57 protein-coding genes and 2 pseudogenes are annotated in these 55,940 nt (G+C 70.5%); 19 read left to right on the forward strand and 40 right to left on the reverse strand.

Translation table 11 applies throughout. The annotated features are described in order from the left end of the window. Positions 1–137 precede the first annotated feature (137 nt). Complete coding sequence (locus tag GEV07_15000; GenBank protein MQA03969.1) at positions 138–1,649, reverse strand: LytR family transcriptional regulator; 1,512 nt, start codon at positions 1,647–1,649, stop codon at positions 138–140. Positions 1,650–1,838: 189 nt separating this feature from the next. Here GEV07_15000 and GEV07_15005 point away from each other — a divergent pair, with 189 nt between their 5' ends. Next, positions 1,839–2,477: an MBL fold metallo-hydrolase gene (locus GEV07_15005; GenBank protein MQA03970.1), complete on the forward strand. Its 639-nt coding sequence runs from the start codon at positions 1,839–1,841 to the stop codon at positions 2,475–2,477. Here GEV07_15005 and GEV07_15010 read toward each other — a convergent pair. Both GEV07_15010 and guaA read right to left on the reverse strand, forming a co-directional pair. Next, the gene (locus GEV07_15010) at positions 2,467–2,997 is read right to left on the reverse strand and encodes a PAS domain S-box protein (protein MQA03971.1); all 531 of its coding nucleotides are present in this window, start codon (positions 2,995–2,997) and stop codon (positions 2,467–2,469) included. The genes GEV07_15005 and GEV07_15010 overlap by 11 nt on opposite strands. Positions 2,998–3,060: 63 nt before the next feature. Beyond that, the gene (gene guaA, locus GEV07_15015) at positions 3,061–4,611 is read right to left on the reverse strand and encodes a glutamine-hydrolyzing GMP synthase (GenBank protein ID MQA03972.1); all 1,551 of its coding nucleotides are present in this window, start codon (positions 4,609–4,611) and stop codon (positions 3,061–3,063) included. Positions 4,612–4,763: 152 nt separating this feature from the next. Here guaA and GEV07_15020 point away from each other — a divergent pair, with 152 nt between their 5' ends. Together GEV07_15020 and GEV07_15025 are read left to right on the forward strand one after the other, a co-directional pair. After that, positions 4,764–6,005, forward strand: a complete 1,242-nt coding sequence (locus GEV07_15020; GenBank protein MQA03973.1) for an endonuclease/exonuclease/phosphatase family protein — start codon at positions 4,764–4,766, stop codon at positions 6,003–6,005. Positions 6,006–6,105: 100 nt separating this feature from the next. Further along, a complete protein-coding gene (locus GEV07_15025) occupies positions 6,106–6,789 on the forward strand; it encodes a hypothetical protein (protein MQA03974.1) in 684 nt (227 codons plus the stop codon). Between the two features lie 7 nt (positions 6,790–6,796). Here GEV07_15025 and GEV07_15030 read toward each other — a convergent pair whose 3' ends face one another. From GEV07_15030 to GEV07_15110, 17 genes and pseudogenes are all read right to left on the reverse strand, one after another. After that, positions 6,797–8,449, reverse strand: a complete 1,653-nt coding sequence (locus tag GEV07_15030; protein MQA03975.1) for an FAD-dependent oxidoreductase — start codon at positions 8,447–8,449, stop codon at positions 6,797–6,799. A gap of 108 nt (positions 8,450–8,557) precedes the next feature. Further along, positions 8,558–10,075, reverse strand: a complete 1,518-nt coding sequence (glpK, locus tag GEV07_15035; GenBank protein MQA03976.1) for a glycerol kinase GlpK — start codon at positions 10,073–10,075, stop codon at positions 8,558–8,560. 139 nt (positions 10,076–10,214) lie between these two features. Then, the gene (locus tag GEV07_15040; GenBank protein ID MQA03977.1) at positions 10,215–10,730 is read right to left on the reverse strand and encodes a hypothetical protein; all 516 of its coding nucleotides are present in this window, start codon (positions 10,728–10,730) and stop codon (positions 10,215–10,217) included. Between the two features lie 15 nt (positions 10,731–10,745). Then, complete coding sequence (locus tag GEV07_15045) at positions 10,746–12,023, reverse strand: hypothetical protein (GenBank protein ID MQA03978.1); 1,278 nt, start codon at positions 12,021–12,023, stop codon at positions 10,746–10,748. Then, positions 12,020–12,331: a hypothetical protein gene (locus tag GEV07_15050; GenBank protein MQA03979.1), complete on the reverse strand. Its 312-nt coding sequence runs from the start codon at positions 12,329–12,331 to the stop codon at positions 12,020–12,022. Before GEV07_15050 ends, GEV07_15045 begins: the two co-directional genes overlap by 4 nt. A 33-nt stretch (positions 12,332–12,364) precedes the next feature. After that, the gene (locus tag GEV07_15055) at positions 12,365–13,243 is read right to left on the reverse strand and encodes an inositol monophosphatase (GenBank protein ID MQA03980.1); all 879 of its coding nucleotides are present in this window, start codon (positions 13,241–13,243) and stop codon (positions 12,365–12,367) included. Next, on the reverse strand, positions 13,204–14,370 hold the full coding sequence (locus GEV07_15060; protein ID MQA03981.1) for an alpha-D-ribose 1-methylphosphonate 5-triphosphate diphosphatase: 1,167 nt from the start codon (positions 14,368–14,370) through the stop codon (positions 13,204–13,206). Before GEV07_15060 ends, GEV07_15055 begins: the two co-directional genes overlap by 40 nt. After that, the gene (locus GEV07_15065) at positions 14,367–15,137 is read right to left on the reverse strand and encodes an ATP-binding cassette domain-containing protein (protein ID MQA03982.1); all 771 of its coding nucleotides are present in this window, start codon (positions 15,135–15,137) and stop codon (positions 14,367–14,369) included. The genes GEV07_15060 and GEV07_15065 overlap by 4 nt, the downstream gene beginning before the upstream one ends. 12 nt (positions 15,138–15,149) lie before the next feature. After that, positions 15,150–16,900: pseudogene (locus GEV07_15070) on the reverse strand (ATP-binding cassette domain-containing protein). A 5-nt stretch (positions 16,901–16,905) separates the two neighbouring features. After that, positions 16,906–18,099 (reverse strand): phosphonate metabolism protein PhnI, encoded by a 1,194-nt coding sequence (locus GEV07_15075; GenBank protein ID MQA03983.1) that lies wholly within the window; start codon positions 18,097–18,099, stop codon positions 16,906–16,908. Beyond that, positions 18,099–18,704, reverse strand: a complete 606-nt coding sequence (gene phnH / locus GEV07_15080; protein MQA03984.1) for a phosphonate C-P lyase system protein PhnH — start codon at positions 18,702–18,704, stop codon at positions 18,099–18,101. The genes GEV07_15075 and phnH overlap by 1 nt, the downstream gene beginning before the upstream one ends. After that, positions 18,704–19,120, reverse strand: coding sequence for a phosphonate C-P lyase system protein PhnG (gene phnG / locus GEV07_15085; GenBank protein ID MQA03985.1), 417 nt, complete (start codon positions 19,118–19,120; stop codon positions 18,704–18,706). The genes phnH and phnG overlap by 1 nt, the downstream gene beginning before the upstream one ends. A 20-nt stretch (positions 19,121–19,140) precedes the next feature. Beyond that, on the reverse strand, positions 19,141–19,872 hold the full coding sequence (locus GEV07_15090; GenBank protein MQA03986.1) for a UTRA domain-containing protein: 732 nt from the start codon (positions 19,870–19,872) through the stop codon (positions 19,141–19,143). Positions 19,873–19,937: 65 nt separating this feature from the next. After that, the gene (gene phnE, locus GEV07_15095; protein ID MQA03987.1) at positions 19,938–21,608 is read right to left on the reverse strand and encodes a phosphonate ABC transporter, permease protein PhnE; all 1,671 of its coding nucleotides are present in this window, start codon (positions 21,606–21,608) and stop codon (positions 19,938–19,940) included. A 6-nt stretch (positions 21,609–21,614) separates the two neighbouring features. Further along, on the reverse strand, positions 21,615–22,415 hold the full coding sequence (gene phnC, locus GEV07_15100; GenBank protein MQA03988.1) for a phosphonate ABC transporter ATP-binding protein: 801 nt from the start codon (positions 22,413–22,415) through the stop codon (positions 21,615–21,617). Then, positions 22,412–23,446 (reverse strand): phosphate/phosphite/phosphonate ABC transporter substrate-binding protein, encoded by a 1,035-nt coding sequence (phnD, locus tag GEV07_15105; protein MQA03989.1) that lies wholly within the window; start codon positions 23,444–23,446, stop codon positions 22,412–22,414. The genes phnC and phnD overlap by 4 nt, the downstream gene beginning before the upstream one ends. A 39-nt stretch (positions 23,447–23,485) precedes the next feature. Further along, a complete protein-coding gene (locus GEV07_15110) occupies positions 23,486–24,460 on the reverse strand; it encodes a hypothetical protein (GenBank protein ID MQA03990.1) in 975 nt (324 codons plus the stop codon). Between the two features lie 65 nt (positions 24,461–24,525). Between GEV07_15110 and GEV07_15115 the strand changes: the two genes are divergently transcribed. Further along, positions 24,526–24,816, forward strand: coding sequence for a hypothetical protein (locus GEV07_15115; protein ID MQA03991.1), 291 nt, complete (start codon positions 24,526–24,528; stop codon positions 24,814–24,816). Between the two features lie 204 nt (positions 24,817–25,020). Here the strand turns inward: GEV07_15115 and GEV07_15120 are convergent, their stop codons facing one another. Together GEV07_15120 and GEV07_15125 are read right to left on the reverse strand one after the other, a co-directional pair. Further along, on the reverse strand, positions 25,021–25,635 hold the full coding sequence (locus GEV07_15120; GenBank protein MQA03992.1) for a TIGR03086 family protein: 615 nt from the start codon (positions 25,633–25,635) through the stop codon (positions 25,021–25,023). Positions 25,636–25,657: 22 nt separating this feature from the next. Next, on the reverse strand, positions 25,658–26,662 hold the full coding sequence (locus GEV07_15125) for a sigma-70 family RNA polymerase sigma factor (protein ID MQA03993.1): 1,005 nt from the start codon (positions 26,660–26,662) through the stop codon (positions 25,658–25,660). Positions 26,663–26,831: 169 nt separating this feature from the next. Between GEV07_15125 and GEV07_15130 the strand changes: the two genes are divergently transcribed. Further along, on the forward strand, positions 26,832–27,260 hold the full coding sequence (locus GEV07_15130) for a DoxX family protein (GenBank protein MQA03994.1): 429 nt from the start codon (positions 26,832–26,834) through the stop codon (positions 27,258–27,260). Between the two features lie 16 nt (positions 27,261–27,276). Further along, positions 27,277–27,681, forward strand: a complete 405-nt coding sequence (locus tag GEV07_15135; GenBank protein ID MQA03995.1) for a glyoxalase/bleomycin resistance/extradiol dioxygenase family protein — start codon at positions 27,277–27,279, stop codon at positions 27,679–27,681. Between the two features lie 55 nt (positions 27,682–27,736). Here the strand turns inward: GEV07_15135 and GEV07_15140 are convergent, their stop codons facing one another. Then, positions 27,737–29,425: an FAD-dependent oxidoreductase gene (locus tag GEV07_15140; protein MQA03996.1), complete on the reverse strand. Its 1,689-nt coding sequence runs from the start codon at positions 29,423–29,425 to the stop codon at positions 27,737–27,739. 28 nt (positions 29,426–29,453) lie between these two features. Between GEV07_15140 and GEV07_15145 the strand changes: the two genes are divergently transcribed. Then, entirely contained in the window at positions 29,454–30,761 is a 1,308-nt protein-coding gene (locus tag GEV07_15145; GenBank protein MQA03997.1) for a hypothetical protein, read from the forward strand. Between the two features lie 60 nt (positions 30,762–30,821). Here GEV07_15145 and GEV07_15150 read toward each other — a convergent pair whose 3' ends face one another. Next, positions 30,822–32,408: an aldehyde dehydrogenase family protein gene (locus GEV07_15150; GenBank protein ID MQA03998.1), complete on the reverse strand. Its 1,587-nt coding sequence runs from the start codon at positions 32,406–32,408 to the stop codon at positions 30,822–30,824. A 314-nt stretch (positions 32,409–32,722) separates the two neighbouring features. Between GEV07_15150 and GEV07_15155 the strand changes: the two genes are divergently transcribed. Continuing rightward, positions 32,723–33,298: a hypothetical protein gene (locus tag GEV07_15155; protein MQA03999.1), complete on the forward strand. Its 576-nt coding sequence runs from the start codon at positions 32,723–32,725 to the stop codon at positions 33,296–33,298. 128 nt (positions 33,299–33,426) lie between these two features. Next, positions 33,427–33,852 (forward strand): Ohr family peroxiredoxin, encoded by a 426-nt coding sequence (locus GEV07_15160; GenBank protein MQA04000.1) that lies wholly within the window; start codon positions 33,427–33,429, stop codon positions 33,850–33,852. Positions 33,853–33,903: 51 nt separating this feature from the next. Here the strand turns inward: GEV07_15160 and GEV07_15165 are convergent, their stop codons facing one another. The 5 genes and pseudogenes from GEV07_15165 to dhaK form a co-directional block, all read right to left on the reverse strand. Then, positions 33,904–34,368, reverse strand: a complete 465-nt coding sequence (locus tag GEV07_15165; protein ID MQA04001.1) for a GNAT family N-acetyltransferase — start codon at positions 34,366–34,368, stop codon at positions 33,904–33,906. Between the two features lie 103 nt (positions 34,369–34,471). After that, entirely contained in the window at positions 34,472–36,190 is a 1,719-nt protein-coding gene (gene ptsP / locus GEV07_15170) for a phosphoenolpyruvate--protein phosphotransferase (protein MQA04002.1), read from the reverse strand. Between the two features lie 25 nt (positions 36,191–36,215). Next, positions 36,216–36,668, reverse strand: a pseudogene (locus GEV07_15175) (HPr family phosphocarrier protein). Positions 36,669–36,920: 252 nt separating this feature from the next. Continuing rightward, positions 36,921–37,553 (reverse strand): dihydroxyacetone kinase subunit L, encoded by a 633-nt coding sequence (dhaL, locus tag GEV07_15180; GenBank protein MQA04003.1) that lies wholly within the window; start codon positions 37,551–37,553, stop codon positions 36,921–36,923. Positions 37,554–37,555: 2 nt separating this feature from the next. Continuing rightward, a complete protein-coding gene (gene dhaK / locus GEV07_15185; GenBank protein ID MQA04004.1) occupies positions 37,556–38,554 on the reverse strand; it encodes a dihydroxyacetone kinase subunit DhaK in 999 nt (332 codons plus the stop codon). 151 nt (positions 38,555–38,705) lie between these two features. On the opposite strand from dhaK, the gene GEV07_15190 reads away from it, so the two are divergent. The 3 genes from GEV07_15190 (at position 38,706) to GEV07_15200 (ending at position 41,061) form a co-directional block, all read left to right on the forward strand. Continuing rightward, positions 38,706–39,659: an MIP family channel protein gene (locus tag GEV07_15190; GenBank protein MQA04005.1), complete on the forward strand. Its 954-nt coding sequence runs from the start codon at positions 38,706–38,708 to the stop codon at positions 39,657–39,659. A gap of 137 nt (positions 39,660–39,796) precedes the next feature. Beyond that, complete coding sequence (locus tag GEV07_15195; GenBank protein ID MQA04006.1) at positions 39,797–40,372, forward strand: cysteine dioxygenase; 576 nt, start codon at positions 39,797–39,799, stop codon at positions 40,370–40,372. After that, a complete protein-coding gene (locus GEV07_15200; protein ID MQA04007.1) occupies positions 40,372–41,061 on the forward strand; it encodes an FCD domain-containing protein in 690 nt (229 codons plus the stop codon). The genes GEV07_15195 and GEV07_15200 overlap by 1 nt, the downstream gene beginning before the upstream one ends. Before the next feature lie 17 nt (positions 41,062–41,078). On the opposite strand, the gene GEV07_15205 is transcribed toward GEV07_15200, so the two are convergent. Both GEV07_15205 and guaB read right to left on the reverse strand, forming a co-directional pair. Continuing rightward, complete coding sequence (locus GEV07_15205; protein ID MQA04008.1) at positions 41,079–42,194, reverse strand: GuaB3 family IMP dehydrogenase-related protein; 1,116 nt, start codon at positions 42,192–42,194, stop codon at positions 41,079–41,081. An 18-nt stretch (positions 42,195–42,212) separates the two neighbouring features. Continuing rightward, on the reverse strand, positions 42,213–43,709 hold the full coding sequence (guaB, locus tag GEV07_15210) for an IMP dehydrogenase (GenBank protein ID MQA04009.1): 1,497 nt from the start codon (positions 43,707–43,709) through the stop codon (positions 42,213–42,215). A gap of 135 nt (positions 43,710–43,844) precedes the next feature. Here guaB and GEV07_15215 point away from each other — a divergent pair, with 135 nt between their 5' ends. Continuing rightward, a complete protein-coding gene (locus GEV07_15215) occupies positions 43,845–44,225 on the forward strand; it encodes a hypothetical protein (GenBank protein MQA04010.1) in 381 nt (126 codons plus the stop codon). Positions 44,226–44,241: 16 nt separating this feature from the next. Here GEV07_15215 and GEV07_15220 read toward each other — a convergent pair whose 3' ends face one another. Further along, positions 44,242–45,171, reverse strand: a complete 930-nt coding sequence (locus GEV07_15220; GenBank protein MQA04011.1) for a hypothetical protein — start codon at positions 45,169–45,171, stop codon at positions 44,242–44,244. After that, positions 45,168–45,845 (reverse strand): sigma-70 family RNA polymerase sigma factor, encoded by a 678-nt coding sequence (locus GEV07_15225; GenBank protein MQA04012.1) that lies wholly within the window; start codon positions 45,843–45,845, stop codon positions 45,168–45,170. Before GEV07_15225 ends, GEV07_15220 begins: the two co-directional genes overlap by 4 nt. 585 nt (positions 45,846–46,430) lie before the next feature. Between GEV07_15225 and GEV07_15230 the strand changes: the two genes are divergently transcribed. After that, positions 46,431–47,288, forward strand: a complete 858-nt coding sequence (locus tag GEV07_15230; protein MQA04013.1) for a hypothetical protein — start codon at positions 46,431–46,433, stop codon at positions 47,286–47,288. Positions 47,289–47,294: 6 nt separating this feature from the next. On the opposite strand, the gene GEV07_15235 is transcribed toward GEV07_15230, so the two are convergent. Beyond that, the gene (locus tag GEV07_15235) at positions 47,295–47,861 is read right to left on the reverse strand and encodes a TetR family transcriptional regulator (protein MQA04014.1); all 567 of its coding nucleotides are present in this window, start codon (positions 47,859–47,861) and stop codon (positions 47,295–47,297) included. A gap of 73 nt (positions 47,862–47,934) precedes the next feature. Between GEV07_15235 and GEV07_15240 the strand changes: the two genes are divergently transcribed. From GEV07_15240 to GEV07_15260, 5 genes are all read left to right on the forward strand, one after another. After that, on the forward strand, positions 47,935–48,462 hold the full coding sequence (locus GEV07_15240; protein ID MQA04015.1) for a MarR family transcriptional regulator: 528 nt from the start codon (positions 47,935–47,937) through the stop codon (positions 48,460–48,462). Continuing rightward, entirely contained in the window at positions 48,459–50,336 is a 1,878-nt protein-coding gene (locus GEV07_15245; GenBank protein ID MQA04016.1) for an MFS transporter, read from the forward strand. The genes GEV07_15240 and GEV07_15245 overlap by 4 nt, the downstream gene beginning before the upstream one ends. Positions 50,337–50,354: 18 nt before the next feature. After that, a complete protein-coding gene (locus tag GEV07_15250) occupies positions 50,355–50,771 on the forward strand; it encodes a hypothetical protein (protein MQA04017.1) in 417 nt (138 codons plus the stop codon). Beyond that, positions 50,768–51,031 (forward strand): hypothetical protein, encoded by a 264-nt coding sequence (locus GEV07_15255; GenBank protein ID MQA04018.1) that lies wholly within the window; start codon positions 50,768–50,770, stop codon positions 51,029–51,031. The genes GEV07_15250 and GEV07_15255 overlap by 4 nt, the downstream gene beginning before the upstream one ends. Positions 51,032–51,117: 86 nt before the next feature. Continuing rightward, positions 51,118–51,765: a hypothetical protein gene (locus GEV07_15260; GenBank protein MQA04019.1), complete on the forward strand. Its 648-nt coding sequence runs from the start codon at positions 51,118–51,120 to the stop codon at positions 51,763–51,765. Positions 51,766–52,017: 252 nt separating this feature from the next. Here the strand turns inward: GEV07_15260 and GEV07_15265 are convergent, their stop codons facing one another. The 6 genes from GEV07_15265 to GEV07_15290 form a co-directional block, all read right to left on the reverse strand. After that, complete coding sequence (locus GEV07_15265) at positions 52,018–52,215, reverse strand: hypothetical protein (GenBank protein MQA04020.1); 198 nt, start codon at positions 52,213–52,215, stop codon at positions 52,018–52,020. Between the two features lie 356 nt (positions 52,216–52,571). Further along, entirely contained in the window at positions 52,572–52,772 is a 201-nt protein-coding gene (locus GEV07_15270) for a DUF397 domain-containing protein (protein ID MQA04021.1), read from the reverse strand. 2 nt (positions 52,773–52,774) lie between these two features. Next, a complete protein-coding gene (locus GEV07_15275; protein MQA04022.1) occupies positions 52,775–53,644 on the reverse strand; it encodes a helix-turn-helix domain-containing protein in 870 nt (289 codons plus the stop codon). Positions 53,645–53,711: 67 nt separating this feature from the next. After that, the gene (locus GEV07_15280) at positions 53,712–53,957 is read right to left on the reverse strand and encodes a DUF397 domain-containing protein (protein MQA04023.1); all 246 of its coding nucleotides are present in this window, start codon (positions 53,955–53,957) and stop codon (positions 53,712–53,714) included. Positions 53,958–53,985: 28 nt separating this feature from the next. Further along, positions 53,986–54,804, reverse strand: a complete 819-nt coding sequence (locus tag GEV07_15285) for a hypothetical protein (protein ID MQA04024.1) — start codon at positions 54,802–54,804, stop codon at positions 53,986–53,988. Positions 54,805–54,990: 186 nt separating this feature from the next. Then, entirely contained in the window at positions 54,991–55,812 is an 822-nt protein-coding gene (locus GEV07_15290; protein MQA04025.1) for a hypothetical protein, read from the reverse strand. Positions 55,813–55,940 lie beyond the last annotated feature (128 nt).

Consider the following 55,940-nt stretch of genomic DNA (forward strand, 5'->3'; position numbering starts at 1 on the left):
CGACTACGAAGACTCATACCTACCCACCGGCTCCATGGGCGGTACCGCCGAGGAGGCCCTCGACACAGCCTGCGGTCTCTACCTCGCCGACCCGACCGCCTGGACCTGAGCCCCCGACGAACTTCCGGAGATGCCCACTAGTCGAGCCCGCAGGCGGCTTCCACCGAGTTCGGCTTGCCTGGCTTGCCGGTCTTCGACGTCTTGGGCTTCTTGGCCTTGCCCTTGTCGTCGGACGGCTTCTTGGCGCGCTTCTTCTCCGACCGTTTCTCCGCCTTGCGGATGGTCTCCTGCACCTCGGCCTTGATCTGCGGATAGTCCGGGTTCCCGGTGTCCACCAGCGGCGGGATCAACGGCAGGCTGCTGATCTCCGCGCTCTTGGCCTTCTTCCCCAACTGGAGCAGCGCGGGCAGGTCGTCGTTGGGGATGTCGGTCTTCACGTTCTTCTTCGTGGTGGCGGCGATCTTCTGGAAGCTGCGCATCACGGTCGCAGGGTCGGCCTGCTTCGCGATCGCGGCCATCACGCATCGCTGCCGCTGCATGCGGTGGTAGTCGTCGTCCGCGGCACGCGATCGCGCGTACCACAGTGCCTTCTTGCCGTTCAGATGTCGCTTGCCCTTGCGGACGTAACCGACGTACGCGCCCTCAGGCCCGATCGGCAGGTCCTTCTCGACGTAGACGGTGATACCGCCGATCGCGTCGATGATCTCCTCGAACGCCTTCAGGTTCACCAGCGCGTAGTAGTCGATCTTCAGGCCGAGGATCTCCGAGATCACTTCCTGCGTGGCCTGCGCGCCGGGATTGCTGCCCTTCTTGAACTTGTTCGGGTTGTCCGTGCCGTACACGTAGACGGCGTTGAGCATGTCCGTGTAGCCGGAAGGGAACTCGTCCTTCATCCGGTCGGGCATCGGCGCGTTGAGCATGTTGCGCGGCAGGCTGAACATCACCGTGTCTCCGGTACGAGTGTCGATGCTCGCCACGATCATCGTGTCGGTACGGACACCGGTGCGGTTCCTGCCGCCGTCGCCGCCGAGCAGGAGGACGTTCAGGCGCGGCTTGTCGGCCCAGGGATCCTTGCCTTCCTTGGACTTCCGCGGTTGCTTGTCGTCGTCGTTGAAGACGTTGCTGATGACGTCACGCCCGACGTAGGCCTGTCGTGCCGCGTAGATCGGCGGCGTGGAGACCGCGAAGCTGAGCACGCCGACGACGAGCGCAGCCAACAGTCCGTGCAGAACGCTGGACTGGCCGGGCCGGCGCAGGTGGTACGCGGAGACGATGACCGCGGACCAGCCGATGGCGAGCAGCACCGCGGTGACCATGACGGCGGTCAGCACGTTGGTGTCGACCGCGTAGACGAGCAGCTGGGTGGGGTCCACGACGGTCGCGAGGAGCACGCCACCGCCGGCCAGGAGGAGGAAGAACGCGAGGATGGCGATGCCTGAGCGCCGCCGGCCCGCCCAGATGTGACCGGAGCCGGGGAGCAGTGTCGACACGGCGGCGAGCCCGACCGCAGCCCAGGTCTGCCGTGCGGGAGTGCGCCTGCGGCGGCGGCGAGACGCCCGGCTACTTGCCCCGTCGCGGTCCAGCCGCTCCGGCGTATACACCCGGTCGCTCTCCTCTCGTCGTGCGGCGGTGCTACCCAGCCGTGGCACCCACCGCACCGTACGCCAATACTCGCCGGCGCGCCGGATACGGGTTTGGGCGTCCGCTCATGCTAATGGTGTCACTTCGTCCAAGACGCTCGACAGCCCCCGAAGGTTGCCTTTCACGGCGTCCGCTGTTGCCGTGCCTCGGACGGCGATAGCCTGCCATCGGCAGCAAGCGTCGAGAAAGGGTTGGTAATGCAGCTAACCAAGCTCGGACATTCCTGCGTACGCATTGTCGCCGACGGTAAAACGTTGGTCATCGATCCGGGCATATTCAGCGAAGATTTTGCCCTCGAAGGCGCGGATGCGGTTCTCGTCACACATGAACACCCCGACCATCTCGATCGGGACAAACTAGGCGCCGCGCTGAGCACCAACGCCGATCTGCACGTCTGGACCAACCGGCCGCTCGCCGAGCAGCTGGACACCTCGTACCCCGGCCGCGTCACCGCGGTGCGTGCCGGCGAGCAGTTCGACGCCGCGGGCTGCACCGTGCGCGCACACGGCGTGGACCACGCCGTCATCCGCGACGCGATCCCGATCATCGCGAACACCGGCTTCCTGATCGACGGGGTCTTCCATCCGGGGGACGCGTTCACCGTCCCGGACGAGCCCATCGAGACGCTGCTGCTGCCGCTGAACGCGCCGTGGGCGAAGCTCAGCGAGACCGTCGAGCAGCTGGCACAGGTCGCGCCCGGACGGGTGCACCCGGTCCACGACGCGTTGCTGACCCCCGCCGGGCTCAGCGTCTACGGCGGGCACGCGGAGCAGGTCAGTACCGAGTCCGGCGCCACGTTCCACCGCCTCGAACCGGGCGACTCGGTCACCCTCTAGCTTCGTGCTCAGCCGAACGGGCGTACCCCGGTGCTCCCGGCCGGCGCGTAGATCGCCATCGCACCGACGGCCGTGCCGAGGCCGTCGCAGAGTACGAGCAGCCTTCCGGGGAAGTGCCCCTCCTGGCCGTCCGCGCAGAGCACCGGCAGGTCGGCGGCCAGGTCCTTGACCTGGGGGTGCGCCATGGCGTTGCGAACCCGGTCCAGTGCGCCTCACGCAGCCGCTGCGGCACGACCAGATCGAGCGTCCGACCGACCGCATCCTCCGCCCGGTGCCCGAACAGCACCTCGGCCCCCGCACTCCACCGCACGATGACACCCTGCGTATCCGCCTCGATGATCGCGTGCTCGGCCACCGCCGCCGCCCCCTCCCGTCCGGGTCCAAGAGGAACGTTACCGAGGTAACCGACCTCGAGGCTTGGACGAATGCGCACCCGTCCAGCCGGCCGTTCGCCAGCGCATCCCCTTGCTGAGGCGTCTGATGTGGCGCAGGCGCACCGACGACAGGTGACCAGGACCAAGCGGGTTCGGGTGAAGCGATCCCCAGGCGCGCTGGCGACAGTACTGACCGCAGGTCGGTGGCGTCACTCCCACTCGATGGTGCCCGGGGGTTTGCTGGTGACGTCGAGGACGACCCGGTTCACCTCGCGGACCTCGTTCGTGATCCGGGTGGAGATCCGGCCGAGCACCTCGTACGGCAGCCGCGCCCAGTCCGCGGTCATCGCGTCCTCGCTGGTCACCGGGCGCAGCACCACCGGGTGCCCGTAGGTGCGCTCGTCGCCTTGCACGCCGACCGAGCGGACGTCGGCGAGCAGCACGACCGGGCACTGCCAGACGTCCCTGTCCAGGCCGGCGCGGGTGAGCTCCTCGCGGGCGATCGCGTCCGCCTCGCGCAGCAGGTCGAGGCGCTCCCTGGTGACCTCGCCGACGATCCTGATCGCCAGCCCCGGCCCGGGGAACGGCTGCCGCCAGACGATCTCCGTGGGCAGCCCCAGCTCCTCGCCCACCCGGCGCACCTCGTCCTTGAACAGCCACCGCAGCGGCTCGACCAGCTCGAAGGCGAGGTCGTCGGGCAGCCCGCCGACGTTGTGGTGCGACTTGATGTTCGCCGTCCCCGTGCCACCGCCGGACTCGACGACGTCCGGGTACAGCGTGCCCTGCACCAGGAAGCCGACGTCCTCCACGGCCGCCAGCTCGCGGGCCGTCTGCTCGAAGACCCGAATGAACTCGTGCCCGATGATCCGGCGCTTCTCCTCCGGGTCGTGCACCTCGGCGAGCGCCTGCTGGAACTGGTCGGCGGCCTCCACGACTTTCAGCCGCACGCCGGACGCCGCGACGAAGTCCTTCTCCACCTGCTCGGCCTCGCCCTTGCGCAGCAGCCCGTGGTCGACGAATACGCAGGTCAGCCGGTCGCCGAGGGCCCGCTGCACCAGCGCGGCCGCGACTGCGGAGTCGACGCCGCCGGACAGCGCGCACAGCGCCTGCCGGTCGCCGACCTGGGTACGGATCCGGTCGACCTGCTCCTCGACGATGTTCAGCATCGTCCAGGTGGGCCGGCAGCCCGCCGCGTCGTAGAGGAACCGCTCGAGCACCTGCTGCCCCTGCTCGGTGTGCATCACCTCAGGGTGGAACTGCACGCCGTAGAGCCCGTTCGGCGCGTACTCGAAGGCCGCGACCTGGGCGCCCTCGCTGGACGCCAGCACGGTGAAGTCCGGGGGCGCGGCGGTCACCTCGTCGCCGTGCGACATCCACACCTGCCGCAGCCGCGGCTGGCCGCGGAACAGGGTGCCCTCGTCCAGGACGGTGAGCGACGTGCCGCCGAACTCGCTGCCGCCGGTACGGGCCACGGTGCCGCCGAGTGCCAGGGCCATCGCCTGGAAGCCGTAGCAGATCCCGAGCACCGGCACCTCGCCGGTGAACAGCCCAGGGTCGACCTGGGGCGCTCCGTGCGCGTACACCGAGGCTGGGCCGCCGGAAAGGATCACCGCCTTCGGCTTCTTCGCCAGCATCTCCGCGGCGCTCATCGTCGACGGGACGATCTCGCTGTAGACGTGTGCCTCCCGCACCCGTCTGGCGATCAGCTGCGCGTACTGCGCCCCGTAGTCGACGACAAGAACGGTGTCGAACTCGCTCACCTAGCGTGCCTTTCGCAGATCTGCTGACGTGGGTACCACTCGAGGAATCGCGACGCTGCGTTGCGATCCCGACAGTTCATCTCACCACGGTGGTACGAGCGGCATACCTGCGGCATAGTCACCAGGTCACCGCGCTGCCGGGAGGAGCGACCATGTCCCTGGTGTCCACACTAGCCGCGACGGCTGCCGGGCTCCTGTTGACCAGTACCGTAACCCCCATGACGGCCGCGGCCGGCCCCGCCCAGGTGCGCTTCGCCACCTTCAACGCGTCGCTGAACCGCGCCAGCCAGGGCGAGCTCGTCCAGGACCTCGGCACCCGCGACGACGCGCAGGCCAGGAACGTGGCGGAGATCATCCAACGCAACCGGCCGGACGTGCTGCTCGTGAACGAGTTCGACCACGACGCCGACGGCGAGGCGGCCGAGCTGTTCCAGCGCAACTACCTCTCCGTCGGCCAACGCGGCGCGCACCCGATCGAGTACCCGTACCGGTACGTCGCGCCGAGCAACACCGGCGTCCCCACCGGCTTCGACCTCGACCACGACGGCAGGGCCGTGACCACCGTGGGCGAGCCCGGTTACGGCAACGACGCGCACGGGTTCGGCGACTTCCCCGGCCAGTACGGCATGGTCGTGTACTCCAAGCACCCGATCGACGACGACCGCGTACGCACGTTCCAGGAGTTCCGGTGGAAGGACATACCGGGCGCGGAGCTGCCGACCGACCCGGAGACCGGCGAGCCTTGGTACGGCGACGACGTGCTCGACGTGCTACGGCTGTCCTCGAAGAGCCACTGGGACCTGCCGATCAGGGTCGGGGCGCGTACGGTGCACCTGCTCGCCGCGCACCCGACCCCGCCGACCTTCGACGGCGCCGAGGACCGCAACGGCAGACGCAACCACGACGAGATCAGGTTCTGGGCCGACTACGTCACGCCGGGGGCCGGCGACTACATCTACGACGACGCCGGCGACCGCGGCGGCCTCGCGCCAGGTGCACAGTTCGTCATCGCGGGTGACTACAACGCCGACCCGTACGACGGGGACAGCTACGACCACGCCGCCAGGCAGTTCACCGAGCACCCGCTGATCGACGCGAGGAACGTCCCGACGAGCGAGGGCGCGGTGCAGGCGGCGGAGCTGCAGGGCGGCGCGAACGCCGGGCACGACGGTGATCCCGCGAACGACACGGCGGACTTCGGCGACGCGGGGGCGTTCGGCCCGGGGAACCTGCGCGTCGACTACGTCCTGCCGTCGCGGGGGCTGCCGGTCGCCGGCACGGCCGTGTTCTGGCCGACGTCCGACGACCCGCTGGCCCGGCTGGTCTGGCCGGCCGACGGCCAGCCGCCACCGAGCTCGGACCACCGGCTGGTGTGGCTCGACGTACGCACCTGACGGCGGGTGCCTACGATGGGCACATGTCGTGCCGGGAACAATCGCCGGCCCGTGGGAGTCTTCACCACTGAGGCGGTACCACACATGGGAGGCGGACACGGTGGCCTCGAAGAAGGGGCAGAAGGCACGGGCCAGGGAGCTGCTCGCGCAGCGAAGGGCCGAGGAGGCGCGCCGGCGGCGCCGGATCAGGTTCTCGCTCATCGGCGCGGGCGCCGTGGTCGTCGTCCTGCTGGCCACGGCCATCACCTGGGCGGCGGTCACCGGCGACGACGACGACGATGGCGGCGGTTCTCGGGCGACACCGACGGTCGGCACCGGCAGGCCGCCGTGGCCGGTGCCTGACGACCCGCTCGAGGGCGCCCGCGCGGCCGGCCTGGACGTCACCGAGATGGAGGGCACGGCCGAGCACTTCCACAGCCACCTCGACATCCTGGTAGACGGCAAGCCCGTCCAGGTGCCGGCGAACATCGGCGTCGCGCAGACGGGGATGTCGGAGCTGCACACCCACGACGCCGGCGGCCTGCTGCACGTCGAGGCGCCGACGGCGGGCAAGCGGTACACCCTGGGGCAGCTGTTCCGTACCTGGCAGGTGCGCCTCACCGCGAACGCGATCGGCGGCCTCGAGACCGGCGACGGCGACGAGCTACGCGCCTACGTCGACGGCGAGCGCGTGACCGGCGACCTGGCAAACATCGAACTCGGGTCGAGGAAACAGATCGTCCTGGTCTACGGCCCCGCCGACGAGCAACCCGACCTACCGACCTACACCTTCACCGAGGACTGACCCCGCGTCAGTAGGCGATGACGTCCGGGGCGCCCAGGCGGGCGGCGTCGGCGGCGGTGTCGTCGGTTTGTTCCTGGGATGCGCGCTCGGCCTCTACGCGTAGCCGGTAGTGCTCGATCTCCTGGCTGGTGCGCTCCTCGTCCCAACCGAGTACCGGGGCGATCAGCCGGCCGATCTCCGCGGCTGCTTCCACGCCGCGATCCCAGGTCTCGATGGACGCCCTCGTACGCCGGGTGAGCACGTCCTCCAGGTGCAGTATGCCCTCGTGCGAGGCTGCGTACAGCGCCTCCACCTTGAGGTAGTCGTCGGCGCCTGGCAGCGCCTCGCCCAGCTCCGGCCGCTCGTCGACGAGGGCGAGCACCTCGTCGACCAGGGTGCCGTACCGGCGCAGCAGGTGCTCGATCCGCGCGACGTGCAGGCCGTGCGCGCTCGCCAGCCGGAACCGCTCGTTCCACCGCACGGCGTAGCCGCTCGCACCGACCAGCGGCGTACGGTCGGTGCACGACTCCGGTACCCGCCCGGGCAGGCCGCGCGCCGCCACGTCGATCGCGTCCTTCGCCATCACCCGGTACGTCGTGTACTTCCCGCCGGCCACCACGATCAGGCCGGGCACCGGCTGCGCCACGCTGTGCTCACGGGACAGCTTCGACGTCTCGTCCTTCTCCCCGGCGAGCAACGGTCGCAGCCCCGCGTACACGCCCTCCACGTCGGCACGCGAAAGCGGCGACCGCAGTACCGCGTTGACGTGCTCGAGCAGGTAGTCGATGTCCTTGGCGCTCGCCGCGGGATGCACCTTGTCGAGCTCCCACGGGGTGTCGGTGGTGCCGACGATCCAGTGCCTGCCCCACGGGATGACGAACAGGACGCTCTTCTCCGTACGGAGGATCAGCCCGGTGTCGAGGTGGATCCGGTCGCGCGGCACCACCAGGTGGATGCCCTTGCTCGCCTTGACGTGGAACCGGCCGCGGCCGACGAGCTGCTGTACGTCGTCGGTCCAGACGCCGGTCGCGTTGACCACTTGCCTGGCGTGGATGACGAACTCCCTGTCGCCGGTCAGGTCGTGCGCCCTGACGCCGGTGATCCGCTCCCCCTCCCGCTGGAACCCGGTCGCCCGCACCCCGGTCGCGGTCGCGGCACCGTACTGCGCAGCCGTACGCGCGAGCATCATGGTGAACCTGGCGTCGTCGACCTGCGCGTCGTAGTACTGCAACGCACCGACGAGCGACTCGTCGCGCAGTGCCGGCGCGATCCGCAGCGCCTGCCGCTTGCCCAGGTGCCGGTGCCTGGGCAGGCCGCGGGAGTGCCCGGACGCCGACGCCAGCACGTCGTACAGCAGCACGCCGGTGCCCGCGTACGCGCGCTCCCAGGCGCGGTGCTTCAACGGGTAGAGGAACGGCACGGGCCGCACCAGGTGCGGGGCCAGGCGTTGCAGCAGCAGTCCCCGCTCCTGCAACGCTTCCCTGACCAACGCGAAGTCGAGCATCTCCAGGTACCGCAGCCCGCCGTGGATCAGCTTGCTCGACCGGCTCGACGTGCCCGCCGCGTAGTCACGCGCCTCGATGAGTGCGACGGTGAGCCCGCGGCTCACGGCGTCGAGTGCGGCTCCGGCACCCACGACGCCACCACCGATGACGACCACGTCGAACTCGTCGTCCGCCATCCGACGCAGCGACGCCGCGCGATGGTCGGGCGACAGCGCACCCGTGTTCACGGAACAGCCTCCCCCTCTTCGGCGATCAAGATCAGTACATCACGCCGGTGCCGAACGCTACTCGACGTCCACCCAGCCGTACGTACGCTCGACCGCCTTCTTCCAGCCGGCGAAGCCGTCCTCACGCTGCTCTTCGGTCCAGGTGGGCTCCCACCGCTTGTCCTCGTTCCAGTTCGCCTGCAGTTCGCCCGTGTTGTTCCAGAACCCGGTGGCTAGACCGGCCGCGTACGCGGCGCCGAGCGCCGTGGTCTCCGCGACCACCGGCTTCGACACCGGCACGCCGAGGATGTCCGCCTGCAGCTGCATGCACAGCTCGTTCGCCGTGACCCCGCCGTCGACCTTCAGCACGCTGACCTTCACGCCGGCGTCCTTGGCCATGGCGTCAGCGACGTCGCGGCCTTGGTAGCAGATCGCCTCCAGCGTCGCGCGGGCCAGGTGCGCGTTGGTGTTGAACCGCGACAGCCCGACGATCGCGCCGCGTGCGTCGGAACGCCAGTACGGCGCGAACAGTCCGGAGAACGCCGGCACGAAGTACACGCCGCCGTTGTCGTCGACCTGCCGCGCGAGCGTCTCGCTCTCCGCCGCGCCGGAGATGATGCCGAGCTGGTCACGCAGCCACTGCACGGCGGAACCGGTGACCGCGATCGACCCTTCGAGCGCGTAGACGGCCGGCTGGTTGCCGAACTTGTAGCACAGCGTGGTGAGCAACCCGTTCTTCGACCGGACGATCTCGGTGCCGGTGTTGAGCAACATGAAGTTGCCGGTGCCGTACGTGTTCTTCGACTCGCCCGGCGCGAAGCAGACCTGCCCGACGGTGGCCGCCTGCTGGTCGCCGAGGTCACCGGACAGCGGCACGATGCCGCCCAGTGGCCCGCTGACGAGCGTCTGCCCGTAGAAGTTCGGGTCCGAGGACGGCCGGATCTCCGGCAGCATCTGCCGGGGGATGTCGAAGAACGACAGCAGCTCGTCGTCCCAGTCGAGGGTCTCCAGGTTCATCAGCATGGTGCGGCTGGCGTTGGTCACGTCGGTGATGTGCACGCCGCCCTGGATGCCGCCGGTGAGGTTCCACAGCAACCAGGTGTCGGTGTTGCCGAAGATCGCCTCGCCGCGTTCCGCCGCTGCCCGCACGCCGTCGACGTTCTCCAGGATCCACTGGATCTTGCCGCCGGAGAAGTACGTGGCCGGTGGCAGGCCCGCCTTCTGCCGGATCACGTCGCCCTTGCCGTCCCGGTCGAGCGCGGACGCGATGCGGTCGGTACGGGTGTCCTGCCAGACGATCGCGTTGTAGAACGGCCGGCCGTTCTTCGGGTTCCACACGACGGTGGTCTCGCGCTGGTTGGTGATGCCGAGCGCCGCAAGGTCGGTGGCGGCGAGGTTCGACTTGTTGAGCGCGGTCCTCACCACGGCCGAGGTGCGTTCCCAGATCTCCAGCGGGTTGTGTTCCACCCAACCGGCCTGCGGCAAGATCTGCTCGTGCTCGAGCTGGTGCTTGCCGACTTCGTTGCCCCCGTGGTCGAAGACCATGAACCGGGTACTCGTGGTGCCCTGGTCGATAGCGCCGACAAAGTCCGCCATGAGGAACTCCTCCTCGCTCCGTTGCGTACCGCCGAGGGTGTGACGGCTACGGTCTCCAGATCGTAGGCGTCTTCCTCCGCGGAGGCCATCGCCCTACCGCGGAGATCTTCACGACCCACTGGGTGGGACAGCCAAGGCCCTAGGCGTCCGGCTCCTCGGCGAGCGAGTGCTCGTACGCCTGCGCAATCGTCCTGTCGAACAGTACGACGAGATTGTCGGGCGAGTACTCGAGCCGGCCCTCTTCTGTGACCTCACCGAGCGCCACGGTGACCGAGCGACCGTCGGTGAAGCCGAGCCGTACGCCGGCCTGGGTACGGCCCGCCTCCAACGGCTTGAGTCCCTCGACGCTCTGCACGTGTTCGACACCCCGGCCGAGCAAGTCGGCCCACTCCGGCCACGCGGTCGCGTCCAGCCTCGTCAGGCTGCCGCTGGGGAACCGTTCTTCGATGCCGCCCCACGAGACGTCGACACGGGCGTCGGTCCCCTCGGTCAGCCACGAGATCGTGAGCCGGCCGCCACCTTCGGTGCCGAGCTCGATACCCATGCTCACGTCGTGCCCGACCGGGTAGCGCACATACCGCTCCTCCGCCAACTCCGGCAGCGTCAGGTAAGCGACGGAGCGGAGACGCACGCCCGTGATGTCGTCCAATCGCATGCTGACCTACTCCTCCTAGCCGGGGTACGTGAACGAGCCGAAGTACCGGAAGTCGCCCTGCGCGTCGACCACGACTCCGCGGCCGTCGGGACGAATGTAGTAGTGGCCGCCCCTGAAGTTGCCACCGGTGATCGGGACCTCCCTGGTGGCCGGGTTGGTCACGATCTCCTGGAGGTGCCGGTGCGCGAGCGCCTCCTTCTCGGCGGCGCCCCCGCGCAGCGGTGGGAGCGTCGACTCACCGGCACGCTGACCCGCCGCGTGTTTGTCGTACGAGTGCACGCTCCTCGGCACCTTGCCCTTGACCAGTGTGTTCGCGCTCTCGACGATCTGCTGGCTCGTTCGACCGGAGCCACCCCACGCCTGACCGGGGATGGGCGCGCGACCACCCCTACCGGCCCGGCCCGCCGCTTGCACAGCCGCGACGAGCTCGTCGACTTTGGCGCGGGCCGCCGTCGAGACCCCGGCGAGCGCCTTGCCGCCCTTGAGCACCTTGGCGGCAGCGAGCGGGCCGACCAGGGTCCCGGCGTCGACGAGGAAGCCCCCGAAGTCTCCCTCGAGAAGGTCGTCTACGCCGGTCATCGAGCCGACGAACCGGAGCAGGTCCTCGCCGGTGATCAGGTTCGGCTGGAGCAGCTCGACGGGAGACGTCCCCCAGACCTGACGGAGAGTAGCACTCTTGTCGCGGTCGGCCACCGCCTGCGCGAGGAGGTCCTGGTTGCTCGGGCCGCTGCCGGTCGGCACGGTCTCACTCAGCACGGGGCCGTTCCACCTGAGGCCGCGCAGCTGCTCGTCGGTGATCGAGTCCGCGGCCTTCGCGTGCACCAGCGCGCTGCGCAGGACCCGTTCCGCGATCCTCATCTCGGACATCTTCTGCGGGTCGGCGGGGCCGCCTTCTGCGGGCGTGAAGTAGTCGGGATCGCGGACGGTCACCCCTCCGTCGTCGTGGACTTCCCACTTCCCCGTCGTCACCTCGGGACGGTCCATGACCTCGTCGACCTTCGCCTTCGCCTTCGTCAACGCGGCCTGGAAGCCGAGCACCGCGTTGCGCGCCGTCTCCGTGCGGAGCGCGATGATGGTCATCGCCGTCGCGTTCGTCTGCACCACGGCCGACGCCTCCGGCTGCCCTTCGCCGCGCCACCCTTGGGCTGCGGTGAGCGGGAGCTCGACCTCGTTCGTGAACGTGGACTCGCCGGCGGTCAACGTGGACCGGGCGGCGGCGAAGTCCTCGGCAGCGTGACCGAGCGCCTTCGGGGAGACGTGTCGCAGGGCGGAGACGGTGATCGCCGCGGTCACCGCGCCTCCGGTGAGCGGACGTAGACGAACAGGTTGCCGCCCTCGTTGTCTGTCGTGACGGAGATGTCGACCGTCTCCAGGAGTTTGTCGCCCGTGGTGACGGTCACCTCCGTCAACCGCTTGGTGAACCGCGTCCAGTCCTCGACCACCGACGACAGGCTGCGGTGCGTCGCGTACGGCTGCAGATGCGCGCCGCCAAGCGAATCGTCGATCTGCGCGAGGCGCTTCGGCACCGGCGCAATGTCCGCCCCCACGCCTCGCGCCGCGCGCCCCATGGCCTTTACCGTCGACGGAACAATGGTCGCCACCGCGAACTAGTCCCCCGCCCATTTGGATTCGGGCTACGACGGCGGCCGGCGGCGAGCCGTTCCCTGCGGCGACCTCGGCGGGTCGGCCAGCAATGCGGCGAGGTCGTCGGCCAGTTCCGGGGTCGCCGCCACGACGCCGCTCCAGCGGCGGGTCAGGTCGGTGTCGAACTCCAGCGGCCGGCCGTGGACGTCGCGTACCGCGCCGCCGGCCGCGTCGAGGAGCACCACGGCCGCGGCCAGGTCCACCAACCGGTGCGTGTCGGTGCAGGCGTCCGCGAACGCGTCGGTGGCGCCGGTGGCGACCAGCGCGGCCTCCAGGCACGAGGAGGACAGGACCCGCACCCGTCCGGCCGCACTGGCCGCCCGCCACCAGGCGGCGGCCGCCGTGGCGTTCGCCGGGTGCGGCCGCAGCAGCGATACGGCGGCGCCCGGCAGCTCCGTCCGCCCGCTTGTGCGCAGCCCCGAGCTGCCCGCACCTGCGACCGCCCACCACCGGCTGCCGGTCTCCGTCCACACGGTCAGTGCCTGGGTGAACGCTCCGTCATCCACCAACGCTGCGCTGAACGCGGACAGCGGCACGCCGGCGGCGGCGTTGGCCGAGCCGTCGAGCGGGTCGAGCACCACCGTGTACGCGGACCCGCGGTCGAGCCAGCCGCACTCCTCGGACAGCACGTTGACGTCACCGGTCACGGCGAGGATGGCGGCCTCGACGATCTCGTCGATGCGCATCGTCGCGGTGCCGTCCGCCCCGCGCCCGACGGAGGCGGCCAGCTCGGCGCGGTCGTGCCGTGCGCGGGCGTCGTTCGCCGCGGCCACGCCGGCCGCCGCTGCGCGCAGCAGCGCCGGGTGCAGGACGTCCTCGGCGGCCACGGTCAGCTCCCCACCAGCACCCGGTCGTCGACCGCGCTCCAGGTGGAGCGGACGGTCGGCCAGCCGGCGTCCTCGGTCACCAGCACCAGGTCCGCCCGCGCGCCGACCTCCAGCCGGCCGCGGTCGGCGAGCCCGGCGACCCGCGCCGCACCCCGCGTCACCAGCCCGACCGCGACCGGCAGCGGCGCCCGGCCGTCGCGGGCCAGCCGGAACGCGGCACCGATCATGCTGAACGGCATGTAGTCGCTGGACAGACCGTCGACGAGACCTTCGGCGATCAGGTCGGCGGCCGCGACGTTGCCGCTGTGCGAGCCGCCCCTGAGCACGTTCGGCGCACCGGCGACGACGAGCAGCCCGTACTCGCGCGCGGCGTGCGCGGCCGCGAGCGTGGTGGGGAACTCCGCCACGGCGACGCCGACGGCGGCCAGGTCGGCGACCTCGTCGGCCGTCACCGGGTCGTGGCCGAGCACCCGTACGGTGCCGTTGCGATGCACGAGCCAGTCGAGCGCCACCTCGCGGTGCCACACCCGGCCGTCGCGTTCGGCGATCCGCGCGGCCATCAGCTGGTGCGCGGTGGTCCGGTCGTGCTCGCCGAGGTAGAGCCTGGCGTACGCGTCGAGGTCGCGGAACTGGCCCTGCCCCGGCGTGTGGTCCTCGTAGCTGACCAACGGCGGCACGGTCTCTGCGCGGTAGTACTCCAGCGTCTCGCCGAGCGCGGCGAGACCGTCGGGGTCGCGGGCGTCCAGCCGGAACAGCATGCGGTGGTCGAGCTGTGCCTGCCCGTCGCACATCCTGGTCCTGATCGCCCGCTCCCGCACCAGCGCGCCTTCGATCGAGCGGTTCTTGCTGTCGTCGCCGTAGTACCCGGTGGCATGGAAGACCGTGGTGATGCCGGCGGCACGCACCCTGCCCTCGAAGCTGGCGAGGCCGAACCCGACGTCGAACTCCACGCCGGGACGCGGCTGTAGCTCCTTCTCCAGCCCGTCGCTGTGCGTGTCCACGAGCCCGGGCAGGAGGTACGCGCCACGCCCGTCCACCGCCGCGGGCGGCGGCGGGCCGGCCCGCTCGGCGACGTCCACGAGCACACCGTCCTCGGCGACCACGACCGCGTCGTCGAGCACCCGGTCGGGCAGCACCGCCCGCACATTGTGGATGCACAGCCTCGTCACCTGGCCACCTCGAGGTCGTAGGCGGGGTCGCGGAGGATCTCCGTCGGCGGGCCACTGGCGACCACCTGGCCGCCGCCGAGCACCACCACCCGGTCGGCCAGCCGTTCGATGGCCTCCAGGTCGTGGAAGACAGAAAGCACGGCGACCCCGGCGCCGGTCAGCCGCTCGATGAGGCCCAGCACGGCTTCCCGGTTCACCGGGTCGAGCGCGGACACCGGCTCGTCGAGCAGCAGCAGCCGCGGCGGCGAGATGAGCCCGGACGCCAGGTTCACCCGCTGCTTCTGCCCACCGGAGAGCACCGTGGGGTACATCGCCCACAGCTTGCGTTCGATGTTCAGCCGCTCGAGCGCGTCGGCCGCAGCCGACCGCGCGTCGCCCGCCGACATGCCGCGCGCGACGCCCGCGCCCGCGACCACGTCTGCGGTCGCCTTGCGCGGCTCGGTCTTCAGGAACTGCGAGACGTAGCCGATCTCCCGGCCGCGCAGCTTCGCGACCTCAGCGTCCGGCAGCGCCGCGAGATCGACCCGCGACCCGTCGCCGCGGCGGAACAGCACCTCGCCACCGCCTGGCAGGTACGTGCGGTAGACGCAGCGCAGCAACGTGGACTTGCCGGCACCGCTCGCGCCGGCGAGCACGACGTGTTCGCCCGCGTGTACGTCCAGGTCGACGCCGTCGAGTGCGGGCACCCGGCGACCGTCGATCAGGTGCAGCGTGAACTCCTTGACCAACCCACGGACCGCGAGCACCGGCTCCTCGGCAGCTGGCATGTCTGCTCCTCGTCATCCACGCGCGGCGGCGACCAACCGCTGGCTGTACGGGTGTTGCGGGTCCTCGAAGACCTGGTCGGTCAGGCCGGTCTCCACCGCGCGACCGTGCTGCATCACAGCAACCCGGTCGGTGAGCATCTCGATGACCGCGAAGTCGTGCGAGATGACGAGTGCGGCGAGCTGGAACTCCTCCAGCAGACCGCGGATCAGGTCGAGCACTCCCGCGGCCACCGACGCGTCCAGCCCTGTGGTCGGCTCGTCGAGGAGCACCACAGGTGGCTGGTTCGCCAGCGCCTTCGCCAGCTGTACGCGTTACCGCATACCGCCGGAGAAGGTGCGTACGAGGTGGTCCATCCGGGCCTCAGGCACCTCGGTGCGGCGCAGCAGCTCGGCGGCGCGGGCGCGGATCTTGCCGTAGTGCCGCCAGCCGCTCGCCGTCAGCGGCTCGGCGACGTTGCCGCCGGCCGTCACGCCGAGGTCGAGCCCGGCGGCGGGGTCCTGGTAGACGACGGACACCTGGTCGACGCGCAGCTTCCTGCGCACGGACGGCGACAGGTCGAGGATGCTCACCGCGCCGTCGCCGTAGCCGCGCAGGTAGACGCTGCCGGCGGTCGCCGTGTCGTCGCCGGCTATGCACCGCACCACGGTGCTCTTGCCTGAGCCGGACTCGCCGACCACGCCGAGCGCCTCGCCAGGCGCCACCTCGAACGACACGTCCCAGGCGGCGACGACCGCGCCGGTCGACGGGCTGATGACCGTGTCGTGCTCGGGCCCGGTGCCGGCGACCGCGGCCGCACCACCCGCGCCGTACACCCGGCCCAGGCCGGCCACCTTCAACGCCCACTGCGGCACCTCGCCGGCTGTCGCCGGGATCACCGCTTCTTCGGTCAACGTCACTGCGTCTCCTCCTCGCCGGTCGCGCGCCGCCTGTCGCACCAGTCGGTGTCGCTGCACAGCCAGCTCTCCGTGCCGTCGGCCGCCGGGGTGGAGACGAAGAACGCCTCCTCCGCCCCGCACTTGACGCAGCGCGCGCCGGGCGTGCGCTCGACCTCGAACGGCACGTCCTCGAACGTCAGCGGCTGCACGTCGGTGTGCGGCGGCACCGCGTAGATGCGTTTCTCCCTGCCGGCGCCGAACAGCGTGAGGTGCTCTGCGTGGTGCAGCTTCGGCACGTCCCACCGCGGGATCGGCGTGGTGGAGATGACGTAGCGGCCGCCTACCAGACACGGGTAGCCGGTCGACTTCGTGATTCCACCGTTGCGCACGATGTCCTCGTACAGCGCGACCCACATCCGCGAGTAGTCGGCCTCCGCGTGCATCCGCGTCTGCTCACGCATGTCGCGCTCGACGCCGCGCAGCGGCTCGGGCACAGGCACCTGCAGCACGAGCACCTGGTCGTCCCGCATCGGGTCCTCGGGGATGCGGTGCCTGCTCTGCACGATGGTCGCCGCGCGGGAGTCCGACTCCTCCTCGCAGCCGGTGTGCCCGACGATCAGCCGCCGCAGGTTCACCGCGTTCACGCCGGCGTCGTCGCCCTGGTCGATCACCTTCACCTTGTCGTCAGGCGCGACGATGCCGAGCGTCACCTGCAGGCCGCCGGAGCCCCAGCCGCGGGAGACCGGCATCTCCCTGGAGCCGAAAGGCACCTGGTAGCCGGGCACCGCCACAGCGGTGAGGATGGCGCGGCGGATCTCCCGCTTGCTCACCTCGTCGAGCAGCCCGAAGGTCTCCGCTTCTGCGGTCCCGTCGAGCACGTCGGCCATGGCGGTCATCGGGCCGGCTCCCTGTCGGCGGAGATCGACGAGACGCAGTCCATCTCAGGCGGCTGGTCGGCGAGCAGCTCCGCCATGGTGGCCGTCTGCTCGTCGTTCGCGGCCATCTCCGCAAGCGCCGCGCGCACGGCCTGCTTGCGTTCCACCATCGAGCGGAACGTCACGTAGTGCGGCAGCTTCAGGTGTTCGAGGAAGCCGGACGAGTCGAGCCCGTCGGTGGTCAGCAGGATCGACTGCTGCAGCGCCGACCGGCCACCGTCGCGCCACGCGGAGATGTCCAGGTTGGCCATGGCGATCGCCTTGCGTTCGTTGTGGCCGAGGCAGAAGCCGTAGCCGACGTCGAACTTCGTACGGTCCTCGTCCAGGCCGTCGAGGTCCTCGATCGCCTCGGTCTCGGTCGCCCGCACGGTGCCGATGTCGACCGGCTCACCGGTGTGCGGGTGCGTCACCCGCACCGGCAGGTAGCCGTGCCGCACCTCGCCGAGCGTCACCTCGTGGATGTAGCCGTCCGGGCCGAGGATGTTGCGGTACCACAGGTTCATCAGCGCACCGGTCTCCGCGCGCGCCATGGTGGCCAGCCACGCCGAGCGCGGCGCACCCGGCTTCGCGGGCTTCCTCGTGATGTCGTACGGCTGCGGGTCGTCGGGCAGCCGCCGGTCGACGGCGAGGTCCATCGACCGCAGTACGTCGAGCAGCCGCACCGGCTTGCGCAGCTCCCCGCCGCCGTCGTCGTCGCCCTCGGGCAGCGGCTCGTGCGCCAGCCGCGTCGCCTCGGCCTTGGCGTCCGCCTCCGGCGTGCGGTCGACCAGCCGGCCGGTGTAGTCGAGCGTGCGGCCGAGCAGCTGTGGTCCGGGTGGTGTGCGGTACGCGGGCACGATCCGGCGCAGCACGGTCATCTCGTTCGCGTGCACGGGCTCGCTGTACGCCAGCCGGGGCAGCGTCGACCGGTACGAGCGCACCAGCTGCGCGGCCTCGATCACGTCGCCCTCGGCCTGCCGGAACGCACGCGCCGCGAGTTCCGGCGCCCACAGCCCGCCCTCGCCCTGCACCCGGTCGACGGCCAGCCGCAGCCGCCCGGTCACCTGGTCGAGGCCCAGCCACGGGCCGTCGGCCGTGAGCCGCGACCGCTTGGTCAGTCGCTCGGCGGCGAGGATCGCCTCCAGCCCGCCACGGGCTCCCGCGTATCCCATCAGTTCTCCCTCGCTACTCGGACCTCGGTACCGCGCGGTATCGACGCCACGGTTCCGTCGGCGGCCACCAGATGGGCGTCGACGCCGGCGGGGAACTCGGTGTTCGCCTCGGCCAGTGCCCGCACCACCGCGGGATCGAGCCCGCGGACGCACAGCTGCCGAACGCCTGGCACGCCAGGGCCGCGCAGCGTCAGCTCCGTACCCGCGTCGCCCCCGATTGCCTCGACCGCCGCGACCAGACGCGCTGCGCTCTCCGGCGCCTCCGCTGTGCCGCGGCACAGCGACCGCACCTCGCCCGCGTCGACGGGGCGCAGCGCGACGACCAGACCGGCGTCGGCGAGTGCCGCGCGGCGCGCACCTGTGACCGCGAAGACGGCGTCCGCCCAGTCGTCGTCGGTGAGCACGGTCATGGTCACCTCGACGTCGGCGAGCGTCACGGCAGGCAACAGCGCCGGCGGCACCCCGGCAGGTACGGCGATCGTCGCCGGCACGCCAGGGTTGGCGAGGGTGTGCAGCAGCGCGTCGAACACCCGCTGCGCGGCGAGCGGGTCGAGCCGCGCCGCGCGGGCCTTGCGACCCAGGCTGGTCAGCTCGGTGACGGCCATCAGTCGAGCTCCTCGAACTTCACCTCGGTCGGCGCGATCGACGCCCACTCCGTTCGCGCGGCACGCGCCTCCCGCTCGGCCACCCGCAGGCACAGCGCGTCGACCGGCTCCCGTGCAGTGCCCTCGGCGGCCGCGTCGAGCAACGCCGCGGCGAGCGCGGCGCGCTTGTCGTCACCCATCCGCATGCACCAGCCGCGTTCGCCGGCGAGCTCCACCTCCACCTGGGTGACGAGCATCTCGCCGACGTAGAACCGTTCCTCCGCAACGGGTTCACGCAGCTGCAGCATGACCATGCCGACGTCCGGCCCGGACAGCACGACCGGCTGCTCGGCGATGGCGGCGAGCACTTCCTCGGCCACCGGGTCGAGCTCCTCGCGGGTGGCACGGGCGAGCAGCTCGGCGCGCCGCTGCCGCATCAGGTCCTGACTGGCGACTGTCACTGCCGTTCCTCCTCGATCTGGAAGACCTTGCGGATCACCTGCGGATGCGCCCAGCTGGACGCGTACTCACCGAGCTGCGTAGTGCCCTCGATGCGGTTGAGGCTCTCCGCGTACCAGCAGGGCCGGGGCGCCTCGTCGCCGAGCAGGCTGGCGACCGTCGTGTCAGGCACGTCGAGCGTCACCTGGTGTCGCCACCTGCGCAGCGTGATGCCGTAGACCTCCTGCAGCAGCGCATGCACCGACACGTCGTCGTCGAGGTGCTCCTCGATGTCGGGCAGCTGCTTGCCGGACATCCGCATGGTCGCGACGTTCGCGGGCACGCCGTCGACGAGCGACACCCGGTGGATCTCCACGATGTCACCGCCGTCGGCGATCTCCTGCTCGTACGTGCTGCCGCGGTCGGGCGCACGCCGGACGACGCCGAGCAGCCGGCTGCCCGGTGCGCCGCCTGCGGCCGCGACCGTAGCGGAGAAGCTCGGCGGCAGGTTCTTGTCGATGACGTAGTCGATCCGCCGCCGCACGAACGTGCCCGCGCCGCGCACTCGCCGTACGAGGTAACGCAGCTCCAGCTCCTGCAGCGCCGCCCGTGCGGTGATCCTGCTGACGCCGTGCGCCGCCACCAGGTCGTGCTCCGACGGCACCTTCGTGCCCGCCGGTGCGGTCTTCAGCTCGACGGCGAGCAGGTCGGCCAGCTCCAAGTAGGTCGGACGAGTTGTCATGACAACCATGCTGAGCCGGTTCGGTGAACACGGCCCGGCACCGGAGATGGCGCCGAGATGAACACCCGTCGGCCTTACGACAGCGCGGCGCGGAGCCGGTCGGAGACCAGCTGGATGGCGAGGATCACGACGAACAGCGCAGCGATGATCGCGCCCACCAGGTCGTACTCGAGCAACGAGAACGCCCGCGACATGGTGTAGCCGAGCGCGCCGACGCCGATGATGCCGAGGATCGGGATCGCCCGCACCATGGTGTCGAACGCGTACAGGATGCTGCTCGTCACCGCCGGCACCACCTGCCCCCACACGCCGACGACGAACTCCTGCGGTGAGCTGGCCCCGGCCGCGAACACGCCCTCGCGTGGCCCCGGCTGGATCTCCTCCGCCACGTCCGCGACCAGCTTGGCGAGGAACGGGCACACGGCGAGCGCGAGCACCAGCACCGCGGTCACCGGCTCCAGGCCGAACACCGCGATCGCCAGCACCGCCACCGCCGACTCGGGCACCGAGCGCGCGAGCACCAGGCCCGCCCTGGCGGGCACGTAGAGCAGGCGGTGCGGCGAGATGTTCGCCGCCGCCAGCATCCCCCACGGCACGCCGAACGCCACGCACAGCAGGATCGCGACGAACGCGAGCGCGAGCGTCTGGCCGACGCCCTGCACCAGCTCCACCCAGAACGGCACACCGGCTGGCGCGTCCAACAGGGTCGCGGCGGTGGGCAGGAACTCGAGCACCGTGCCACCGAAGCCGCGGGTTAGCTGCACCAGGTCGCCGACGTGGATGTCGACGAGCACAGCCGCGACGAGCACCACGAGCGCCGTACCGGTACCGAGCGCCCAGACCCGCCGGCGCGCAGACGTCCAGGGCACGACGAGCCGGGAGCGGTCGAACCGCGGTACGTCGGCGACCACGGTGTCCGCGGCGCGACCCGGCCGGTCGAGCAACAGCCCGCCCACCGTGCGCCGCAGCACGACGGACACCGCCTCGAAGAGCAGGCAGCACGCCATGATCACGATCACCACCATGGCCAGCTGCGCGTACGTCGTCGGTGCGCTGCCGTATCTCTGCAGCAGCGTGCCGATGCCGCCGGCGCCGACGAAGCCGAGCAGCGTGGCACCGCGGAAGTTGACGTCCAGCCGGTACAGCGTCGCCGCGAGGAACGCCGGCACCACCTGGGGCAGCACGCCCGCGGTCACCCGTTGCGTCCAGGTGGCACCGCCGGCGGCGACGGCCTCGAGCGCGCTCTCGTCGATCCGCTCGATCGCCTCCGTGAACAGCCGGCCGAGCATGCCGATCGAGTGCAACGCGAGCGCGAGCACGCCGGGCAGCGGGCCGATGCCCGTACTCACCACGAAGAACAACGCGAACGCGATGTCCGGGATCACCCGGCACACCACCACGACAGCGCGCGCGACCAGCCGAAGCGCCGGGTGCGGCGACGTCGGCCGCGCCGCCAGCAACGCGACGGCCGCGGCCGCCACCGTGGCCAACGCCGTGCCGAGCACCGCCATCCACAGCGTCTGGACAGCCGTAGCGAGCGCCTGCGGCAGCACCCCGGGGTCGGGCGGCAGGGCCCGGGCGGCGATGTCCGGCACCGCCGCAATGGACTGGCCGAGCCGACTGAAGTCGAAGTCCAGGTACGCCAGCGAGCCGACGGCCAGCAGCACGAACGTCAGCACGGTCGCCGGCGTCACCAACCGCCGGATAGTCAACGGCGGCGCGAGAGCCTGCGCAGGATTGCTCATCCCCGGTCAGACGTCCCGGTAGACGGCGTCCAGCCGCTGCCTGGCCAGCCCGTCGGCAGGCGCGTCGAGGACGATCGCGCCCGAGCGCATGCCCACCACCCGGTGCGCCCACTCGAGCACCAGGTCGACCTGGTGCAGGCTGCACAGCACAGTCAGCTCGTCCTCGCCGCAGATGCGGAACAGGATGTCGAGCACCTGCGCCGACGTCTCCGGGTCGAGCGACGCGACCGGCTCGTCGGCGAGCACCAGCGCCGGCCGCTGCATCAGCATCCGCGCGATCGCCACCCGCTGCTGCTGTCCACCGGAAAGCGTGTCCACGCGCTGGAACGCCCGGTCGCCGAGGCCGACCCGGTCGAGCTGCTCGATCGCCTCCCGCCGGTAGCCCTTCGGCCAGGTCAACACCCCGTACCGCGGGCCGCGTACGCGGCCGAGCGCGCCGGTGAGCACGTTCTCCATCGCCGTCAACCGACCGACCAGCTGGAACTGCTGGAACACCATGCCGACCCGGCGCCGCAGCGCCCGCAGCTGCGCGGACCGCAGCGTGCGCACGTCCTCGTCGAGCACCCGCACCTCGCCGGCGGACGGCGCCACCAGGCCGTTCAGCACCCGCAGCAACGTCGACTTGCCAGAACCCGACCTGCCCACGAGCGCGACCAGCTCGCCGCGCCGCACCGACAGGTCGAGCTGGTCGCACGCGAGCACCGAGCCGTACTTCTTCACCAACCCGCGCACGACCACCGGCTCCTGGCCGGCAACCGGCGCGGAGCCGGCCACCGCGGTGGCCGGCTCCGTGTGCAGGGCGCTCATGCTTCCTCGCCCTCGCACTGCTTGTCCTTCGTGACCGCGCAGACCCTGCGGATCGGCGCGTAGTCCTTGTCCTCGATCGGCAGGTAGCCCCAGTACGCCGCGTCGCTCGCGACCACGCAAGACTCGGCGTCCTTGCACTCGCCGCTCTTCACCAGCCAGTCCTTGTTGAGCTCGTCGACGAGGGTGCTGGAGATCTGGTTCCTGACCTTCTTCGGCAGGTCGTTGCGTACGGCGATCGGCGACTCAGGAATCGGCACGCTGCGCCATACCACCTTTATGTCGCCCTTCTTGATCCTGCCCTTCTCCGGCATGGTGTGCTCGACGTAGGTGTCGGCCGCGAAGCCCACGTCGCACTTGCCGGACTTCACCGACAGGATCGACAGGTCGTGCGCACCTGCCATCACCGGCTTGACGTCCTTGTCCGGGTCGATGTCGTTGTCCTTCAACCCGGCGCGGGGGAACAGGTAGCTGGACGTCGACGCGGGGTCGCCGAAGCAGACCTTCTTGCCCTCGAAGTCCTTGATCGACTTCACGTCCTTGTTGTCGCCCTGCGTGATGCCGTAGCTGAGGTACGTCGGCTGCTTCTTGTCCTCGGCGAGCACGGCGACCGGCGAGATCTTCGCACCGACCTTCTTCGCGAGCACGTAGCTGAACGGCCCGAGCACACCGATGTCCACGGTGCCTGACTTCAGGCCCTCGATCACGCCGTTGTAGTTGGTGGTCTGCTTGACCTCGACCTTCTTGCCGGTCGCCTCCTCCAACCGCTCGACGACCTTCTGGTACGACTGTCTCGGGTTGTCTTCTTCCTCGCTGGGGATGGCCGCGAACACCAGGGTGTCGTCACTGGACGCGGCTCCGGTGCCGCAGGCGGCCGAACCGGCCAGCAGCAGGCCAATGCCGACGGACGCGGTCAGATGTCGTAGGGCACGACGATGCATTCGTCTCTCCGATCGGGGATCGGCTGAACTTCGGGGGACGGTCCTGACGCTAGGCGCAAGTTGATAAGACAAGACGAGTCCCGGGTGAGGCATTGCCTACGGGTCGGTGAACGGCAGGAGACGGCTACCGGCTCAGCGACCCGCCTTGGCACCCATCCCGGCGAGGCCCATCAGCATGGCCAGCAGGACCGGCAGCTCCAGGTACGCGTGGTAGCTGGCCAGCGCCGCGTACACCGTGCGGCCCTGCTCGTAGTCGACGACGAACAGGACCACCAGCAGCGCGCCCACGCCGAGGCCGAGCGCCCACGCGCGCCAGCCGCGCAGCCAGGGTACCCGCGCGCCGAAGGCACGTGCCGCCGCCGGCGCGTAGCGCGGCAGGAACCACACCCACACCACGAAGTGCATCAGCTGCAGGAACGCGAACACGGTCAGGAACCGCAGCCCGACCGTGGTGCCCCACATCCCCGGCGGGGTCGTGCTCGCGGCGACCACCGCGGGCGCGCCGGCGAACTTCTCCACCGCCGCGGAACCGTCGGCCATCAGCCCGTCCGCGACGCCGGCGAGGATCAGCGCGGGGACGGCGAGCAGCCAGGCCAGCTGGGTGACGCGGAGCGCACGGCGCGGCCGGCGTGGCATGGTCGCGGAGAACTCCCACAGGAACGCCAACGGCACCAGGTTGTGCAGGTGCGTGATGACGACCACGTGGTACGCCGGCCAGCGCACGGAGGTCAGCACGGCGAGCACCACCACGGCGAGTGCGCCGGCCAGCAGCCACGGCCGGCGCCGCAACCCCAGCCAGGCAGCGGCGACGATGAGCCCGTACGCGAGCACGATCTCCGCCAGCACCGCCCAACCCCCACTGAAGACCGCGCCGGCGAGGCGACAGATGACAATGCCTGTGATGAGCGCGACGAGCAGGCGCAGGAACGTGCCGGAGAGCAGGGTGGCGAACCGGCCGCCGACGTACCGCAGCTCAAGCACGTTGTGCAGCACGCCGAACGCCATCAGGGCGAGCGCCGTGGTCGCCAGCGGTGCCCGCAGCGCCAGCCCGAGCGCCACCACCGCCACCAGCGCCAGCCCGACCGTGCCGACGAGCCGCGGCGGCACGTCGAGATGAGCTACGCCGCCGCGTTCGCGGTCACCCTCCTGGTCGAGCTGCCCGTCTACGGTGCGTGCTCGCCGGCAGGCACGGTGTGCGGCTGCGTACGGCCCTGCTCGCCGCCGTCGGCGTCAACGTCGTCACGCACCCGCTGCTCTGGCTCGGCGTGAGCCGCTACCAGCACACGGCCGGCGGCTACGCCGTGGCGTTCCTCGTCGGCGAGGCGTTGGTGTGCCTCGTCGAGGGGGCGCTGCTGTCGCTCACGCTGCGCCGCTACCGACTGCGGTGGGTGCTGTGGCCGGTCGCCGTGCTCGCCAACGCGGCCTCCGCCGCGTGCGGGCTCGTCCTCGCGGTCGTCGCCTGACGCGACGCTCACCGGCCGGGCCCTCGGTCGGGCGGCTTGCGCCGACCGGTGTTGCGGAAGATCAGCACCACGCCGGCGACGACGGCCGCCACCACCACGAGTACCAGCAGCACGATGACCACGATCCCCCCGACCGCGATGCCGGGAGGTGCCACGTCCGCAGGTGCGCTGAGCTCGCCGATCACCCGCGCAACGATACCGGGGTCAGGAGGCGCGCAGGAGCCACGACGCGGTGCGGTTCGCCAGCGCGCAGTGCGGGTTCCTGCCCACGTATGCCACCAGCCGGTCGCTGATGCTCGACCCGTACGGCAGCCAGACGGGGTCGGCGAACCGCCGGCCGCGGTCGGCGGTGTCGACGAACAGCGGGGTGAGCTCGAGCAGCTCGCCGGCCAGCTCCGGCGGGATCACCCGGTGGTGGCCACAGGCCTGCGCGACGTCCCACCCGTGTACGGCGATCTCCACCGCACCCACGGAAGCGGCGACGGCGGCCGTGATCGGCAGGCCGTCGACCGCGACCAGCCGCGGCTGCGGCGCCGCCGCCCACGCTCCCACCAGCCGACGGGCCCGCTGGCGCACGATCGCGACCAGCTCCCCGTCGGCCGGCGGCAGCCGTAGGGCGACCGACCCCACCTGCCCGCCGGCCGACTCGTGCAGCGCGAGCAGCGAGTCGTCGACGTGGTGCAACAGGTCGCGGAGATCCCAGTCCCGGCACGGGGTGGCATGGCTCAGCGCGTCGGGCGTGACCAGGTGCAGGCTGCCGAGCAGGTAGCCAACCGCCCGCTCCAGCAGCCCGACTCCGGCGAGCGTCGCCGCGCGCATGTCCACCACGACCGGTCCCCAGCTACGCGGCGGGGGTGTCGGCCGGCAGCGAGGCCGGCAGGCCGAAGGTCTCGAACAGCTTCAGGTCGCAGAAGCAGTGCACGTACGAGACGCCGTCAGGGGACATGGTGAGCACCGGCAGGTTGAACGGCCGGAACTCCTCGTCGTCGTTCTCACGCAGGTACAACCCGAACGCCGGCTGACCGTTCGCCCAGGTGGGGACCAGCCGCATCGAGTCGCGCCCCTTGGCCGGGCACTGCAGATCGATGAGCCTGGCGATGTCGTCCGGTCCCTGGAACCAGGCGTCGAACGGCGGCATCTCCCAGATCGCGTCCTTGGTGAACAGCTCCACCATGCCGGCGACGTCCTTGTCCTCGAACGCCTTCACGTACCGGTCGAGCAGCGCGCGCTGCTGTGCGTCGGTCGGCTCGGTCACCGAGTCCTCGGTGGGAGTGACCTGCTCCAGCTGCGCCCGGGCACGCTGCAGGATGCTGTTCACCGCGGTGGTGGTCGTCTCCAGCGCCTCGGCGACCTCCGCGGCCTTCCACTTCAGCACGTCGCGCAGGACCAGCACCGCCCGCTGCCGCGGCGGCAGGTGCTGCAGTGCGGCGATGAACGCCAGCCGGACGCTCTCCTTGGACCCGACGACACTGGCCGGGTCGGCGTCGCTCTCCAGCATGGTGTCAGGCACCGGCTCCAGCCACGACACCTCGCTGCGTGCCACGACGCCCACGGTGGGGTCACCGTTGGGCTCGCCCAGGGCGGTGGGCATGATGCGGCGGCTGCTGCTGTCCAGCGCCGTCAGGCAGGCGTTGGTAGCGATCCGGTGCAACCAGGTGCGTATGGACGACCGGCCCTCGAAACGTTCGTGGGAACGCCACGCGCGCAGGTAGGTCTCCTGGACCATGTCCTCTGCGTCGTGCACGGAACCCAACATGCGATAACAATGCGCAAGCAACTCACGGCGGTAGGTGTCGGTCTCCTTGAGGAAGTCCTCGCCCACCACGCGGTGGTCTGCCGTGGTCACGGCTATTCGCCTCCATCGATCTTGGTGTCACCCACCCGTGAGGAGCATCTCATGACGGTACAGACCCGGCGCGGAAAAGAAATTCATCGCGGCAACGATGACTTTCCGCGAGCACTGGGGTCGATACCCGTGACCGCAACACCGGGCGAGGCACCGAGAGGACACGACCATGACCGCCCAGACCACCACCGAACCCCGCACCGCCGGCCGCAGCCGCGGCCGCGGCCTGAACATCACGCTCTGGGTCGTCCAGATCCTGCTCGCCGCGTTCTTCCTCGTCGCCGCGGCGGTCCCGAAACTGATGGGTGAGGCGACGGCCGTCGAGATGTTCAGCGTGATCGGCCTCGGCCAGTGGTTCCGCTACTTCGTCGGTATCGTCGAGCTCGCCGGCGCCATCGGCCTGGTGATCCCCCGGCTGTCCGGGCTGGCCGCGACCGGCCTCGTCCTCACCATGATCGGCGCGGTCATCACCAGCCTGACCGTGCTCGACGCCGGCGCCCTGACCCTCACCCCCGCACTGCTCGGCATCGTCGCCGCCCTGATCGCCTGGGGCCGCTGGCCGCAGACCAAGTCCCTCGCCACCATCGTCCGCCGCTGACACCAAGGAGTATTCGATGCCCACAAAGATCTTCGTGAACCTGCCGGTCAAGGACCTCGACAAGTCCGTCGACTTCTTCACCAAGCTCGGCTACACCTTCGACCAGAACTTCACCGACGAGAACGCCACCTGCATGGTGGTCGCGGACGACATCTACGTGATGCTGCTGGTGGAGCCGTTCTTCCAGACCTTCACCAAGAAGCCGGTCGCGGACGCGACCAGCACCACCGAGGTGCTGCTCGGCCTGTCCGCAGACTCCAGGCAGCAGGTGGACGACCTGGTCGACAAGGCCCTCGCCGCCGGCGCGGCCGAGGCCAACGAGGCCAACGACCAGGGCTTCATGTACGGCCGCAGCTTCGCCGACCTGGACGGCCACATCTGGGAGGTCATGTGGATGGACATGAGCGCCGTCCAGGGCTGACCCCGCCACACCCACAGGGACCACGGGCCACGCGCCCGTGGTCCCTTCGGCGTTGCTAGGGCCGCGGGTCGGGGTCGGGGAGCCGCAGCGCGGCCGGAGCGCCGGCCGGCACCGCCGGGTGCGCCGGCGGGACGGGCGCCAGCCGCTGGTACGGGTCGCCGAGCGGCGGCCGCGCGTCCGGCTCACCGCGGTTCGGCCACAGTGACATCGCGCGCTCGGCCTGGGCGGTGATGGTCAGCGACGGGTTCACCCCCAGGTTCGCACTGACCGCCGACCCGTCGACGACGTGCAGGCCGGGGTGTCCGTACACCCGGTGGTACGCGTCGATGACGCCCTCGTCGGCATCGCCCCCGATGACACAGCCGCCGAGGATGTGCGCGGTCATCGGCACGTTGAACACGTCGCCCCAGGTGCCGCCCGGCTTGCCGCCGATCACCTTGGCCAGCCGGCGCACCGCTTCGTGCGCGACGGGGATCCAGGTCGGGTTCGGCTGACCATGCCCCTGCCTGGACGTCAGCCGCCGCCCGAACGGCCCGCGCCGCAGCGACACGGTGAGCGAGTTGTCCAGCGTCTGCATGACCAACGCGATCACCGTGCGCTCGGACCAGCCGCGCACGTCCAGCGACCGGAAGAAGTCCAGCGGATGCTTCGACTGTTCCCTGGCCCAACGCAGCCAGCGCGGCACCTTGCCGCCGCCGTCGACCAGCACCGTCGCGAGCAGGCCCATCAAGTTGCTGCCCTTGCCGTACCTGACCGGTTCCACGTGCGTGTGCTCGTCCGGGTGGAACGAGGACGTGATCGCCACGCCCTTGGTGTAGTCGCCGTCGCCGCGCGGGCGGATCGCGCCGAGCAGCGCCTCCGAGTTGGTCCTGGTGAGCCGGCCGAGCGCCGGCGAGAGGTCGGGCAGCACGCCGTCGGCGCGCATCCGGTGCAGCAGCCGCTGCGTGCCGAGCGCGCCCGCCGCGAACACCACGTGCTCGGCGGTCAGCGACGCCCGCCCGGCGCTGCTGCCGGTACGTACGGTGGCGACTGCGTACCCGGGGCCGTCCGCGAGCGGGCGCACCTCGGTGACCGTGGTCAGCGCCCGGACCTCCACCCCGAGCCGCTCCGCCAGGTACAGGTAGTTGCTCGGCAGCGTGTTCTTCGCCCCGAACCGGCAGCCGGTCATGCACGACCCGCACTGGATGCAGCCCGTACGCGACGGACCGGCGCCGCCGAAGTACGGGTCGTCGATGGTCTCCCCCGGCTTGCCGAACCACACCCCGACCGGCGCCAGCCGGAACGTGTGCCCGACGCCCATCTGGTCCGCCACCGTGCGCATCGCCTCGTCCGACGGCGTCATGGTCGGGTTCTCCGTGACGCCCAGCATCCGCCGCGCCTGGTCGTAGAACGGACGCAGCTCGTCCTGCCAGTCGGTGATGTCGCGCCACTGCGGGTCGCGGAAGAACGGCTCAGGCGGCTCGTACAGCGTGTTCGCGTACACCAGTGAGCCGCCGCCGACACCGGCGCCGGCGAGCACCACCACGTCGCGCAGCACGCTGATCCGCTGGATGCCGTAGCAGCCCAGCCGCGGCGCCCACAGGAACCTGCGCAGCTGCCAGGACGTCCTCGGCAGCTGCTCGGGGGCGAACCGCCTGCCGGCCTCGAGCACCACCACCCGATAGCCCTTCTCCGCCAGCCGTAGTGCGGTGACGCTGCCACCGAACCCGGACCCGACGACTGCGACGTCGAAGTCGTGCTCCATCCGGCCATTGTCCACCTATGGCGAACCTATGCCGGCGCTACCTAGCGTCGAGAGCGTTGCCACACCCCTACCTGAGCAGGAGCAACGCGTGCACAAACAAGTTGCCCGAGGGCTCGCCGTGGCCGCGGCGAGCATCCTCGCGGCCATCGCCTTCGGTACGCCCGCCGCCGCCATCCCGGTGGAGCGCGTCACCACGAAAGCGGTCTTCAACACCGCAGGTGGCGGTACCGAGATCAAGGACGAGTTCATCAAGCTCATCGACGGCGCCGCGCCCGACTCGACGATCCGCACCGCGGCATTCCACGTTCGCGACCAGGACATCGTCGACCGGCTCATCGCCGCCGCCGACCGCGGCGTGCAGGTCCACGTCGTCGCCGACAGCGGCGCCGCCGAAGACGCGCCGCACCAGGAGCTCGAGGAGGCGATCGGCACCGACACGAGCGCGTCGTCGTGGGTGAAGCGCTGCGAGGAGGACAACGCCTGCATCGGCGACCGGCCGGGCAAGGCGGTGATGCACAGCAAGTTCTTCCTGTTCTCCGACACCATCAACACTTCGAACGTCGCCGTCCTCACGTCCGCGAACCTCAGCGACACCGTGGGCGGCACCGCCGGCTGGAACAGTGCATACGTCGACGTCGGCAACCCGGAGCTGTACACCCGGCTGGACGCCTACTTCAACACCCTGGCGAGCGGGAACAAGGACGACAACTACTACGACAGCAACCCGCCGGACGTCACGGAGAACGTCAAGACGTACTTCCACCCGCGGCGGCAGGACGACCAGGACGACACGTACGTGAACATCCTCGACGGCGTCGACTGCGACGCGTCGGAGACGACCATCAGCATCAGCAACTGGTGGCTCGGTCGCCAGGCGGTGGCCGACAAGCTGAGTGAGCTGCGGCGGCAGGGCTGCGAGGTAGAGCTGGTGGTGAACTACATCTCCGACGAGGAGTGCGAGACGCTGGCCGACACCTCGTTCTACGCCCCGGTGCGGATCTACGGGTTCTCCGAGGACACGCGTGGCGAAGGCACGCACCAGAAGGACATGACGATCGACGGGAACTACCTCGGCGAGGACACCAAGGTCACGTTCACCGGTTCGCACAACCTGGTTCCCTCGTCGCTGGACGAGAACGACGAGATCACCGCACGGGTCTACGGCGACGAGATCCATGACCAGTTCGCGGCGAACTTCGATCGGGTGAAGGACGCTGCCGACGTCACCGTCAACCCGCTCGAGCCGGACAGCGGCTGCGAGCAGCTGGACCCGCATCCGGAGGAGCAGGAGCTCGAGCGCGGCACCCGCGACCTAGAGCGCGGCACCCGCGTCTGACCGCCGAACCTGGGCGCGGCACTTGGGTATCCCTGGACCCCTGGTGCCGCGCCCATCCGTTCAGCGGCGCGGGGTCTTGCGGAGCAGGCGCAGGCCCGCGGTGAACAGGCCGGCCCACTGTTCATGGGTGAGGCCCGGCGGGGTGCCGAGGCCGAGCAGCCGCTGGGTCGCGATCGTCTGGGTTTCCGTGTACTTCAGGACGCCGGGGGCGCCGTGCCTGCGGCCGAGGCCGGACGCGCCCATGCCGCCCATCGGCGCGTCCAACGAGCCCCAGGCGGCGGCGTAGCCCTCGTTCACGTTCACGCTGCCGGCGCGTAGCCGCGCGGCCAGCGCCCGGCCGCGGGCGGCGTCCGTGGTCCAGATGCTCGCGTTCAGCCCGAACTCGCCCTCGTTCGCGCGCTGCACCGCCTCGTCCTCGCTGCCCACCGGGTAGACGCTGACCACCGGGCCGAACGTCTCCTCCGCGTAGCACTGCGCGTCGCTGGACACGTTGGCCAGCACCGTCGGCGGGTAGAAGTACGGGCCGAGCTCCGGCCGCGGCTCGCCTCCGGTGAGTACCTGCGCGCCGTGCGCCCTCGCGTCGTCGACGTGCGCGCTCACCCGCTCCAGCTGGCTGCCGGACGTCAGCGAGCCGATGTCCATGGAGAAGTCGAACGCCGCACCTACGCGCATCGCCTCGATCTTCGCTACGAACCGCTCGAGGAACGCGTCGTAGACGCTCGCGGCCACGTACATCCGCTCCATCGAGATGCACAGCTGCCCGGACGACGAGAAGCACGCCCGCACGGCGCCTTCCGCGGCGCGGCCGAGGTCGGCGTCGCTGAGTACGAGCATGGGGTTCTTGCCGCCGAGCTCCAGCGTGGAGCCGACCAGCCGGCGGCCGGCCTTCTCCGCGACACCTCGGCCGGTCTTCGTGGAGCCGGTGAACATGACGTAGTCGGCCAGGTCGAGCACCGCGCCGCCGATCTGCTGGCCGGGGCCGAGCACGACCTGCCACAGCCCTTCGGGCAGCCCGGCCTCGTCGGCCAGGCTCGCCGCCCACAGGCAGGTCAGCGACGTCTGCGGGTCCGGCCGCTGCACGACGGCGTTGCCGGCGAGCAGCGCGGCCAGCGTGTCGGACGCGCCGAGCGCCAGCGGGTAGTTCCACGGCGACACCACACCGACCACGCCGACCGGGTGGTGCAGCTCGACCACCTGGGTGAGCAGCGGCAACAGCCCGGACCGCCGGCGCGGCATCAGGTACCCTGGGCCGCCGCGCGCGTAGTACCGGCTGCTCAACGCGACATCGGCCACCTCCTCGTACGCGTGCATCCGCGACTTGCCGTTCTCCCACTGGATCAGGTCGAGCGCCTCGGACTGCCGGTCGAGTACGAGGTCGTGCAGGCGCAGCAGCACCTCGGCGCGTTGCCGCGGGGTGCGTCGCGCCCAGTCGCGCTGCGCCGCCCTGGCCCTGTCATATGCCGCCGTGACGTCCTTGCGCGTCGACTGCGGCAGCTCGGCGATCGGCGCACCGGTGTACGGCGCCACGACCGGCAGCCGCTTGCTGCCCGTCGCCGACGCACGGCCGAGCAGCCGGGCAACCGCCGCGTCACCGGGCGGGGCGGGGAACTGCGCCTGACCAGGGGGCGCCACTGGCGTTGTACTCATACCGTGAGCCTATTTGCTCGGCGAACGCCGTAGATAGGGCCACACCTGCAGCGCCTGTGACAACAGCGGGGTTGCCTACTGCCCCATACCAGGTGCCTGTATCACCGCGTCGCGATGCGGCTCGTATGGGGAGGTACGGACGAGGGGAACCACCATGAGATATCGATTCCCCCCACCTCCCCACCCCCCACCGAGCTGGCCGAGGAAACCACGCGGCTGGACCCACCGCCCGACTGGAGGAAACCCCCGAGTTGCGAGGATCCGCCCGAGGGGGGCAGCTCTGGGTCAAGCGGTCGGTGTTCTCCTCACCGGCCATGATCGCCACCTACTCGGTGGCGGCAACGGTGGCCCTGGTCGGGAGCCTGTTCCTGGGCATCTCTGCAGCCACGTCGACGGCGGCCAAGGAGCCGACCGCTACACCCACGTCGAAGCCGGCGAAGGCGGCGTCCAGCAAGCCGGTCGACGAGCCGACCGAGCAGCCCGAGGACATCGAGTACGCGATGGGCGACGTGGCTCGGTTCGAGTCGGATGACGGGACCAGAGGGAAGCTGAAGGTCTCCGGCCCGAGACTCGAGGACGGGGCAGCGTACTCGTACGCGTCGACACCCGCCAACGGCCACTTCGTGATCTTCAAGATGCGGCCCAGCTGCCAGTCCGGCAGCTACCAGGTGTGGGCCGAGGACTTCTATGTGGTCACGCGGGGCGGTGAACGGTTCGACATGGATGACGGGAACGCGTGGGACGCGACCTCTCAGGAACAGATCTCGGTGGAAACGGTGAACGCTGGCGAGAGGAAGAAGGGCGTCCTGGCGTTCGACCTGCCGAGCGTGCACGGGAAGATGTACGAGCCGAACGGTGACGGGGAGCCGATCGCTACCTGGGCGTTCTGAAGCACGTGCGCGCTGCCAGCACTGACCGTGAGCCTATGCGGACACGCCGTTGAGGGAACACCGTGGCGGGCCGTAGGTTTGGGGCGACGAACTGTCCGCGTGGAAAGCGTGAGGAGAAGCCGATGACCGTGAGGACGCCGGAAAAGGTCGCCTACCGCACCAAAGTGGTCTCCACCGGGAGCAGGCGTGGCGGGCGGAGCACGAGCGAAGACGGCCTCCTCGACGTGGAGCTCGAGATGCCGGAGGAGCTTGGCGGGCCGGGCGGCAGGACCAATCCAGAACAGCTGTTCGGCGCGGGCTTCGCCGCCTGTTTCACCAGTGCGCTCGGCCTCGTCGCGAAGGACGACGGCGTCGACGCCTCGAACGCGCGGGTCACCGCCGAGGTCGGTTTCGGGCCCGAGGGCGAGAGCTTCGGCATCACCGTCGACCTCACCGTGGAGGTGCCCGGCCTGGACACCGCCAAGGTGCAGGAGCTGGCCGACGCCGCGCACCAGGTGTGCCCGTACTCCAAGGCCACCAGGGGCAACATCCCGGTGACCGTCACCGCGGCCTGAGCCCCGCAGCCGACGCAGCGCGCGGTGGGCCGTCGCCCGCCGCGCGCTGTTTCATACCGTCCTGCGCATGACCACCCTGGACGCGCTCGGCCTGGCCACCTCGGTGAACCCGTGCGCCGCCAGCTGCGCCCTGGTGCCGACGTAGACCTCCGCCGCCGGTGCCCGCGCGATGTCCACCGGGTACGCCTCCACCTCACGCGCGCCGTGCGCGGCCGCGTACTCGACGCCGGCGTCGACCAGACCGTGCCCCACGCCGCGCCGCCGGTGTGCGCGCGCCACGTAGAAGCAGGTCATGGCCCACACCTCCGGGTCGCTCTTGGCGCCGACGGGCAGCGGCGAACGGCGCAGCCGCCCGTAGCCGGCACGCGGCGCGACGGCCACCCAGCCCACCGGCTCCGCGCCGTCGTAGGCGAGCACACCCTGCGGTTCCCCGGCTTCGACGAGCCCACGGAGCGCGGCCCGGTTGCCCGCGTTGCCGTTCGCCGCCAGCTCCCTGCCGGTCTGCCGGAAGAACATGCACCAGCAGCCGCCGTACGCGCCGTTCGGCCCGAACAGCGTCTCCAGGTCGGCCCAGCGGTCGGCGGTGAGCTCGGCGTACGTCCACGTCACGGGCGGCACCCTACGCGAGCAGGGCACGGACGTCGGCGGCCGAGGTGGCCGCGAGCGCGCGCTCGGCGAGCTGCTGCGCCTCGGCGTACGACGTCGCCCGCACCGCCTGCTTCACCTCGGGCACCGCGACCGGTGTGACGGACAGCTCGGTCACCCCGAGGCCGAGCAGCAGCCCGGCGACCGCCGGGTCGGCGGCGAGCTCACCGCAGACGGCGAGCTGCCGGCCGTGACCGGCCGCCGCCTGCGCGGCCTGCCGGACGAGCCTGAGCACGGCCGGCTGGCAGGCGTCGGCCAGCTCGGCCAGGTCGGCGTTGCCGCGGTCGGCGGCCAGCACGTACTGGGTGAGGTCGTTGGTGCCGACGGAGAGGAAGTCCACCCGCGCAGCGAACGCGTCGGCGAGCAACGCCACCGCGGGCACCTCGACCATCACGCCCACCGGCAGCTGGACGTCGACGCCGACGTCGGCCCTGGCCCGGTCGAGCAGATCGACGGCGCGCTGCAGCTCGTCGAGCGTCGTGACCATCGGGAACATCACCTGCATCCGGTGCGCCGCGGCCGCCCGGACGACCGCGCGCAGCTGGGTGCCGAGCACGTCGGCGTGCCGCAGCCCGAGCCGCAGGCCACGCACGCCGAGGAACGGGTTCTCCTCCCGCGGCTGCGCGAGGTACGGCGCGGGCTTGTCCGCGCCCACGTCCAACGTACGGACGGTCACCGGCGCGCCGGCGAACTCGGCCGCGATGGCGGCGTAGGTCTCCGCCTGCTCGTCCTCGGTGGGCGGTTCGTCGCGGTCGAGGAACAGGAACTCCGTACGCAGCAGTCCGACGCCGTCCGCGCCCTGGCCGGCCGCCGCCGCAGCGTCCGCGACGGAGCCGACGTTGGCCGCCACGGCGACATGCACGCCGTCTGTGGTCACCGCGGGCTCGCCGGCCACCCGCAGCGCTGCGCTCCGGCGCTGCTGCGCGGCGGCGTGCCGCCGGTCGTACTCCTCGCGCAGGGCACGCGGCGGCTGCACGTACACCGCGCCGGTGTCCCCGTCCAGCAGCACCGGCTGTTCCTCGTCCAGCCGCAGCACGGACTCGCCGGCGCCCACGACCGCGGGGATGCCGAGGGTGCGGGCGAGGATCGCCGCGTGCCCGGTGGGCGCGCCCGTCGCGGTGAGCACGCCACGAACCAGCTCGCGGTCGAGGGCGGCCGCGTCGGCGGGACCGAGCGCGTCGGCCACCACGATGCCGGGCCCTGCCACCGAGCGGCGCGGTGATACGCCGGTCAGCGCGGCGACCACCCGGCGGCCCACGTCGGCGACGTCCTCGGCCCGCGCCCGCTGGTACGCGTCGTCGACCTGCTGGTAGCTCGCCACCACGTCCGCGACCGCGTCGCGCCAGGCCCGGCCCGCCGGCACGCCGGTCGCCACCCGGTCGAGCGCGGCGCCGAGCAGCGCGTCGTCGCCGGCGAGCAGCAGCTGCACGGTGAGGATGTCGGCGGCCTCCTCGCCGAGCGTCTCCGCCGCCTGGTCGCGTGCCGCCGTGAGGTCGCGCTCCACCTCGGCCACCGCCGCACCGGTCGGCCTCCGCCGCCGGCGCCCCCGGTGCGGTGTCCGGGTCGGGCACCTCCGCCAGCCGGAAGTGCCGCACCTGCGCGTACGAGCTGCCGGGTGCGGCGGGCAGGCCGACGAACGTCGCGTCAGGCACGTCGGCGACCGGCGTAGCGGCCGGCGTCCGAACCGGGGCAGCGAGGTCGTCGCCGAAGCCGTCCGCGGCCAGCCGGCGGAGCGCGTCCAGCGCCGCGTCCGCCTGCGCGCCTGCCGCGCTCACCCGCAGCCGGTGCCCGCCCACGGCGCCCAGGGCGATCACGCCGGCGAGGCTGCGCGCGGACACCGGGCCGTGCCCGCTGGTGAGGTCGGCGATCCGCACCTCGGCGTCGAAGCCGGACACCGTACGCACCACGCGCGCCGCCGGCCGGCCGTGCAACCCCAGCGGGTTCAGCACGTCGAGCTCGACGGCGCGTTCGTCAGCGGTGGCGTCGGTACGAGGCGGCGTCTCCTCGTCTGCCACGCCGAGCTGCAGCTGTTTGCCGTCCAGCCCGCGCAGCGCCTCGGCGGCGACGGCGGCCAGCGACCCACCGGTCTGGGCGGCGACGGCCGCGGTCACGGCGCCCTCCACCAGCGGCGCCGGACACAGCCGCACCTCGACGCCCTCGACGAAGTCCACCGCCGTCTCCGCCGAGAGCACGGCGCTGCCGAGGTCCATCAGCACCAGCACGCCGTCACCCGAGTCGGCGCGGGTGATCGCGTCGGCGACGCGCATGGCGTCGGTGCCCAACGGCTCGCCAGGCTCGTCCAGCCCGCCGGCCGGTTCGATCGTGACGTCGCCGGCCATCTCCGTGGCCAGCGCCGCGGCGCCCCTGGCCAGCTCGGCACTGTGCGACACCAGCACGATCCCGACCGCCACCGCCCGCCCTCCTCAGGCGCTGAGCGTGTCGGCGGCGCAGCGGAACAGGAGTGCGGCGGAGACCGCGCCCGGGTCCAGGTGCCCGGCGCTGCGCTCCCCCAGGTAGCTCGCCCTGCCCTTGCGGGCGACGAGCGGCTCGGTCGCGTCGCGCCCCTGCTCGGCGGCGTCGGCCGCACGGATGGTCGCCGCGGCGAGATCCGCGCCCTCGTCGACCGCCTCGAACAACGCGTCCCTGGCCGGCAGCAGGGCGTCGACCATCGTCTTGTCCCCCGCCTCTGCCTTGCCCCTGCTCTGCACGCCCGCTACGGCCGCCGCCATCGCTTCCGCCCAGTCGGCCGGCCCCACCTCCGTCGACGGCCCGAGCGACTTGCCCGCCTCCAGGAAGAACGTGCCGTACAGCGGACCACTCGCGCCGCCGACCTTCGACACCAGCGTCATGCCCACCGCGCGCAGCAACGCGCCGAGCTCCGCGCCTTCGGTGGCGTCGAGCTTCGCCACCACGGCGCGCATCCCGCGGTCCATGTTTATGCCGTGGTCGCCGTCACCGATGGCGGAGTCGAGCTCGGTCAGCTCCGTCTTGCGTGCCGTCACCGCGTCCGCGAACGCACGCACCCACGCCCGCACCGCCGCGCCGTCGGCCGCCATGCTCACCGCCACCGCAGCGCGGGGGTGTCGACGGGTGCGTCCCACAGGTCGGTGAGCTCCTCGTCCAACCGCAGCAACGTGATCGAGCATCCCGCCATCTCCAGCGAGGTGATGTACGGACCGACCAGGCTGCGCTCGATGGTGATGCCGCGGCCGGCCAACAGCTTCGCCAGCTCGCCGTAGACAACGTACAGCTCAGTGAGCGGTGTGGCGCCCATCGAGTTGACGAACGCCAACACCCGGTCGCCGCGCCCGAACGGCAGGTCGCCGAGTACGGGCTCAACCAACTGGCCGACGACGTCGGCGGCGGGCGCGAGCTTGACGCGTTCCCTACCCGGCTCGCCGTGGATGCCGATGCCGATCTCCATCTCGTCGTCGGCGAGCTCGAAGGTGGGTGTGCCGGCGGCGGGCACCGTGCACGGCGTCAGCGCCATCCCCATGCTGCGTGCCTGACTATTCACTTTCCCGCACAAATACGCGACGGTGTCCAGCGAGTCACCCCGCTCAGCCGAGGCGCCGGCGATCTTCTCCGCGAGCACCGTCGCGCCCACCCCGCGCCGGCCGGCGGTGAACGTCGAGTCCTCGACCGCGACGTCGTCGTTGACGAGCACCGACTGCACCTCGACGCCTTCCTCCCTGACCAGGTCGGCGGCCATCTCGAAGTTCATCACGTCACCGGTGTAGTTCTTGACCACGAACAGCACGCCATTGCCGCCGTTGACCGCCTTGGCCGCATCCACCATCTGGTCCGGTGTCGGCGAGGTGAACACCTCGCCGGGGCAGGCGGCGTCGAGCATGCCGTGGCCGACGAACCCGCCGTGCAACGGTTCGTGACCGGAACCGCCGCCGGAGACCAGTGCGACCTTGCCGCCCACGGGCGCATCGGCTCGCGCTACGTAACGGGGGTCGAAATTCACCGTGACGTAAGTCGGATACGCGGCGGCGAAACCCGCCAGCGCTTCGGTGATTACGTCGTCGGCGGCGTTGATGAGCTTCTTCATGCCGGTCTCCTGTCTCGGACACGACCTGGGCCGCGTCCCATCATTACCGATGCCGCCCCCTTCGGCACAAGGATTACCGCGCGGAGAAGTCATTGCCGGAAAGCCGGTAGAAGACGTACAACTGGCGTACCAACTGCCAGGAGGTACGACAATGGCTGTCGAAATCCCTCCGCTCCTCGCCAAGGGCAGCGGGCTCAAGAGGCTCGGTGGCACCGGCGGCGAGTTGCTCGCGGAGTTCCTGGGTACGTTCGTGCTCATCGCGTTCGGCGACGGTGTCGTCGCCATGGCCGTCACGGCGCTTCCCGGCTCCGGCCGGGCGGAGAGCTCCACGACGATCTTCCTCGCCGCCGGCGACTGGTTACTGATCGGCTTCGGCTGGGCGTTCGCCGTCGCCTTCGCCATCTACGTCGCGGGCGGCGTGTCCGGAGCACACATCAACCCAGCGGTGACCCTCGCGTTCGCGGTACGGCGCAAGTTCCCCTGGCGCAAGGTGGGGCCGTACATGCTCGCGCAGGTCGTGGGTGCGTTCGCCGGCGCCGCTCTTGTGTTCCTCGTCTACCACGACGCGATCGCCGCCTTCGAACAAGCCAGTGATCCACCGGGGCACAGCGTCGCCACCTTCTCGATCTTCGCGACGTTCCCCGCACCGTACTTCGACGGCGGCATCTGGGGGCCGTTGATCGACCAGATCGTCGGCACCAGCTTCCTCGTCATGTTCGTCGTAGCGCTCATCGACCGCCGCAACATGGAGGTCAAGGCAAACCTCGGCCCACTGCTCATCGGGCTCGTGGTGGGCGCGATCGGCATCTCGTTCGGTGCGAACGCCGGCTACGCGATCAACCCGGCACGTGACTTCGGCCCGCGGCTGTTCGCGTGGATGGCCGGTTGGGGGGACCTCGCTCTCCCCGGCACGTCGCCAGGCGAGTTCACCGCGTACTTCTGGATACCGATCGTCGGACCGCTGATCGGTGGTGTCCTCGGTGTGCTGATCTACGACCTGTTCATCGGCAACGTGCTGCACGCTCGCGAGCTCGCCGAGCGCACGGCCGAGACGGGAAGGACGACACCGACCGAGACGGAGGAGACCGCCGCCGGCGACGACTGAGCACGTACCCGTACCCCACAGAGCGTGCCCCGGCCACCCACCCGGCCGGGGCACGGCTGTTGTACGCTGGGAGAAATTGACATCTCAGTTCGAGATGATTGACATCTCAGCTGACCAGAGGGTTGTGAGGTACCACCATGGCCACCGACGCACTGCGGGAGTTCACGACCGCGATGGACGAGCTGGTGGCAGCCGACGCCGACGCGGCCGCCCGGGCCGCGGGGGCGGCGAAGTTCCTGCCGGAGCTGCTCGCGCACCCCGAGTTCCTGAGCGACGAGCATCGCGTCGGCTCGACGGAGCACTACACCCAGCACGTCGTGCACGTACACGAGAGCGGGGCGTACTCCGTGGTCGCGCTGGTGTGGCTGCCCGGCCAGCGCACCCCGATCCACGACCACCGCTGTTGGTGCGTGGTCGGCGTGCTCCAGGGCGCGGAGCGTGAGGTGAGGTACCACCTGGTCAGCGACGGCGCCGACGAGTGGCTGACCGAGCAGGAGAGCCAACGCAACCAACCTGGCAGCGTCTCCGTGCTCGTACCGCCTGAGGAGAACATCCACCTGGTGGAGAACACCTGCGACGGCACCGCGATCTCGATCCACGTCTACGGCGACGACATCGCGACCGTCGGCAGCAGCGTGAACAAGGTCTTCACCCAGGAGGTGCGCGACGACACGGGCACCGCCGTCGGCTGGCGGGCGAAGGCGGCGCGCTGATGCCCACGGCGAACGACACGGTCTCGCTGGGCAGCACCGCCTACACGGTGGTGAAGCGCGCCATCCTCCGCTGCCAGCTGACACCTGGCCAGCAGGTCAGCGAGAGCCAGCTGGCCGGCCAGTACGGGCTCGGCCGCGCGGCCGTCCGTACGGCGTTGAGCCGGCTGAGCCAGGAGGACCTTGTACAGCCGGTCGCGCGCAGCGGCCACCTGATCGCGCCGATCACGCTCGCCGGCGTGCGCGACGTCTTCGACGTCCGGATGCACCTGGAACCGCCGGCCGCGCGCCGGGCCGCGGGCGGCGGCGCCGACCTCGCCGTGCTGCGTGAGCTCGAGCTCGCCTGCCGGGCGGAGCGCTACGAACCTGGCGACGACGACGCCGTCGACCGGTTCCTGCGCGCCAACACCGCACTGCACGTCGGCATCGTCGCCGCCGGCGGCAACAGCAGGATGGCCGGCATCGTGCGCGGGCTACTGGAGGCGAGCGAGCGCTTCTTCCACCTCGCGCTCGGCCGCACCGACAGGAACGACGAGATGTACCACGAGCACCACGACCTGATCGACGCTATGGTCGCCGGCAACCCCGACCAAGCCCACGCGGTGTGCGTAGAGCAGATCGAGGCGTCAAAACGCATGGTCGTGGACGCCCTCCTGTCGACCAGCGACCTCCGCGACGTCAACCTCGCCTGACCCCGCCGGTCCGGGCGTCAGTGGCCGGGGTCGACGACGAGTTCTACGCGCTGGAACTCCTTCAGCTCCGAGTAGCCGGTCGTCGCCATGGCGCGGCGTAGGGCGCCGACGAAGTTCATCGAGCCGTCCGGCACCTTCGACGGGCCCAGCAGTACCTGCTCGAGCGACCCGACGGTGCCGACGTGGACGCGCTCGCCGCGGGGCAGTTCGCCGTGTGTCGCCTCGGCACCCCAGTGCCAGCCGCGGCCCGGGGCCTCCGCCGCCCGCGCGAGCGGTGACCCGACCATCACCGCGTCGGCGCCGCAGGCGAGCGCCTTCGTCATGTCGCCGCTGCGCGACATGCCGCCGTCGGCGATCACGTGGACGTACCGACCGCCGGACTCGTCCAGGTAGTCGCGGCGCGCGGCCGCGACGTCCGCGATGGCCGTGGCCATCGGCACCGCGACGCCGAGCACCTTCCGCGTCGTGTGCGCGGAGCCGCCGCCGAACCCGACGAGCACGCCCGCCGCGCCGGTACGCATCAGGTGCTGCGCGGCCTGGTACGTGGCGCAGCCGCCCACCACGACCGGCACGTCGAGCTCGTAGATGAACTGCTTCAGGTTCAGCGGCTCGGCCCGGCTGGACACGTGCTCGGCGGAGACCGTGGTGCCACGGATCACGAAGATGTCGGCGCCGGCATCCACCACGGTCTTGTAGTACTGCACCGTACGTTGCGGGGTGAGCGCGCCGGCGACGACGACGCCGCCCTGCCTGACCTCCTCGATCCGGCGGCCGATCAGCTCCTCCTTGATCGGCTCCGCGTAGATCTCCTGCAGCCGCCTGGTCGCGGCCTCGTCGGGCAGCTCACCGGCCTCTGCGAGCAACGGCTCCGGGTCCTCGTACCGGGTCCACAGCCCCTCCAGGTCGAGCACGGCGAGGCCGCCGAGCCGCCCCACGGTGATCGCGGTGGCCGGCGAGACGACGCTGTCCATCGGCGGGACCACGAGCGGCATCTCGAACCGGTACGCGTCGATCTGCCACGCGACGGAAACCTCTTCAGGGTCACGGGTACGCCTGGACGGCACTATCGCCACGTCCTCGAAGCCGTACGCCACCCGGCCCCGCTTGCCCCGACCGATCTCCAACTCCGTCATGCGCCTCCTTCGCAGTCCTCAGCGGCCGTGGTAGTTCGGCGCCTCGACGGTCATCGCGATGTCGTGCGGGTGGCTCTCGGTGAGCCCGGCGGCGGTGATCCTGACGAACCGCCCGTTGTCATACATCTCCGGGAGCGTCGACGCCCCGACGTAGCCCATCGCCTGCCGCAGTCCGCCGATCAGCTGGTGCGAGACGGCGGAGAGTGGACCACGGTACGGCACCTGGCCCTCGACGCCCTCGGCGATCACCTTGTCGTCGGTGAGCACGTCGTCCTGGAAGTAGCGGTCCTTGGAGTACGACTTCTGCCCGCCGCGCGACTGCATTGCGCTCAGCGACCCCATGCCCCGGTACGCCTTGTACTGCTTGCCGTTGATGAACAACAGCTCGCCCGGGCTCTCCTCGCAGCCGGCGAGCAGGCTGCCGAGCATGACGGTGTCCGCGCCGGCCACGATCGCCTTCGCGATGTCGCCGGAGTACTGCAGGCCGCCGTCGCCGATCACCGGCACCCCGGCGGGCCGGCAGACCTCGGCCGCGTCGTGGATCGCGGTGATCTGCGGTACGCCCACGCCCGCGACGACCCGCGTCGTGCAGATCGAGCCAGGGCCGACGCCCACCTTCACCCCGTCGACGCCGGCCTCCACCAGTGCCTGCGCGCCCGCCCGGGTGGCCACGTTGCCGCCGACCACGTCCACGCCGGTGTCGCGCTTGAGCTGCCGCACCATCTCGAGTACGCCGCGGGCGTGCCCGTGCGCGGTGTCGACGACGAGCAGGTCCACGCCCGCGTCGACGAGCGCGCGGCCGCGCTTGTACGACTCCTCGCCGGTGCCCACCGCGGCGGCGACGACCAGCCGGCCGTCACCGTCCTTCGTGGCGTTCGGGTACTTGTCGCGCTTGACGAAGTCCTTGACGGTGATCAAGCCGCGCAGCCGGCCGTCGCCGTCGACCAGCGGCAGCTTCTCCACCTTGTGCGCGCGCAGCAGCTCCATCGCCTGCTCCGCGTCCACGTCCGGGCCCGCGGTCACCAGCGGCATCAGCGTCATGATCTCGCGCACCGGCCGGGAGTCGTCCTCCTCGAACCGCATGTCCCTGTTGGTCACGATGCCGACGAGCACGCCGTCGCCGTCGACCACGGGGGCGCCGGAGATGCGGTAGTGCCCGCAGAGCTTGTCGACCGAGCCGAGCGTGTCGTCCGGGCGGCAGGTCACCGGATTGGTCACCATGCCCGCCTCGGACCGCTTGACCAGGTCGACCTGCACGGCCTGCTCGTCGATGGACAGGTTGCGGTGCAACACGCCGACGCCGCCCTGGCGCGCCATGGCGATGGCCATCCGCGCCTCGGTCACCGTGTCCATCGCCGAGGACGCGAGCGGCAGCCGCAGCGTCACCCGTCTGGAGATCTTCGTCGACGTGTCCACGCCGCTTGGGATGATGTCCGACTCGCCCGGCAGCAGGAGGACGTCGTCGAACGTGAGGCCGAGGGTGGCGAACTTGTCGGGAACGCCGGTGGGGTCCATGACACCTTCCGAACATGCCTGGCGGGCTTGCCGCACGAGCGAGAGCGCGTATGCCCCATGCTACGGGCGTACCCGGCGAACGGCTGCGACCGGCATCCTCCACCACCCATTGTTCGGGGACGTTAGTCTGGCCGGGTGCGTGACGAAACGCCTCCCGACCCGTTCGCGGAAGATCCGGAGGACCCGGCGTCGATGCTCGGCGACGACGATGACGCCAGGCTGACCGACGACGAGCGCGCCAGCGTGGAATCCGATCTGCAGGACGTGGAGATGTTCCGCGCCCTGCTCGAACCGCAGGGCGTGCGCGGCCTAGCCATGTCGTGCGCAGAGTGCAACGAGGAGCACTACTTCGGCTGGGACCTGCTCGGCGGCAACCTCAGGCAGATGATCGGCGACGGGCGGCCGGGCGTGCACGAGCCCGCGTACGCACCCGACCCGTCGCACTACGTCAGCTGGGACTACGCCCGCGGCTACCTGGACGGCGTACTGGACGCCGTCGAAGACGACGAGGCCTGACCCCGACAGTCCCGCGTCAGCTGCCCGACGGGCTCGCCGTGGGGCGCGGCTCGTAGCTCTGGCTCGGGCTGCTGTCGCTGTCGTCGGTGGTCTGCTCCTCCGACGGCGACGGCGAGTTCTCGCTGCTGCCACCGCTCGGCGACGGCGACACCGTCGGCAGGCCGGGCTGCGCGTCGCTCGAGCTCGACGACGGCCCGCTCGGGCCAGGGGTGTTCGGCGTCGCGGTGGTCGGGCGGCGGAACAGGATGCCGGTCTGCTCCTCGTCCTGCTGCTGCTCGGCCGTGCTCGGCGTCTGCTGCGGCCGGGTCGGCTGCTTCGTCTCCTTGGTGCAGATCACCAGCAGGCACTTCTTCTTGTACGGCGACTCCTCCGGCTGCCAGCCGGGTCCACCACCGGGCACGCCCCACAACCAGGACCAGTTCGGGTCGGCCGTCTGGCTGGTCGGCAGCGGCCGCGGCGTCTTCGGGTCGGCCTCGCCGCGCAGGTCTTCCGCCCGCTCCTCCAGCGTCGCACTGTGTGTGCTGGAACCGGCCTTGCGCAGCTCCTCGTCGGCCTTGCTGAGCTGCCTGTTGGCGGTGGCCTTGTCGCCGCGCTCCAGCGAACGCTGGGCTTCCTTCAGCGACCGGTCGGCGGCCTCGACGTGGTTGCCAGGACGCGGCGTCCAGAACGCGAAGCTGCCGGTGCCGCCTGGCTCCGCTGCGGCCACGCCGGTGGCGCCGAGCACGGTGGCCGCGACGGTGGTGGCGATCAGGCCGCGGGTCAGCCGGCTACCGCGGGTGCGGCGTCGCGGCGGCTTGATCTCGATGTCCTCCGCGATCGCGATGAGGACCTGCATGCCGTTGTCGGCACCTCGGGGGCGACGGCCCCGACCGATCTGGTCGAGGGCGAGGTCGTCGCGCAGCACGGCGTCGAGGTCACCTGAGTGCGGCGAACGGGGGCGGCTCACCTCGGCACCTCCTTACCACGCCGGCGCGGTTTCTGCGCCCGATGCCGGCCACGTGGGGGCGTGGCCTCGGGGTCTGGCATCTGCTGCTTCACCTGCTCTTGCTCTTTTTCCTGGTCGACCAGGGTACGGAGCCTGGCGAGGGCTCGGTGTTGCGCCACCCGGACGGCGCCCGGGCTCATCTCGAGGGCCTGCCCGGTCTCCTCGGCGGACAGGCCGGCGGCGACTCGCATCATGAGCAGGTGGCGGAGGTTTTCCGGCAGCTGGTCGAGCAGCGCGCGGGCGCGGTCGGCGTCGGCCCCGCGGAGCATGAGCTCCTCCGGGCCGGGAGCACCATCCTCCCGCTCGGGGAGCTCCTCGGTGGGGTAGGCGGTGCGGGCGGCGACCCGGTGGTAGTCGACGATCTTGCGCGCAGCAATGCCGAAGACGAGGGCCGTGAACGGCTTGCCCTCATCCCGGTACCGCGGTAGCGCGGCCAGTACGGCCACACACACCTCCTGCGCGACGTCGTCAGCCTGGTCGAACGAACCTCCTACACGACCCAGCCGCGCACGACAGTATCGCAGCACCAGCGGACGCAGCCGGCCGAGCAACTCCTCCGTGGCCCGAGGGTCGCCCGCTACGGCGAGCGGGACGAGATCCTCGAGATCCAGATCAGTCAACTGTGAGATCGTCAGGTCGGTCTCAGGTGTTACCGACGCTGTAGACTCAGCCGGCGCGCTACGCAGCTGGTGGGGTTTCACCTGCCGTTTCCCCCCACCGCATCACGGCATATCCCGTGCGTCACTCGATCCCCCCGGCGGATTTCGCGCGTAGCACACACCGTATCGGCATTCAGCTCACTGGAAAACCCTCAATTGCAGATTCTTCGTCGTCGTCACGAAAATGATGGCGTATGAGCGTCACCAGAGCGCCCTAGTCTCGTTCATCACCTAAGCCGCCGCAAGGAGGAACCGGTGGTCAAGGGCACGAATCGCCCACAATCAGGCGTGGCACTATGTGCCATTTTCGCCGTGTTTGCCCTGCTAGTTGCGTGCAGTTCCCCTGGTGAACCACAGGACATAACAAGTCGATCACAGCCCGTAACCACGCCCTCGGCAGCCCCCAGCGTCCGTCCGCTTACGTCGCATTCCTCCGCTGATCTGCTCGTCCGGAGCGCTCGCGGCCTATCAGACGGTCTGCGGGCAAAGATCCGCCGGGCGTCCGGAGTCGCGAGCACGCTGACGTTCGTCGCCGGCACCACCACGCTGAACGGCAGCAAGGTGACCGTCGCCGCCGTCGACCCGTCCACCTTCCGCCGCTACGCGCCGACCGGCACCGCCGAGTCCGACCCGCTGTGGGCCAGCGTCGCGCGCGGCGAGCTCGCGGTGATGCACCGGAAGGCGGCCAAGCTCGACCTCGACCTCGGCGGGCAGGCCAGGTTCGCGGGCGCGGACCGGCGGGTCGGCGCGTTCGCCACCACCCTCCCCGGCGTGGACGTCGTGGTCGACCGGGCGGTTGGCCAGCTGCTCGGCCTGACCGAGCACACCGGCCTGGTGGCGTCGGTGGGCAAGGCGGACCCCGGCCTGGTCGGCCAGCGCCTCACCGACCTGGTCGGCAAGGGCGGCGACGTCGACCTGCTGTCCGCCCCGCGCGCGATCCCGAAGTCGTTCGTGACCGGCGACGACGCGGCGCGCGCGTTCGGCACGTTCTCGTACCGCTACTCCGCGGACGGCACCATCACCCCCGACCCGGCGTGGGTAAGGGAGAACATCCGTACCGAGCGGGTGCCGATCCTCGGCAAGGTCACCTGCCACCGGCTGATGCTGCCGCAGCTGCGCGGCGCGCTCGCCGACGTCGTCGAGGCGGGCCTGGCCGACGAGATCAACTCGGACGAGTACGCCGGCTGCTACGTACCACGGTTCATCGAGAACAACCCGAACCGCCCGATCTCCCTGCACACCTGGGGCATCGCCGTGGACCTCAACGTCCCTGGCAACCAGCGCGGCACCAGCGGCGAGATGGACCGCAGGGTGGTCGCCATCTTCAAGAAGTGGGGCTTCGCCTGGGGCGGCGACTGGAGCTACACCGACCCCATGCACTTCGAGCTCGCCGCCCTACTCGAGGACGGCCCGAGCTGACTTCGGTCAACGGCGGCCGAGTGCCGCGGCGAACATGTCGGCGAGCACCTCGACGGCGACGTCCTGCTCACCGCTGGGTAGGCCGCGGGTGCCGAGCGAGCGCCGCTGGGTGCCTACGCCGGTCAGCAAGGCGGTCGCGGCCAGCGCGCGCACCCGCGCCTGCGGGCCGCCGCCGAGCAGGTCGGCGAGCGGCTGGACGAACTGACCGTCGACGCGGTCCGCGACGGCGGCGCGCAGCTCAGGCACCGCTGCCGAGCGGTTCAGCGCCTCCACCAGGGCGCGGTCGCCGGCACTGCGGTCGCCGAGGCAGAACTCCGCCAGCCGGCGCGGCAGGTCGTCCGGCCGGCCCTCGAGCAGCTGCTGCGACCGGAACGCCTCCGCGATCACCGCGCCGAACAGCTGCTGCTTCGACCCGAAGTACCGGTTGATCAACGCCGGGTTGGCGGTGGCTGCCGTGGCGATCGCCCGCACGGTCACCCGGTCGTACCCCTCGCTCGCGAACAGCTGCCTGGCCGCGGCCAGGATGCGCGCCTCGGTGGCGGCACGGTCGCGCGTTCTGCCCGTCCCCAACACGCCTCACCCCTTCTCGCCGCACATCATCGCAGCCCGGTTTGACAAGTATACGTGCGTTTACTAACTTGGTTGTATGCCGCAACCAACGACAGCCGGCGAAGGCCCCGGGCTCTCCGCGGAGGAAGAGCGCGCACTGCACGAGCTGCAAGAAGCGCTGATGGTGATCAAGCAGGCGGCGAAGCGGCTGCGCCCGCCGATGCCTCCCGACGTCGGGGAGAACGCGATCCCCATCCTCGGCGTGGTCAAGCGACTGCAGCCGACGCGGGTCAGCACCCTCGCCGCCGAGCTCGGCCTGGCGGTCTCCACGGTGAGCCGGAAGCTCGAACCCCTCGTACAGCGGGGCTGGCTGGACGTGTCGCCCGACCCTGACGACCAGCGCGCGCACCAGCTGTCCCTGACCCGCAGGGGCACCTCGGTGCTGTACGCGCAGCGCAGGCGCCAGATGACGAGGTACGCCGAACTCCTCGACGAGGAGACCAGGAGCCAGTTCCCCGACATGGCCGAGTTCTTCACCCGTGTCGCGCGCGCTCTGCACGACGCGGCCGAGCAAACACAACAGCACGAGGCTACGAAAGGATCCACGACGGTGACGGCGCGATGACGTCAGCACAGACAACGGCAGCATCAGCAGACGAACCGACGCGCTACACCCACCGTCAGGTGATGGAGATCCTGGTGGGCCTGCTGCTCGCCATGCTCACGTCGATGATCTCCACCACGGTCGTCGGTACGGCACTGCCCACCATCGTCGGCGACCTCGGCGGCCAGGACCAGCTCTCCTGGGTCGCCAGCGCCACCATCCTGGCGATGACCGTCTCCACCCCGTTGTGGGGCAAGCTGTCGGACATCTTCGGTCGCAAGCGACTGTTCCAGCTCGCCCTGCTGCTGTTCGTCCTCGCCTCGGCCGCGGCGGGGCTGTCCCAGAACATGGGGCAGCTGATCGCCGCACGTGCGGCGCAGGGTCTCGGGGCCGGCGGCCTACAGTCACTGACCCAGGTGATCCTCGGCGACGTCGTGGAACCGCGCGAACGCGGTCGCTACTCCGGTTACCTGGGCTCGGTCTTCGGCATCTCCACCGTGCTCGGCCCATTGCTCGGCGGGTTCCTCGTGGACACCGAGGGACTCGGCTGGCGCGCCTGCTTCTACGTGTCCATCCCGCTGTCCGTCGTGGCCTTCATCGTGATCCAGAAGGTGCTCAAGCTGCCGCACGTGAAGCGGGACGCCAGGATCGACTGGCTGGGCGCGTTCTTCGTCACCGGCGCCGCCGGCTCGCTGATGCTGTGGCTCTCGCTCGGCGGCAAGGAGTTCGACTGGGACTCCGGCTGGACGGTCCTCCTCCTCGCCGCGACGGTCATCTGCCTGGCCGGCGCGATCTTCGCCGAGCGGCACGCCGCGGCCCCGATCCTGCCGCCCAGCCTGTTCGCCAACAAGAGCGTGGTGCTCACCATCGTCGCGTCGCTGCTCGTCGGTGTGGCGATGTTCGGCGTGATGATCTACCTGCCGCAGTACCTGCAGATCGTCAAGGGCCTCAGCCCGACCGAGTCCGGGCTGATGACCGTCCCCATGGTCGTCACCATGTTCGTCATGTCGCTCGTGAGCGGACGGCTGATCACGAGGTTCGGGCGGTGGAAGGTCTTCCCGCTGGCCGGCACGCTGTTCGTCGGCCTCGGTCTGTTCCTCCTCTCGAACCTGCACGTGGACACCTCGCACCTGGTGTTCGGCTTGGACATCGCGGTCATCGGCGCCGGTCTCGGCATGACGATGCAGGTGTTGATCCTCGCCGCGCAGAACGCGGTACCGCGCAGCGACCTGGCGACCACGACGTCCGCCGTGGCGTTCTTCCGGTCGCTCGGCGGTGCCATCGGGATCGCCGGCTTCGGCGCGGTGCTCACCAACAGGCTCAGTACAGAGATGACGTCCCTGTTCCAGGAGCGCCGGGTGCCGCTGCCGAAGGGCGGCGGTGACGTACACCTGGGCACCCCGGACGCGATCCACCAGCTGCCCGGGCCGATCCAGGACATCGTGCTCGAAGCATTCACCAGGTCGCTGCACGCGGTGTTCCTACTCGGCGTGCCCGCCGCGGCGCTGGCGTTCGTCGCCGTGCTGTTGACGCCCGAGCTCACCCTGCGCACCGGCGGTGCGGCAGCAGCCGCGACACCACCTGTGGCACCGGCGACGAACGCGCACACCGACGACGACCTGCTGCTCGCCGGGCTGTTGCTCGCTCTCGTCGCAGAGCGGGCGAAGACGCTGGACGACCGCAGCGAGCTCACCGCGACGCTCGCCAGACTCGTGCCGAACCAACCCGGCACGGTCGCCGACCGCGCCAGGGTCGCGGTGGAACGGCACATCCGGCCACTGGCCGCCCTGCTCCTCCGGCAGGCCACCGGCATGGCGCGCAACGAACCGCTGCCGATCAGCCGACACGCGAAGGCCCGGTCGGCCGAACCGGCAGAACCCGTCTATCCGAACTGAAGTAGGGGGAATCATCCGATGACGCGACGACTGGTCAGCGCCGTGGCGGCCGCACTCGCCGCCATGGGCGGACTGTGGCTCGTCCTCGCACCGTTCGCGCTCGGCAGCCAGCCGAAGGGTGCCGACTGGACCGACCAGACCTGGACCGACGTCAGTACGGGCGCGGGCCTGGCGTTCGTCGGCCTGGTCGGACTGCTCGCCAGCGCTACCGCGCTGCGACAACACCTGCTGGACCGCGGCCTGGTGACGCCGCGCCCACGCCACGCACCCGTGCCGCAACCGGCGCCCGCCACCGAGCCGGCCGGCGGTGCCGACACCGAGCTGAAAGCACTCGTCGGACCGCTGGTCGCAGCCCTGACCCAGGACCTGGAACGGGATCGACGCGACGGTCACCAGCAGCTGACCGGCCAGTACCGAAGGGAGCAGCCGCTGTGAACGGCAAGGACAAGTTGAGCGTGGCGGCACTCGTACTCACCCTGCTCGGTGGCCTGTGGCTGGCTGCCGCACCCTGGCTGGTGGAACTTCAGCACCGAACTGCGAACTGGTCGACCGCCACCGTCAACGATTTCTGGCTCGGCATCGGCTTGGTCGCCCTGGCGACCACAGCACTGACCACCTACGTGGCGACGGCGCTGCGCTCCCTGCACAAGAGCACGTCGCCCGACGTCGATGAGAGCACCGCCGAGCAAAGCTGAGAGGCGGCCGACCGAAGCCACCCACGGTCTCGGCCGCCGTGCTAATCTCGCCCGGTCAGGTCGGCGCAGCGGCGAAGGATCCTCCGATGGCGGAGACGAGCAACTACGGTCAACGCGCCCAGCACAGGCTCGCGGAACGGCGCTCGGTGGGTCAGCGACTGCGGGATGCCACCAAGGAGGCGGGCCGGGCGCTCAGTATCAGTATGCCCTTGTCGGTGGCTAGCACCTCACTGGCACTCGTGGCCGACGTATCTCCGGACCTCGCGGCCGCAGGTACCGGCGGTGCATTCACCTTGGCGCTGGCAGGAGCCCGTGCTACCACGGTCTTGACCGGCAACTACCAGCTGCGTGCGCAAGACGGGCAAGCCGAGCGGCGTTCGCTGGGTCGGCGGTTGTGGGACGCCACCAGGGAGGCGGGCGGTAGAGTCCTCGCCGGCGGGGCTGTGACGGCTGGCGCGGTTTCTGTGGCCGACATGGCCGGCGCCTCACCGCCCCAGGCGGCGGCGTTGACCGGCGCAGCCTTCACCGCCGGGCTCGTCACCTGGGCCACTTCCGCGGGCTACCGCGGCGAAGGCGGCCAGGACGGGCAGCGAGTCGCTCCCCGTGTGGACTCCCCCGCCAAGATGGCGCCGGCCGGGACCCGATCGACACCGGGCGCCGGTTCTGCCGGCCGCCTCGCCGGCCGAGACAACGACCAGGCACGCCCCCAGGACAGGCAACGTGGGGAACGCTGACGGTCCATCAGCACCGAGCCGCGAATCAGCGGAAAGATGAGACGGGCAGCGCACCGTGCAGTGCGCTCGGCAGCCTCGGGGTTTGCCGCCGCCACACCGTGGTTCCTCGCAGGCTCCGAAGGGACCAAAGGGACCTGCGAGGACATTGGACAGAGGCCGGGCAGCAGCATCGGGGCAAGTCGCTGCCCGGCCTCCGGGTTCATGCGGGTGGCGCGTGCCACCCCGCCTCTTCCACGTGCACGGTCACGGATCTCATCGCTGCGCTCGCTTCCGCGCGCTCGTGACCCGCTTGCGTGCACCGTGTACGTAACCGTCGCGGATGAGCTGCTCTATCTCACGGGCCTCGTCGTCGGACAGCACGCCCTCGCGCCTGGCGTCGTCCATCGTCTGCATTGCAGCAACCTGCACGGGGCGGAGGTCGTCGACCTTGTGCCAGGGCAGCGCAGGCATACCTGCGACTCCCGGCCGCACAGCACCCTGCTCAGCGCCCACGCCCTTCGACCCGTCAGCGCGACCCGGGCCGGCCCCCTCGGTGCTCTGCATACTCAATCTGCGCTTTCGCATCTAGCAGGCGACTGTTTATGACTCAGCATCCGTGATTCACAGATCTCGACGAGAGACTACGCCCACCGAGTTTGTGTGGCAAGGGCGGGAGACGGTGTTACCAAGATTCGAGATACGGGGTACGCAGGGCAATCGTCGTTATAGGCTAGGCGGGCGCGCCTTGAGACAGGACGCAGACACAAAGAGACCCCCCGGCGGAGGGGCCAGCTCCACCGGGGGGATCGTGTCGTTTCTCTTCTCCGTTAGAGGTCGAAACGACCTTCCTTCAGGTCGCCGAGGAAACGTGAGAACGCCTCCTTGCTGACGACCAGGGCGCCATCGTCCGGCCGCTTACTGTCCCGGACGGCAGTGACGCCGGGGAAGTTCGCTGCGACTTCGACACAAGCATTGGCTCCGTTGCTGAAGCTGGCTTTACGCCAGTCACCTTGAGACAGGTCGATCATGGCTACTCCAATTTCCGGATGTACTCCTTCAAGTAGGCCGCCGTCTCGGCAGGTTCTGCCGCGGCCCTGCGGGTTCGTTCGAAGGAGTCGATATACACTTCGGCCTCCTTCGTATTGAGCACCTCGTACAGGGAGAACTCGGTCTCCGCGAACACCATGCTGGGTTCGTCACCGGGAAAGTCGAAGATGTTGACCGGGCCCTGCAAGCCGGGTGGCGGTCCATCGGCGAACCGGACCATCCGCAGCTCGACGTTCGGCCGCTCACCCATCTCGATCAGATGCGCCACCTGGCCGCGCTGACACGCTGTACTACCCCAGTGATACGCCAGCGCGGCCTCGGTGATCACGGCGACCACCCGAGGAGGGCTCTCCGCACGGTCGAGTACCGCCTGCCGGCGCAACCGTGCCTCGATTGCCCGCTCCCGCGTCTCACCCGTGAGGGTGTCGGTTCCCATGTACGCCTCGATGAACGAACGGGTCTGGAGAAGTCCTGGGACCACGAGAGGGACGTAGACGCGGATCCGCTCAGCGTCTCCCTCGAAGCCGGGGAACTCGTTGTCGAACACGTCGGAGTAGTCCCGCCACCAGGCCCGCTCGCGGGCCCTGACGGCGAGCTCCTCGAGCTCCTGCCGAACGTCCTCGGACTTCTCGTAGAGGCGCAACAGGTCGCGGATGTCGGACATCTCCGGCCGCCGCCAGGTGTTGGCCTCGAACCGGCCGACCTTGCCGCGACCCCAGTCGAGCCTGTCGCAGACCTGGTTGGCCGTGTACCCGTTCGCCTGCCGCAGCTGCGTGAGGCGCCGCGAGAGCTTGCGCTTGGCAATGGTGGCACCGAAGGTGTCGTCACTCACCTCGGACCACCTCCTTGACAGGGCAACGCAACCATAATACGCATGCCTAACTTGTGAATCGCAAGTCGTGCACTGTGCTTTCGCCCAACTACCCGCCGTTCGTCACCGCGTCGTCGAACTCCTGGTCCTTCGCGCCCCGGAGGAACGCGTCCCACTCGCCATGGTCGAAGACCAGCGCCTCGGCCGGGTCGGCGCCGCCCGTACGCAGCAGCACCCACTCGCCGGCGAACGCCACCTCCAGGCCGTCCGGCCCGCCGGAGCGGCGCCAGGTCAGCCCGTCGAGGTCGATCCCCAGCTCGGCCACGGTCGGCTTGACCGCATCGGCTCTCGACACGGTTCACCGCCTTCCACGTATGCACATCTCACGGCTTCCGCGCGACTCCGACGTAGCCGAACCGGCCGTCGTCGTCGTCGGCCTCCACCGGGTCGTCGGCACCCCAGACACCGATGTACGTCAGCTTCCCCTCGGAACCCGCGTACGGCGGCACGAGCTCCAGACCGTCGAACAATGCCTCGATCTGCTCCCTGCTCCGGAAGTAGCCCATCTCGCCGGCGCTGCGGTAGATATCCAAGAATGTCTTGATCCGCTCCCGTGGCTGTCGATCCGCCGTGATGTGGCTGAGCACCAGATAACTACCAGGGGCCAGCTGCTCCATGTACTTGGCGACCATGGCTATCGGGTCCTCGTCGTCGGAGACGAAGTGCAGCACCGCGGTCGCCAGCACGCCCACCGGCTGGCTCAGGTCGATCAGCTCCCGGCACTCGGGCGCCCCCAGGACGTCGTCCACGTTCCGCGCGTCGGCCAGGACGAACGTGGTGTTCGGTTCGCCGGCCATCAGCTCGCCGCCGAGCTCCACCGTGCGCGGGTCGTAGTCCACGTAAAGCACCCGCGTCTCCGGCGCCACCCGCTGCACGATCTGGTGGGTGTTGTCCTGCGTCGGCAGCCCCGCGCCGAGGTCGATGAACTGCCGCACCCCCTGCTGCGTGATCCACCGGGCGGCGCGCTGGTGGAAGGACCGGTTCGCCCACACGGTGCCCTCCAGCTCGGGGAACACCGCGCGGATGCGGGCGGCGGCCTCGCGCTCCTCCGGCGTGTTGTTGGATCCCCCCAAGTAGTGGTCGTACAGCCCGGCCGCCGTCACTTTTCTCGCCCCGGCGTCCGGCGTCCGCTCAGCTGCCATCCTCGCCTCCAAAACAGGGATCCCATATTCGAGCATACGTGTGAATCGCAAGATACCAACGCTGAATTTGCGTTACGTGCCTGTGTCTCCGGCGCCGCGAACCGTCGGTAGCCACGGCCCCCGGTACGCGACGAGGCCCCGGACGTGATGCGTCCGGGGCCTCGTCACACGGGTACGGCCAGCGCATCAGGGCTTCCGCGCCACTCCCGCGTACGCCCAGCGTCCGACGTCGTCGTCGGCCTCCTCGGGATCCTCACATCCCCAGATGCCCATGAACGTCAGCTTCGGGTCTGCGTTCTCGTACGGCGGCTCCAGGTCGAGACCGGCGAAGAACAGGTCGACCAGCTCGCGGCTGCGGAAGTAGATCATCTCCCCCGCGCCCCGGTAGATGCCGGAGATGGCCTTCACCGGACCGGACGGCTGCTTGTCCGCGGTGATGTGCGTCAGAGCGAGGTAGCTCCCGGACGGGAGGGCGTCCATGTAGGTGCGGATGACCCCGAACGGGTCCTTCTCGTCACCGATGAAGTGCAGCACCGCCGTGCAGATCAACCCGACCGGCTGCTCGAAGTCGATCAGCTCGCGGACCTCCCGGCTGCCGAGGACCCTCTCGGGCTCGCAGAGGTCGGCCATCACCACGGCCGCGTTGGCGGAGTCGGCGAGCAACCCGCGTCCGGCCGCGGCCGTGCGCGGGTCGATGTCGACGTACACCACCTTGGCCTCCGCGGCCACCCGCTGTGCCACCTGGTGGGTGTTGTCCTGCGTCGGCAGCCCCGCGCCGAGGTCGATGAACTGGCGCACGCCCTGCTCCGCCAGCCAGCGGGTCACCCGCTGGTGGAAGCTGCGGTTCGCCCACGCCATCGCCTCCACGTCGGGCAGCAGCTCACGCAGCTTGGCCGCCGTCTCGCGCTCGACCACGCTGTGGTTCGCGCCGCCCAGGTAGACGTCGTAGATGCCGGCGGAGGTCGGCCGGTCGGAGCTCACCGCCGAGCTCTCCGGTGCTTCCGTCATGGGGCCTCCTGCCGAAATGTGCTGGAGAGGGCGAACGTGTGAATCGCAATTGCCAAATTTATATTCTGCGCCTGCAGCGCGCTACCGAGGGCCCCCCTACGGCAGACATGACGAGGCCCGGGACGCCA

This window comes from Streptosporangiales bacterium (assembly GCA_009379825.1).
Classification (GTDB): domain Bacteria; phylum Actinomycetota; class Actinomycetes; order Streptosporangiales; family WHST01; genus WHST01.

What these genes read in the sequence shown, in the direction of transcription:
- GEV07_15005 (MQA03970.1), top strand. Translation starts at nt 1,839, where the DNA reads ATGCAGCTAACCAAGCTCGGACATTCCTGCGTACGCATTGTCGCCGAC.
- GEV07_15020 (MQA03973.1), top strand. Translation starts at nt 4,764, where the DNA reads ATGTCCCTGGTGTCCACACTAGCCGCGACGGCTGCCGGGCTCCTGTTG.
- GEV07_15030 (MQA03975.1), bottom strand. Translation starts at nt 8,449, where the DNA reads ATGGCGGACGACGAGTTCGACGTGGTCGTCATCGGTGGTGGCGTCGTG.
- glpK (MQA03976.1), bottom strand. Translation starts at nt 10,075, where the DNA reads ATGGCGGACTTTGTCGGCGCTATCGACCAGGGCACCACGAGTACCCGG.
- GEV07_15040 (MQA03977.1), bottom strand. Translation starts at nt 10,730, where the DNA reads ATGCGATTGGACGACATCACGGGCGTGCGTCTCCGCTCCGTCGCTTAC.
- GEV07_15065 (MQA03982.1), bottom strand. Translation starts at nt 15,137, where the DNA reads ATGCCAGCTGCCGAGGAGCCGGTGCTCGCGGTCCGTGGGTTGGTCAAG.
- GEV07_15075 (MQA03983.1), bottom strand. Translation starts at nt 18,099, where the DNA reads ATGGGATACGCGGGAGCCCGTGGCGGGCTGGAGGCGATCCTCGCCGCC.
- phnH (MQA03984.1), bottom strand. Translation starts at nt 18,704, where the DNA reads ATGGCCGTCACCGAGCTGACCAGCCTGGGTCGCAAGGCCCGCGCGGCG.
- phnG (MQA03985.1), bottom strand. Translation starts at nt 19,120, where the DNA reads ATGCGGCAGCGGCGCGCCGAGCTGCTCGCCCGTGCCACCCGCGAGGAG.
- GEV07_15090 (MQA03986.1), bottom strand. Translation starts at nt 19,872, where the DNA reads ATGGTTGTCATGACAACTCGTCCGACCTACTTGGAGCTGGCCGACCTG.
- phnE (MQA03987.1), bottom strand. Translation starts at nt 21,608, where the DNA reads ATGAGCAATCCTGCGCAGGCTCTCGCGCCGCCGTTGACTATCCGGCGG.
- phnC (MQA03988.1), bottom strand. Translation starts at nt 22,415, where the DNA reads ATGAGCGCCCTGCACACGGAGCCGGCCACCGCGGTGGCCGGCTCCGCG.
- phnD (MQA03989.1), bottom strand. Translation starts at nt 23,446, where the DNA reads ATGCCTCACCCGGGACTCGTCTTGTCTTATCAACTTGCGCCTAGCGTC.
- GEV07_15120 (MQA03992.1), bottom strand. Translation starts at nt 25,635, where the DNA reads ATGCGCGCGGCGACGCTCGCCGGAGTCGGGCTGCTGGAGCGGGCGGTT.
- GEV07_15130 (MQA03994.1), top strand. Translation starts at nt 26,832, where the DNA reads ATGACCGCCCAGACCACCACCGAACCCCGCACCGCCGGCCGCAGCCGC.
- GEV07_15135 (MQA03995.1), top strand. Translation starts at nt 27,277, where the DNA reads ATGCCCACAAAGATCTTCGTGAACCTGCCGGTCAAGGACCTCGACAAG.
- GEV07_15140 (MQA03996.1), bottom strand. Translation starts at nt 29,425, where the DNA reads ATGGAGCACGACTTCGACGTCGCAGTCGTCGGGTCCGGGTTCGGTGGC.
- GEV07_15145 (MQA03997.1), top strand. Translation starts at nt 29,454, where the DNA reads ATGCCGGCGCTACCTAGCGTCGAGAGCGTTGCCACACCCCTACCTGAG.
- GEV07_15150 (MQA03998.1), bottom strand. Translation starts at nt 32,408, where the DNA reads ATGAGTACAACGCCAGTGGCGCCCCCTGGTCAGGCGCAGTTCCCCGCC.
- GEV07_15155 (MQA03999.1), top strand. Translation starts at nt 32,723, where the DNA reads ATGATCGCCACCTACTCGGTGGCGGCAACGGTGGCCCTGGTCGGGAGC.
- GEV07_15165 (MQA04001.1), bottom strand. Translation starts at nt 34,368, where the DNA reads ATGTTCTTCCGGCAGACCGGCAGGGAGCTGGCGGCGAACGGCAACGCG.
- dhaL (MQA04003.1), bottom strand. Translation starts at nt 37,553, where the DNA reads ATGGCGGCCGACGGCGCGGCGGTGCGGGCGTGGGTGCGTGCGTTCGCG.
- dhaK (MQA04004.1), bottom strand. Translation starts at nt 38,554, where the DNA reads ATGAAGAAGCTCATCAACGCCGCCGACGACGTAATCACCGAAGCGCTG.
- GEV07_15190 (MQA04005.1), top strand. Translation starts at nt 38,706, where the DNA reads ATGGCTGTCGAAATCCCTCCGCTCCTCGCCAAGGGCAGCGGGCTCAAG.
- GEV07_15195 (MQA04006.1), top strand. Translation starts at nt 39,797, where the DNA reads ATGGCCACCGACGCACTGCGGGAGTTCACGACCGCGATGGACGAGCTG.
- GEV07_15200 (MQA04007.1), top strand. Translation starts at nt 40,372, where the DNA reads ATGCCCACGGCGAACGACACGGTCTCGCTGGGCAGCACCGCCTACACG.
- GEV07_15205 (MQA04008.1), bottom strand. Translation starts at nt 42,194, where the DNA reads ATGACGGAGTTGGAGATCGGTCGGGGCAAGCGGGGCCGGGTGGCGTAC.
- guaB (MQA04009.1), bottom strand. Translation starts at nt 43,709, where the DNA reads ATGGACCCCACCGGCGTTCCCGACAAGTTCGCCACCCTCGGCCTCACG.
- GEV07_15240 (MQA04015.1), top strand. Translation starts at nt 47,935, where the DNA reads ATGCCGCAACCAACGACAGCCGGCGAAGGCCCCGGGCTCTCCGCGGAG.
- GEV07_15245 (MQA04016.1), top strand. Translation starts at nt 48,459, where the DNA reads ATGACGTCAGCACAGACAACGGCAGCATCAGCAGACGAACCGACGCGC.
- GEV07_15250 (MQA04017.1), top strand. Translation starts at nt 50,355, where the DNA reads ATGACGCGACGACTGGTCAGCGCCGTGGCGGCCGCACTCGCCGCCATG.
- GEV07_15260 (MQA04019.1), top strand. Translation starts at nt 51,118, where the DNA reads ATGGCGGAGACGAGCAACTACGGTCAACGCGCCCAGCACAGGCTCGCG.
- GEV07_15265 (MQA04020.1), bottom strand. Translation starts at nt 52,215, where the DNA reads ATGCCTGCGCTGCCCTGGCACAAGGTCGACGACCTCCGCCCCGTGCAG.
- GEV07_15270 (MQA04021.1), bottom strand. Translation starts at nt 52,772, where the DNA reads ATGATCGACCTGTCTCAAGGTGACTGGCGTAAAGCCAGCTTCAGCAAC.
- GEV07_15285 (MQA04024.1), bottom strand. Translation starts at nt 54,804, where the DNA reads ATGGCAGCTGAGCGGACGCCGGACGCCGGGGCGAGAAAAGTGACGGCG.
- GEV07_15290 (MQA04025.1), bottom strand. Translation starts at nt 55,812, where the DNA reads ATGACGGAAGCACCGGAGAGCTCGGCGGTGAGCTCCGACCGGCCGACC.